Raw genomic sequence first — 57,388 nt, 5'->3', positions numbered from 1 at the left:
AACAGTCCAGGACGTCCGGCAGGGAATTCGACTGCCCCGCCGACCGGACGCCGGTGCCCGGCGACGGGGAATTCTGCGAACCGCATCCGGCAACCGCGGCGAGCACCGCCGCCGCCACACAGCATCCGATGCGCACACGCCTGCGATTCGTTCTCGTGTTCACCATGTTCGCGCTCCCAAGTCCGTCACCGATCACCCTCACGTGGCCGACCGCAGCACCGCCGCAGGTTCCGGCAGGCTAACGCACTCCCCGGACACACCGCGACACACCCGCCGCGAGCGAGGCGAAACGGGGTGCGATCGCTGTCGGGGCGAGACTGCCTCAGTGGCGCAGAAATGTTGACAATGCTAGTAATTGGAGGACATCGATTCGGACCGGACGTCGTTCCGCGGGGGCGCGCAAGGCCGACGGCATGGCCAGGCTAGGAGAAAAATTGACCAGGCTGCACCGGACACCGGCGGCCTAGGGATCACATATGGTGACGATCCTCGGAGGCGGCATCGCGGGCACCTTGCTCGCGGGTGGGCTGGCGCGAGCGGGCCACTCTGCCGTCGTCTACGAACGCAGACCCAACGTGCGCGGCGGCGCGTTCCTGTTCCTGGACGCGCACGCGCACCGCACGATGGCCGATCTGGGAGTTCCCGCCGATCAACTCGACGACGCGTCCTATCCCGTGGACGGATTCCGGGTCGGCGCGCCGGCCTCGGACGTGCACGAATCGCCCGCGACCGGGCATCGGCTGTATCACCGCACCGATCTGATGCGGGTGCTGACCGAATTCGCCTGGGCCGCAGGCGCGGACATCCGCTACGGGACGGCGTTCAGCGATCTGGATCCGGACAGCGGCATGCTGTATCCCGGCGGCGCCGCGACCGACCTGCTCATCGCCGCCGACGGCATCGACTCGATCGCCCGCACCCGGCTCGAGCCCGAGCGCGTCGCCGAATATGCCGGGCAGGTGGTGCTCTACGCGACCGCCGCGCCCGGTACCCGGCCCAACACCACCCCGTCGGTGCTGCATTTCCACCGGCACGCGGGCGACACTCCGGCCACCTTCGGGCATTTCTGGAACGACACCGTCGCGGTGTGGTTCGTGCGCCTGACCCGCGAGCCGATCGAGGTGGGCTACACCGGATTTCACCCGCTGGCCCGATGGATCGAACCGATTCGCAGCGCCCTGCCCGAGATTCCGTATCTGCTGGACACCCTGCTCGACCACACCGCGATGGTGCACGTCTCCAATGCCCGCCGTGTGCCGCTGGCCAAGGCTCTTCCGCCTCGACTACCCGTAATCCTTTGCGGGGACGCTGATCACGCGCTCAGCCCGTCGTCCGGTGTCGGTGCGCGCAATGCCATCGACGATGCGGCGGCGCTGTGCCGCGCTCTGCTGAACGGTGACGATCCCGCCGATACCATGGCCCGTCGGCGTGCGGAGGTGCTCGCCCAACACGGTTGAGCGCCAATGACATTGCGGCGAGGCGCTGCGCGGTCTCAGAATGCGAAGACGTACGTGCTGCGATCACCGGATTGACATGCGTTGGCATAGGTCTGGCGATAGCTGACCCGCGTACCGTGCCAGATGCCCTCGGCAGAGAGGGTGACCGGGTCGTAGATCATCGGGCAGAACCGCATGGCCCGGCCGCGCAGCGCGCCGAAGTCGCCGCCCGCGGCCTCGAGTTCGTCGCAGGCCGCGTCCGATTGGGGATGGTTGCCCGCGACGGCCGGCGAGCAGGTCAACAGGACGGTGCCCAGCGCCGGTGCGTGACTCCGGGACACGCTGAGCAGCAGGACCGTGGGCGGCAGATCGGTGGGCCGGGCCTGCGCGGGTGCCGCGGTGACCGCCGCCATGGTCGCCAATGCGGCCGACGCCACTGCCGCGGTACGGCATGAGATCATAATGTTTCTCCTGGTCGCGGGCCATATCTACGTTATCTGCCTATCGACCCGACACGCGCGGACGTTTCAGGCCGGGCCTTCGGCGGCCGATCCGCCGATCGTGTCGTGCCAACGATCCGCCCACGCCCAGAGCTGCTCGAGCGCCCGGCCCAGTTCGACGCCCGGATAGGTCAGCTCATAGGACTTGTCGAAGCGTTTGACGATGATTCCGGCGGTCTGCAGCGTCTGCAGGCGCACCGACAGCATGCTCGACGAGCAGTTGTCCATGCGACGGCGCAACTCCAGAAAGCCCAGCGGACCCGGCTCCAGCTCCCAGATCACCCGCAGCATCCAGCGCTGGCCCAGCAGCTCCATGGCGTGCGTGGGCGCCACGGCCGGATCCCGCCGCGGTGTCCTCGGATCTCTTGCGCTTCTCATTCAGAACTACCATAGTTGCTTCTGAAATAGAAGTGATCGAGTAAGGAGGCCGAGTGGATTCGAGCAGAATCGCGCTGGTGACCGGGGCATCGCGGGGCATCGGAGCGGCCACGGCCCGGATTCTGGCCGCCCGAGGCGACCACGTGATCGTCAACTACCGTGAGAAACGCAGGCGCGCACAGGATCTCGCCGACGACATCGCCGCGTCCGGCAGTAGCGCGTCGATCGCCGGAGCCGATCTGTCCGACGAGGACGCCGCGCACGCACTGGTCCGAGAGATCGTCGGGGAGTTCGGACGCCTGGATGTGCTGGTACTCAACGCATCCGGCGGTCTCGAGCGCGGCGCGTCGCCGGATTACGCGATGTCCATCAACCGTGACGCGCAGCTGCGGTTGGTCCGGCTGCTGCTGCCGCATATGCCCGCCGGCGCGCGCATCATCTTCGTCACCAGTCACCAGGCGCACTTCCACGGCCGCAAACCCGTGCCCGCGGACTATGCGCCCATCGCCGCCAGCAAACGCGCCGGAGAGGACGCCCTGCGCGAGCTGATCCCCGAATTCGACTCGCGCCGAATCGGTTTCACCGTCGTCTCGGGCGATATGATCGACGGCACCATCATCGTGCGCCTGCTGCAACGCCGTGATCCGGACGCGGTCGCCGCCCGCACCGAGCACGGCGCGCTCCCGACGGTCGAGGAATTCGCCACCGCCGTGGCCGATGCCGCCTTCGGCGATCACCCGCTCGGGCACACCGTGTACGTCGGCGGGGCGGACTACCTCGACTACTCCGTCCAGTGAAGGTTGCGTATGAGCGGCTTCAGCAATGACGAGAAGGCATATCGTCAGCGGGTCGGCGGGGACGCCGCGACGCGAACCGGCCTGAGACGCCGGAGTGCCGTCACTCTTGCTCGCCGCGCCGCATAGCAAGAGTTCTGCTGCGCGACAACGATATTCAGTCCGGCCAGACCGGTGGGCGCTTCTCCAGGAACGCGGCCATGCCCTCGCGAGCGCCGGGCAGTTGGGAGGCGGCGGCCATGACCTCGACGGCCAAGGTGTAGGCGTCGGCTTCGGGGCGGTCGAGTTCGGCGTAGAGGGTGTGCTTGCCGAGGGCCTTGCTCGCACGGCTGCCGCGGGTCGCGCGGCCGAGCAATTCGGCGACGGCGGCGTCGAGATCCTCGTCGGGAACCGCGCGGTTGATCAGACCCCATTCCGCGGCGGTGCGGGCATCGATCGGGTCGCCGGTCAAGGCCAGTTCCATCAGGCGTTTGCGGCCGACCGCACGTGCCACCGGGACCGCCGGAGTGTGGCAGAACCAGCCGCCCTTACCGCCGGGCAGCGCGAAACCGGCCGATTCGGCGGCGATCGCGAGGTCGCAGGAGGCGACCAGCTGGCATCCTGCCGCGGTGGCAAGACCGTGCACCCGTGCGATGACCACCTGCGGCGCGGCCTCGATGGCCCGCATCAGCTCGGTGCACAACTCCAGCAGCTCGCGCACACCGACGAGATCCCGGGCCGCGACGTCGGCGAAGTCGTGACCGGCCGAGAACACCGGGCCGCGAGCGGCCAGCACGATCCCGGTCGCATCGCAGGCACCGGCGGCCCGGAACGCGGCCAGCAATTCGGCCAGATGCTCGGCCGAGAGCGCATTGCGCCGCTCGGGGCGGTTCATCGTGATGCGGACGGTGTCACCGTCCCGGTCGACGAGCAGGTGCTGATAGTCCACGGCGGTCATATCCCCACGATAGTTCCCCGCCGGATCCTTCGGGCCGGTTGTTATCGGCCCTTCATGCGGCGGGCTCGAGAATCGCGTCCCGGGACAGCAGGTCGGCATAGAAACCGTTGCGCTCCAGGAGTTCTCGGTGCGTTCCGCGTTCGACGACGCATCCGGCGTCCAAGACGACGATCTGGTCGGCGTCTCGGATGGTGGACAGGCGGTGGGCGATGGTGATCGTGGTGCGACCGGCCGACAGGGCGTCGATGGCGGCTTGGACCTCGCGTTCGGTGCGGGTGTCCAGGGCGCTGGTGGCCTCGTCGAGCACCATGATCGGCGGATTGCGCAGGATGGCGCGGGCCACGGCCAGGCGTTGTTTCTCACCGCCGGAGAAGCGGTAGCCGCGTTCGCCGACGAGGGTGTCGTATCCGTCGGGCAGGCTCGCGATGTGGTCGTGGATCTGCGCGGCCCGCGCCGCGGCGATCAATTCCTCATCCGTGGCATCGGGTTTGGCGAAGCGCAGGTTGTCGGCGACCGAGGCGTGGAACAGGTACGTCTCCTGGGAGACCACGCCGACGGCGGCGGACAGATCGGCGAAACTCAGGTCCCGCACGTCGATTCCGTCGATGCGGACGTGCCCCGAGTTCGCGTCGTACAGCCGGGCCACCAGATATCCGAGAGTCGTCTTGCCCGAACCGGTTTCGCCGACGATCGCCAGAGACGTCCCGGCCGGAACGGTGATGTCGATGTCCCCCAGCACTTGTCGATCCTGCGGATCGTAGGCGAATCCGACGTGTTCGAACCGCACCGTCCCCGCGACGCCCGAGGCGGGCAGCGCGACCGGACGAGCCGGTTCCTCGATATCCGAACGCAGGTCGAGGTATTCGAAGATCCTGCCGAACAACGCCATCGAGCTCTGCATATCCACTCCGGTGGAGAGCAGCTGCACCGCCGGACGCAGCAGGCTCGTCTGCAAGGTAGTGAAGGCGACCAGGGTGCCGATGGACACCAGCGAATGCCCGCGCGCGGAGCTGAGCCCGGCGACCCAGTAGATCACCGCGGGCATTGCGGCCATGACGATTTGGATGGTCGACTGCCGCCAGCGCCCGGCCATACTGGAGCGGATCTCCAGATCGACCAGCCCGCGCGACTCCCCCGTGAATTCATCGATCAGGGCGGATGCGCGACCCATGGTGCGCCCCAACAGGATTCCGCTGACCGACAGCGATTCCTCGACGATCGCCGACATTCCGGCGAGTTTGCGCTGGCGCGCCGCGGTGATCCGGCGACGCTCGTCGCCGACGCGACGGCTGATCCAGACGAAGAACGGCAGCATCAGCAGCGATACGGCCGCGAGCCGCCAATCCAGCGCGAACATCGCGATGATCGCGGCGGTCACGGAGGTGAAGTTCGAGACGATGGATGTGGCTGTCGTGGTGACGGTGGATTGCATGCCGCCGATGTCGTTGGCGATGCGCGATTGCACCTCGCCGGTGCGGGTGGTGGTGAAGAAGGCCAGCGGCATGCTCTGCAGCCGCGCGTACACCGACGCGCGCAGGTCGTGCATCACCTGCTGGCCGACCGCGGTGGAGATATAGGTCTGCGACACGCTGAACACACTGGTCAGCACGACCACGGCGATCATGCCCGCGACCAGGACCGTGAGCAGTCCGGTGCGGCCGTGCGGCAGGGCGTCGTCCAGGACCGCGCGCAACATGAACGGCGAGGCCAGCGAGACGACCGAGGAAAGCCCGACCAGCGCGGCGACCAGCGTCAACCGTGCGCGATAGGGCCGGAACAGCCGCAGGATGCGGCGAAACTCGGGTGGGGATTGGGCTGCCATAGGCGCCTCCTTTTCGGGAACTACTTCGCCCTAACTGAGCTTGGCTCACAATTATTCCATACAACAATGAGCTAAGCTCAGAATCATGGCCGATGCCACCCGGATTCCCACCACGGAGACAGATCTGCCGGAGTTGTTCCGGCGGACCAGCAAACGCATCCACCGCAACCAGATGGCCCGCCTGGCACCCCTGGGCCTGACCCCCGCACAGAGCCGCGCCCTGCGCACCATCGGCCGCGCCCCGGAGCCGCTGCGCATGTCCGCCTTGGCCGAACGTCTCGACATCGTCCCCCGGTCCGCGACCACGGTCGTCGACGCCCTCGTGGACGCGGGGTTGGTGAACAGGGCCCCCGACCCCGCCAACCGCCGATCCACCCTGGTCACCCCCACCGAAGCCGGGCACCGCATCCTGACCCGAATGTCCGAGGCCCGTCGCGAAGCCGCGGCGGAGACCTTCGCGGCATTGTCCGAAACCCAGCGAGAAACGTTGCGAGAGTTACTCGCAACGCTCGATGCCGCAGGCCCCGCCTGACCGTGCGCCTTTCGCCGAAACGCGGACCCGATTCCCCTCCAGCACTGTCGAATTCGCCGACGGTGCCACCTCGGTCGGCGCGGCTCAGGCCGAGCGCGCCCCGGCCAGGGAATCGTCGGCGTCCGAATTCCGCCGCGTCAGCAGTAGCACCACCACCGCACAGACCACCAACAGCGCGGCGCTGAAAAGCATTGCGCATTCGGCAAATTTTCCGCAGCCGGAACAACGCCTCGCGATACCCTGCAGGGAATTGTCTCCCGACCGCGCCGCGGCGAATCCTGAAGCGGTGAAAGACATCCGATACGGACTACTGCTTCCCGCCGGACAAGCCCAGCTCGCGGCCGGAGGTTCGGCACACGCGCTGCTCGACCTGGTGGTGACCGCCGAGCAGCGAGGATTCGATTCGGCCTGGGTCGGCGACTCCCTCCTGCGCGCGCGAATCGAACCCCTGACACTGCTCGCGGCCGCCGCGACAGCAACCGAACGCATCATCCTCGGCACCGCCGCCCTGATCCCCGCCTACCGCAACCCGGTCCACACCGCACTGACCCTGACCTCGCTGGATCTGCTGTCGCGGGGCCGCATCGTCCTCGGCGTCGGGGCCGGATTCCCGGGCATCAGCGAGCCCGAATTCGAGTTGTCCGGAGTCGATTTCCGAACCCGCTTCGCATATCTCGACGACACCGTGCGCCTCTGGCGTCAACTGTGGTCGGGTAACTCGAACCCCTTCCACGGCAAGGTTTTACACTACGACTGGCTGCCCGAGGTGCCGCGTCCCCACCGTCCCGGCGGACCACCGATCTGGCTCGCCGGAATAACCCCCGCAGCCCTGCGCCGCACAGGTCGCCTCTACGACGGTTGGCTCCCCTATCCACCGGATGTCCGCGACTACGAATCCGGCCTGACCGCGATCCACGCGGCGAGCACAGCTGCCGGACGCGACGAAGCCTCCATCACCCCAGCTCTTTTCGCGACCGTCTACATCGACGACGATCCAGTCCGCGGCCGCGCCGCCCTGGCCGACTACTGCGAAGCCACTTACCGCATGCCCCTGGAACAGGTCGAGCAGATCCAGGTGATGATGACAGGATCAACGGAACAGGTTGCCGCCCAACTGGATCAGTACGTCCAGGCCGGAGCACGCCACCTGCTCATTCGCATCGCGACTCTCACCCCGGAAGCCTTCACCACCCAACTCGACCAGGCCACCGCACTGATCGAGCGATCCCGGCCTGCCATCCCGCCCCTCTGAGACGGAGCACCAACTACCTTGTAGTGCAACATCACCGGTGACCGTGGTGAGAATTGATGCGGACCGTTCCGGCACCGGCCCCACTCGGCCATCTGCTCCACCATACGGAAGGTCGGCCGAGACGGACTTGTCTCCGGCCGATGTCTCCCGCACATCGGCCACCCTGCGCCGTGACACTTGTCGCAATGTTGCTGAGATGCGAATGTCACTGTGGCACTAGTGGATTGTCGCGCGCCCGGGCGGATTACCCTATTGGGTGCCGTTTGCGGTCGGAGTCACGAGCAGCACGACGCGGTCGGGAGCGTCGGCGGGGGCTTCAGTGGATACGGGAATAGGCCCGGGCGGCGTGGGCGCGTTGCTCGTCGACAACGGCTCCGAGTCGACCGCCGCGATTCGCACTGTCGTACAGCGACATCGCGCCGCACTCGCCCATGTCGTCGAGACCGCCGCCGAACAGGGCGGCGCTCGCAGGGATTTGGACGTGGAAACCTTCATCGACTGTATCGCCGGCGCATATCTCTCCGAACGCGCACGCGAGGGAAACGTCGCCCCCGGATGGCCCCAACGCATCCGCACCCTGCTCGAACCGACCACCTCGGCACCGCACAGGCCCAGTAGACGCAGCCGCAGACGTGCGGCCATCCGGGAGCAGAGCGCGGCGCGGGATCTACAGCCCGCGAAGGATGGCGGCAACGCACCGCGGGCATCGAACGCCACCGCATTCGAGCGTGGGGACACTACCGGGGAACAGCGAGATCGCAATCGCACCGAGATCTGAAGCGTCCCAGCTGAATCCGGCCTGATCCCAAGGTATTGGTACGACAGTGCGGCTGGCGTTGCACGATCCTGACAGCACGCGGGGTCGCCGAAGCAGGCGACGGCGAGCTGTCCAGGGAGGTGCGAGTTCGGCCATCAGCTTCTGGACGCAGCTGGGATCACGCCGATATTGTCACGAGCATGAGCAGTAGCGGGGGATCTTCGGTCAGAACCTGTCAGTAGTTCCCGACGATGTGCAAGCGGTCGGGCAGTACGTATACAACATCGCCGACACCATGAAGCAGGCACTGAGTTCAGCCGCTCGGGAGGTCGATGCTCTACTCGGCCAGCACTGGACCGGCGACGCCGCCGCCGAATTCTCCGCCGGGTGGAGCGAAGCCCACCACGGCGGAACGCAACTCATGCAGGAGCTCACCAGTCTGGCCGAGAAACTCGGCGTGACCGCTGACAGCTACCGCTCGGCCGATACCGGTAATGCCAACCGCATCTCAAGTCTGGATCTGCCATGAGTTCCGAGTTCACCGTCGACCTCGACCAACTCGACCGGATCGTTGGCCAATTGAGTGGCTTGTCCGGATTCCTGCGTGAACACCTCGATGAGCTCGACCGCAAGGTAAAAACTCTTTCCACTGGCAGCTGGGAATCCGCTGCCGCAGCTGCGTACTCCGACGCCCACACCCAATGGCTCTCCAGCGCAAAGGAACTCGCCGAAGGCATCTCCGAGATGAGTGATGCCGCCAAAAAAGCCCACGGCCGCTACACGACCGCGATCGATACCAATCGCCGCATACTCGAGAGCGGACAAACATGATCGTCGATTGGCAGACCTATTACGACGCTGCCAAGAAATGTCACGATCTCGCAGATGATCTGCGTAGGACCGATAAACCGGTACATGATGCCGTCAAAGGCAAGTGCGCCGGTATGGCAGGCGATGCGCCTGGCTGCAAAGAATGGGGCAAGGCATACGACACCGCCGCCCAGCAGACAATGCAGGCGTGCTCGAGCCTGGCCAACGCCCTCACCAACTACGGGACAGCCCTGTACGCGATGGGCTACAACTACGGCATCGCCAACAAGAGCAATCCCGCGCCAACCCGCCCTGCCATAAATCAGGTCAGCGAGTACTCGGCGATGTTCGACGGGATGGATGACCGACAGAACCTGCAGCTGAGCCAGGACCACTTCATCACTCTGAAAAACGGAGCTGACACTGTCGCTACGGCCACACAAAACGTAGCCTCCCCTATCGGCAATTATCACGACGCCACTGTCGCTCTTGGTCACGACACCTCCAGCGCGATCAACACTCTCGAGACCACTATCGTCGTCACCGCCGTGGTCGGCGCCATTCGCCGCCAACTCGATGACGACCAAGGTCAACAAGATTGCGAGCACATTCGGATACCCTCCGGCTGCAGTCAAGGATGCGATTCACAAGATCAAAGCGCAAGGCGGGTGACGAGGTAACGGCGGCAATAAAAATCCGGATGTCGTAGTCGACCTGGATTCCGGTGAGGTACACGTAAAGATGCCGGATGGTACCCCTTCGGAAGACAGCATCGGAAACATCCTGGACGAACTCGAGGGGAACTGATGAACGGGAATGCTGCAGATCAACAAATTAAGGAATATAACGATCGCTGGATCATATCGCCGATGCGGGGCGGCGAGGTTTGCCGAGTCATCTGGCAGCCAAATATCATCGAGCTGATCTTCAACAATTCCTTCAAGCTCACCGTCGGATACGATGCACAACTTTCGCCCCGATCGCTCGCGAAAAATGCGCCAGAACGGCAGACGATCACGCATTGGGCGCGAGAAGCCGTTGAACAATATCTCGGCTCCCCGGTCGTATCACCGGTATTCTTCAAATCGGGTGCCGCCAGGATCGCCTTCAGGAACGGATGGAAACTCCTTCTCACTGACAGCACCGAGGCATCCGAGGTCACACTATATGACGGTGAAACGTCGCTGTGGACTCGCACTGGACTATCGGCGCAGACCAACTATCCGATTGTACGGATAGATCCGTGGACAGGAAATTTGGTTACGACTCCCGAGTGGCCGCCGCGGCCCGAGAACTTGGATATCGACTACGACTCCGACGATATCAACGACTGAGTGGATTCTTCGAGTCACGGACACCGACCGATCCGCCGAAGAGATGGGCAACCTCGACGCAATCTCCGCCGTCTGACTATGACTACTCTTGAACCAGATTGCGCCGGATAGCCTTTTGCTCACGCGCCGTACTCCTCTGCGATGCGATCTCCAGCACCAGACGCCTGGTGTTGCAAGGTGCCTCACTGGCTCGGCCATCACCTCCCGGCTGCCGACCTGATGCCGCAAGGTTGCCTCGGACAACAGCACTTCCAGTGAGAATTCAGGATCTTCGGTAATTCTCCGCTGCCGCCGAGCTGTCAGTTCCAACTGCCGTGCTGCATCTGCGACTGTCGGCGATTCCGGGAGAGCCCACGGGATTCGCCTCGCGAGTGACACGCTGCCATCCCGCATGCGCGGGAATGCAATTCGGAAATACGAAAGCGCGCAACACTTTCGACAGCACCTGCCGATTGCCGGGCCGAGGACGACATGATCAGACTATTCCATCTGCACCACAGAGCTTTTCAAGTCTACGAAGAAGCAGGCTCCGCCTCAGGGGGACGTATGGATGAACTCGGCGAGCGAATTGCCATGGGACTCGGGCGTTGCGAGGCGGAGCCTCGCCGAGCCGAGCGATGCGGATCGAGCAAGCATCGCACTGAAGCTACCCGCAGACCCCACCGAAACACTCGACGAGAGATCGAACGATGGCTCGACGGATGACCGCGGTCGAAGATTTCCGCCGCAAAGATGGCACCCCGTCACCGCGGCCGCCATCACCGGACGCACCGTCTCATCGGAGACGACGTGCACCCGGGACCCGGGTGGGGGGTCGAAGTTCAGGCGGTTGTCGTGCGGACTGTGCCGCTGCTGATGATCAGCAGGCCTCCCATTCCGGCTCGACTTCCCGGATCATGCCGCCGGGGTGTCCTCCGAGGATCGCCTCGAGGACTTTGTGACACACGGACATGCAGGACAGGTGTCCGTGCATGGTCAGGACCGTGTGCGCTTCGGTTCGGCGGCATTCCTGGACCAGCTCGACGAACGCCGGTGGCAGGGTCCCGTCGTGGGGAACCGGCTCGTAGAAGACGGTGCCCAGTGCGTACCCGAGTGAGTCCGCGGCGGCTCGTAGCCGCTGTTCAACCGAATTCGGGTCGCGATCGCGCAGTAGATCGGTGCGTAGGTATCCGTAGGCGAGGGGCAATACAGTGTGCATCGGATGATCCGGTTTCGGTTCGCCGCACAAGGTCGTGGCCCCACCGAGCGGCACTGCTCGACCTCGGCTGCACTCCGTTGTGAGCCGCAGGGGCCGCAAGCCGTGCCGGTGGGGTCGTCGTGCGGTGAACGCTCCGCCGAAAGGCTGGCACTTCTGTCGCTTGCCCCTGTAATTCTCGTCTTTTACACCCATCCGGCATCCGTGGAATTACCCATCCTCGTACCCAGATAAGTACCCGTATACCTGCCTCCCGGCTGAACCAGGCACCGAAAACAGGGCGGAGGACGGCGACGCAGCTTTCGCATCAACTCGTTATTCGCTACGGGGATGCTGGGTACTCGACGCGGTTAGATTGGTGTCGTGGCCAGACGCAGGCACGCTCGCATGGTCGGTAACATGCCGTTCGCGATCACCAGCTTCGTCGGACGGGAACGGGATATCCGCGAGGTCCGCAAGCTGCTCACGACCGCGCGACTGGTCACGCTCACCGGTGTGGGCGGGGTGGGTAAGACACGGCTGGCCACCGAGGTCGCGGCCGCCACTCCATTCCCGGACGGTGTCTGGTTCGTGGATCTCGCCTGCGTCAGCAATCCGGCTCTGGTGGCACAGGCGGTGATGACCAGTCTGGGCATCATCGATATGTCGAACCGGACCGCCGAGAGTCAACTCGTCGACCATCTCGCCGATCTCGATGCGTTGATCGTTCTCGACAACTGCGAACATCTGGTCGAAAGTACCGGCGCGCTGTGCGAGCACCTGCTCAAATCATGCGCTGAGCTGCGGATTCTGGCCACCAGCCGGGAAGCGCTCCGGATCGTGGGCGAGCATGTGTACCCGGTCCTGCCGCTGTCGATCCCCGACTCGGGCACGACGATCACACCGACGGCACTGACCGCTTTCGAAGCGCCGACGCTGCTGTTGGAACGCGCCCGGGCAGTACGTCCGGAATTCACGGTGACCGAAGGGGAGACAGAGGCGGTCGCGCGCGTCTGCTACCGGCTGGACGGCATCCCGCTCGCCATCGAACTCGCCGCATCCCGGCTGCGCTCCCTGACGATGTCCGGGCTCCTGGAACGACTCGACGACCGGTTCACCCTGCTGGACTTCGACTCGCGGGCGGCCGTGCCGCGACAGCGGACCCTGCGCGCGCTGATCGACTGGAGCTACGAGCTGAGCGGACCGGCGGAGCAGTTGCTGTGGGCGCGCCTGTCGGTTTTCGCCGGCGAATTCACCCTGGCCGCGGCGGAGGGCGTGTGCAGCGGTCCCGACCTGCCGCGCGAACAGATTCTGGACCTGATCGACCACCTGATCACCCAGTCGATCCTGACATTCGCCCCGAGCGACGGTCCGCCCCGGTACCGGATGCTGGAAACGATCCGCGAGTACGGCGGGCACCGGCTGACCGAACTGGGCGAAACCGATGTCCGGCGTGAGCGGCATTGCGACTACTACCTCGCGCTCGCCGAGCGAAGCGCCGAAGAGTGGAACGGCCCCGGCCAGGCGGCCAGCCTGGCCGAATTGCGCCGCGAGCACGACAACCTCCGAGCGGCACTCGACTGGGCCACCAACGAGCCGACCGCCGCGCACAAGGGGCTGGCGCTGGTCACCGCACTTCGCTACCACTGGTGTGCCGATGGATTCCTCAGCGACGGACGCCAATGGGCCGAGCGAGCGTTGCGCTGTGGCGACCCGGACAGCCCCGAACGGATCCCGGCGCTGTGGGTAGCGGCGTGGGTGATGCTGCTGCAGGGCGATCGCGACGCGGCCGACCAGGCGCTGGAGGAGTGCATCACCCGGGCGGTCGCCGTGAACGACCGCCGCTCCACCGGCTGGGCGAGCAGTCTGCGCGGCACATCCGCGAGGTTCCGCGGCCATAACGCGGAGTCCATCGTGATCTATGAGCGCGTCCTCGCGGATTTCCCCGACGACGAGAGTCTCACCCGGTTCACCCTGTTCCAGCTGGCCATGTCCCAGGCGAGCGACGGCCCCGACACCGCACCCCGGACGGCCCGGCAGACGATCGCCCTGGCCGATGCGAGCGGCGAACAATGGAGCAAGTCGCTGGCCCTGTGGGCCCTCGGTTTCTACCAGCACACGCACGGCGAAAACGACGAGGCGGTCACCTCGACCTATGCCGCACTGCAGATCCAGACCGCGTTCAACGATCGCGTGGCCACGAGCCTGATGCTGGAACTGCTGGCCTGGATCGCCGCCGCTCGCGGTGAATACCGACGGGCGGCGTGGCTGCTCGGAGCGATCGAGTCGGAATGGCGCCGGATCGGCACCTCGATCACCGCGTTCGGACCCTACCTGGCGCAGCCGCACGATGCTTGCGAGCGGACAACCGCCGCGGCGCTTCCCGAATCGGTGCTGCGAGCCGAGCGCATGCGCGGCGAAGGTCTCGATCACGATCAGGTGATGGCGCGGGCGCTGGACAATCGTGAGAGTGCGGCCGAACCCACGCGGCAGGACGACGCCGTACTGACCACGCGCGAACTGCAGGTGGCCGAACTCGTCGCCGAGGGCCTGAGCAACCGGCAGATCGCGCAACGGCTCGTGGTCTCGCCGCGCACCGTCGACCGGCATCTGGAGAACATCCTCGGCAAACTCGGCTTCGCCTCGCGGGCCCAGGTCGCGGCCTGGATGGCACGGCCTCCTCAGTAGGCGGCGGACGCCATCGGGCTCACGGTGTGTCCGGGGGCCGGGCGGTGGATCGGACCGCCGTCATGCGAGCCCCTCTCGCAGAAGCCTTTTCCGGGCGGCGCTTCCGGCGGCGGCGATGACATCCTGTGAGACGGTGCGCAGTTCGTCGTTCTCGACCACGGTGCGCCCGCCCACCAGCAGCCGTGCCAGCGGCGGGGTCGGACCGAATACCAGTGAGCACACCGGATCGTCGATGGCGGAACGGAATCCGTCCACTCGCCAGATCGCGATGTCGGCGAGCTTGCCCGGCTCGAGGCTGCCGATCTCGTCGTGGCGGCCCAGATTTCGCGCCCCGCCGAGGGTGCCGAGCTCGAGTGCCTGGCGGGCGGTCAGGGCCGTTGGACCGTGCACCGCGCGCTGAAAGAGCATGGCCTGGCGCATTTCACCGGCCATCGACGTCAGCTCTGCGGAAGCGGCGCCGTCCACCCCCAGCCCGACCGGTGCGCCCGCGGCCAGCAGATCACGCACCCGGGCGATGCCCGCGCCGAGCCGGGCATTGGAGCTCGGACAGTGCGCGGAGCCGGAGCCGGTCTCGGCGAAACGCTGAATATCCTTGTCGTGCAGATGAACCGCGTGGGCGAACCAGACGTCCGGGCCCAGCCAGCCGAGCTTGTCCATGTATTCGACCGGGGTACAGCCCATCTGCTCGCGGCAGTGCTGTTCCTCGTCGAGCGTCTCGGCCAGATGGGTGTGCAGGCGAACGCCCTTGTCGCGGGCCAGCATCGCCGATTCACGCATGAGCGTCTCGCTCACCGAGAACGGCGCACAGGGCGCGACGGCCACGCGCAGCATCGAATCGAAGGACCGATCGTGGTACTTGTCGATCGTCGCGGCGGTGTCGTCCAGGATGCGATCGATCGTCTCCACGACCTCGTCCGGCGGCAGACCGCCGTCGGATTGCCCGCGGTCCATCGAGCCTCGGCAGGGGTGGAATCGGATGCCGACCTCGGCCGCCGCGCGAACCTCGGCCTCGAACAGATCGCCACGGCCCGAGGGGAATATGTAGTGGTGATCGGTGGAGGTGGTGGTTCCGCTCAACGCCAGCCAGCCCAGTCCGGCCGCGGCCGCGCCGTAGGTGATGTCGGCATCGATGCGGGCCCAGGTGCGGTACAGCCCGGTCAGCCATTCGAACAGGGTGGCGTCCTGAAACAGGCCCTGGGTGGCCCACTGGTAGAGGTGGTGGTGGGTGTTCACCAGGCCCGGGGTGACCAGGCAGCCGGTGGCATCGATACGTTCGGCGTCCTCGATGACCGGCGCGAGCCCGGTACCGAGACCGGTGATCCTGCCGTTGTCGACGGTCAGGTACCCGTTGGCGATCTCCTCGCCGACAACCGTTGCGATATAAGCGTTTTCGATGATGATCCGGCGGCCCGCAGACGGTGACCCCGCCGGATCAGCTTGCGATACCTTACTCATTGCGCTGTCGCCTTTCACTCCATCGGCAGGAAACGTGTCAGGTCAGTACACCCGTCCGGGGCATCGCGCGGCCACGACCGGAACTCCGAACTGCGCACCGGTTCGCCCGGGGTCGTTCGTACGTACCTCCAAATGCGATGACGCCCGCGTTACGGCGAGGTCACCAGTGCCGACGATACGGCGACAACCGGGTGTGCCGGCTGTTAGCGTCCGCAATCATGCGTCTACGTTCCCTGCTCGCGATGACGGATCTGGGGCTAGAACTCGTCACGGGGGAAGAGGAGCTCGACCGGTTCGTGCGCTGGGTCGTCACCCAGGATCTGCCCGACCCCAGCCGCTATCTGTCGGGCGGTGAACTGGTGCTCACCGGTATGCAGTGGCACAGCGGGCCGCAGGACAGCGAGATCTTCGTCGCGGCGCTGGCCCGATCCAAGGCCGCGGCCCTGGCCGCCGGGGACGCTCGGTACGGCGAACCGCCCGAGGATGTGGTGCAGGCCTGCCGCAAGTACCGGATTCCGCTGTTCCGGGTGCACGAGCGAGTGGCGTTCGCGACCGTCACCGAGCGGGTCACCCGGATGCTGTCCACCGGCCGGGCGGCGGATCTGACCGCGATTCTGGACCGGCATCGGCAGCTGGTCTCGGGCACCGGCCTGGGGTCGGTCCTCGAGCTGATCGAGCGCGATCTGGATATGCGCTGCTGGGTGATGTCCACGACCGGCCGCGTCGTGGCCGGACCGGTCGAGCCGCCACCCGCGCGGGCGGTCACCGAATTCCTGTCCGCCCGGCGGCTGCCGCACGTGGTCCGCACCGAGCCGCGGCCCTGTTCGCTGTTCGCGGTGGACGAATTCGGCACCTCCCGGGTCGCGGACTGGCTGCTGGTCTTCGATTCGGACTGTTCGGACTGGCCCGAGCAACGTCGCGCGCTCGCCGGGGAGCTCGCGGCCATCGTCTCGCTCGAACGGGCCCGCAACGACGACCGCCAGCGCGCCGAGGGCCGGCTGGCCGAGGAACTGGTTCAGCTGATCGTCTCCGATGCCAAACCGGCGGAGATCATTTCGCGATTGGAGCTGACCGGTCTCGGGGTGAGCGACAGCTACGTCGCGGTAGCCGCCGCGGCCGAGGATGTGCTGCGGCCCAGGGAGTTACGTGCGCTGTTGCGCGAAATACTCTATGGCAGAACACCTGCCACGGGTCTGGTGGACGGCGAGGCGATCGCGCTGATCCCCGCCGACGACGAGGCGGTCGCCGCGATCGGCTCGGCTCTGCGCACCCTCGAACCCGGTCTGGGCGGCATCCGGCTGTCGATCGGGGTCAGCGGCGTCGTCGACGGCGAGGGACTGCGCGGCGCGGTCGAACAGGCCCGCTACGCCCGGCGCATGGCCGCCGGACGCGGACACCCGGGCGCACTCGTCGGCCACGACGAACTGGCCACCCACATGATGCTGCTGGCCAGCGTCCCCGACGAGGTGCGCCGCATGTTCCGGCTGCGCCTGCTGGACCCGCTGACCACCTACGACCGGGACAACGGCGCGGATCTGGTGCACACCCTGCGGATATTCCTGCAGACCAACGGCTCGTGGGCCCGCAGCGCCGAACTCCTGCATCTGCACGTCAACACGCTGCGCTACCGGATCGCGCGGATCGAGGAGCTGACCGGACGCGATCTGTCCCGGCTCGAGGACCGGGTCGACTTCTTCCTGGCGCTCGCGCTCGCCTGATCGATTCGGCGTACCGTGCTGGCCATGGCATCGCCACAACCTGCCCTTTCGACCCCGGGGACGCGCACCCTGGTCCAGGCGTGCCGGGCCGACGTTCCGGCGATGACCCGGCGACTGCTGGCGGCGATCTTCACCGACAACCCCGAATGGACCGACTACACCTCGGTCCCGCGCGCGGATCTGCGGGAGGGCTGCCGCCGCTATCTGACCCGGATCCTGGATCTGCTCGGCGGCGCGAGCGGCGATCCCGAGACCGACGACGTCGCCGCCGGGATCGGCCGGCATCGCGCCGAACAGGGCGTGCCGATGGAGGCGATGCTGCGCACCTTCCGGCTCGGCGGCGGCATCGTCTGGGAGGCGCTGCTGGACAAGGCCGGAAACGTTGGGCCACAGGAGATCCGGGAGACCGGGACGGCGATGTGGGCGGTGGTGGACGGCCTGTCGTCATCGCTGGTGACCTCCTACCGCAACACCGAACTCGAGCAGGTCCGGCGGGACGAGCGCCGTCGCCACGCGCTGATCGAGGATCTGCTGTCGGGCCGGGCGCACGACGCCGTCTTCGCCGCACGAGCCGCGCGAGAGCTGAACCTTCCCGCGCAGGGGGCATATCTGGTGGTGGCGGCACGCGGCGCCGGGCGACCGCTGCGCGCGGGCATCGAGACGGCGCTGGCGGCCTCGGGCATCCGATCGGTCTGGCACGACCGGGTGGACACCACGATCGGCATCGTCTCGCTCGAACATCGCACCGATGAGGCTGTGCTGCAACAACTTCGGCCGCAGGTGCGCGGGCGGGCCGGGGCCTCGCCCCCGGTGCCCGGGTTGGCGCAGGTGGATTCGGCGCACGCGCTCGCGCTCATCGCGCTACAGACACTGTCCGGGGAGGCGAGCGGTCTGGTGTCGTTGGAGCAGCGGTATCCCGAGGCGCTGCTGGTCCGCTCCCCCGATCTGACCGATCTACTGCTCACCCACGCCTTGGGCCCGGTGCTCGAACTGCCGGACAAGGAGCGCGACATCCTGCTGCGCACACTGTCGATCTGGTTGGCGGAGAACCGTTCCGCGGCCAATGCCGCACCCCGGCTGCACTGCCACCGCAATACCGTGATCAATCGCTTGCAGCGCATTTCCGGTCTGCTGGGGCGGCCGATCGACAATCAGCGCGCGGCGCTGGAACTCTCCCTCGCCCTCGCGGCGCTCGGACTCGACACCTCCCGATAGCACCACCGGATTGGGCGCTGCGCCCAGTTTGGGAACAGAATTCCTGGGCTTGCGGTGCATTGTTTGTGCTCCCAGTGGCGACAAGACTCGACGGTGATGACACGTGCCACATCCGGGCGCGGTCGTATTCGTACGAGACGAGGAGCACCACGAGTGCCGGAATTCGATCTACTGGTGATCGGCGGCGGTCCGGGTGGCTATGTGGCCGCCATCCGGGCGGCTCAGCGCGGCCTGACGGTCGGGCTGGTGGAGAAGGAACGGCCCGGCGGGGTCTGCCTGAACTGGGGCTGCATTCCCACCAAGGCCATGCTGCGGTCCGCCGAGGTATTCCAGACCGTCAGCGCCGCAGCCGATTTCGGGGTATACGCCGATGACGTCCGATTCGACTTCGCCGCCGTGCGGCAGCGCAAGGACGGCATCGTCAAGGAACTCACCGACGGTGTCGCGGGACTGCTGAAAGCCAACGGCGTCACCGTGATCGAGGGCCACGCCCGATTCACCGGGCCGACCACGGTACAGGTCTTCGAGGCCGGTACCTCACCGATCTTCCCCGGCGGCCCCCGCTACGCCGCCGCGCCCGGCACGGCCGCGGTCCGGGAGATCAGCGCCACCGACGTCATCGTCGCGACCGGTTCGGTACCGGCCGTATTGCCGGTCCCCGGTGCGGATCTGCCCGGCGTGATCACCTCCGACGGCGCGTTCGGGCTGACCGAGGTGCCCGGGCGGATCGTCGTGATCGGCGGCAGTGCGGTCGGCGCGGAGTGGGCCAGCCTGTTCCACGCCTTCGGCGCGCAGGTCACGGTCGTGGAGATGCAGGATCGCCTGGTGCCGTTGGAGGACAGCGCGATCGGGACCGCGCTGGGACGTTCGTTCACCAAGCGCGGCATCACCGTGCTGACCGGGTCCACGGTCACCGGCATCAGCCAGGCGGAGGCAGGGCTGCGTGTCGCGGTCGGCGGTCCGCAGGCGCGCGAAATCGACGCGGATGTGGTGCTCGTCGGCGTCGGCCGTCGTCCCAATACCGCCGCACTCGATCTTGATTCCGCCGGAATCACTACCGACGCACGGGGTTTCATCCCCGTGGATGATCAGATGCGCACCGGCGTGCCGCACGTCTACGCGATCGGCGATGTCACCGGAAAAGCATTGCTCGCGCACGTCGCCTCGCATCAGGGTCTCACCGCCGCCGATGCCATCGCCGGGCACGAGACGCATATCGACTACGCCGTCATCCCGGCCGCGACGTTCACCCATCCGGAGATCGCGAGCGTCGGGCTGACCGAGGAGGCCGCCCGCGCGGCGGGACACGAGATCGTCACCGCCTCTTTCCCGTTCGCGGCACTGGGCCGGGCCAAGACCTACGGCGATACCGAGGGCATGCTGAAAATCGTTGCCGGGCAGCGCCACAACGAGGTGCTCGGCGTGCACATCATCGGGCCGTCGGCCAGCGATCTGATCACCGAAGGCGCACTGGCCATTTCGATCGAGGCCACCCTCGACGAACTCGCAGGCACCATCCACGCCCACCCCACCCTCGGCGAGATCGGCATGGAGGCGGCCCTGGCCGGTCTCGGGCTGCCGGTCCACATCGCACCACCGCGCAAGTCACGGCCGACGCGGGCCGGAGGCGGCAGCGGCGCGTAACAACGCGATTCCGCCCATGCCGCAACGAATTCGAGGAGCACTACAGTGACCACCGCAACTCCGCGCAAATCCACGCGCAAGGCTCGCCGGCCCGCCGCCGAATCCGATCCCGCGCAGGACCCCGGCGCCGCACCGGAGCAGGGCCTGCTCGCCGACCGCACCGATGCCGAAGCATCGACGGTCGAAAGCCGGATCGCCGCAACAGATCCCGAATCGCTGCGCGAGCTGTATCGCGACATGCTGTTCGTGCGCCGCTTCGAGGAGCGCACCGCCCAGGCGTATCAGCAGGCCCGGATCGGCGGCTACTGCCACCTGAACCTCGGCGAGGAAGCGACCGTCGTCGGGCTCGGCGCGGCCATGCGTCCCACCGACTACCTGTTCACCAACTATCGCGAGCACGGCTACGCGCTGGCCAAGGGCATCGAGCCCGGCCGGGTGATGGCCGAGCTGTACGGCCGCTCCACCGGCACCTCCAAAGGCTGGGGCGGCTCGATGCACATGTACGACACCGCGACCCGGCTGCTCGGCGGCTACGCGATCGTCGGCGGTCAAGTTCCGCTGGCCATCGGCGCGGCGCTGGCCATCGACTATCGCGGCGAGGACGACGTGGTGGTCTGCCAGATGGGCGAGGGCACGACGAATATCGGCGCGTTCCACGAATCGCTGAACATCGCGGCGCTGTGGCATCTGCCCGTGGTGTTCCTGGTGATCAACAACTACACCGGAATGGGCACCACGGTCGAGAAGTCCTCCGCCGAGCCGGATCTGTGGAAGCGTGCCGCGGCCTACCGGATGCGCGGTGAGCGCGTGGACGGCACCGACGTGCTGGCGGTGCGGGACGCGGCGAGCGATCTCATCGAATCCGCCCGGCGCGAGGGGAAACCGGCGCTGCTCGAGGCCGTCAGCCATCGGCTCAAGGGCCACTCGGTGGTGGACCCGGCCAAATACCGTACCAGCGAGGCGGTTTCGGAAGCCCGCGAACACGACCCGATCACACTCTGGCACGCGCGGCTGCTCGCCGCCGGTGTGCTGAGCGAGGAGTCGGCCGCGACGATCGAGGCCGAGGTCACCGAGAAGGTCGCCGCCGCTGTGGAATTCGCCGAGTCAAGCCCTCATCCGGATCCGTCGAGCCTGTTCGATTACACGTATGCCACCCCCGTGCCCGGGGAGTTGCGCCGCCTGCCCGCCGATCCGCTGTTCCCGGCCGCGGCTGCCGTCTAGGAAGGTCTATTCCGTTGCCCGTCATCACATATCGCGAAGCCCTGCGCGAGACGCTGCGCCAGGAGATGCGACGCGACGACGACGTATTCCTCATCGGTGAGGAGATCGGCGTCTTCGAGGGCTCCTACAAGATCACCGCCGGTCTGCTGGCCGAATTCGGGGAGAAGCGAGTCCGCGACACCCCGATCGCCGAGGAGGGTTTCGCCGGTGCGGCCATCGGCGCGGCGATGCTGGGACTGCGCCCGGTCGTGGAGATCATGACCATCAACTTCTCCCTGCTCGCGCTGGATCAGATCGTCAATCACGCCGCCAAGATCTACGGCATGTTCGGCGGGCAGACCAGTGTGCCCATGGTCATCCGCACGCCCGGCGGCGGCGGTCAGCAGCTCGGCGCGACCCATTCGCAGAACATCGAGCTGTACTACGCGTTCGTTCCGGGCCTGAAGGTGGTCGCCCCCAGCACCCCGGCCGACGCGGCCGCGCTGCTCAAGGCGTCGATCCAGGACGACGATCCGGTGCTGTTCCTGGAGAACCTCTCGCTCTACAACACCAAAGGTGAAGTGCCCGAGGATCTTCCGCCCGTGCAGATCGGCAAGGCCGCGGTCACCCGGGAGGGGTCGGACATCACGCTGATCGGCTACTCCCGTATGGCCACGGTCTGCACCCAGGTCGCCGAAAAGCTTGCCGCCGAGGGTATCTCGGCGGAGGTCATCGACCTGCGCAGCCTGCGCCCGCTGGACCGCGACACGCTCGTCGCCTCGGTCCGCAAGACCGGCTGCGCGGTGATCGGCGAGGACGACTGGCTCACCTACGGCATCGGCGCGGAGGTGGCCGCCTCCATCTCCGACGGTGCCTTCGACTATCTCGACGCGCCGGTGCGCCGCGTGGCCATGGCCGAGGTGCCGCTGCCCTACGCCAAGCCGCTCGAGCGGCTCGCCCTGCCGTCGGCCGACTCGCTGTACACCGCCGCCATGGAAACCCTTGCGGCCGTTGGAGGACGCAATGCCTGAAATCACCATGCCCCGGCTCTCGGACACCATGGAGGAGGGCGTCATCGCGTCCTGGCTCAAACAGGTGGGAGATCCGGTCGCTCGCGGCGAGGTCATCGCCGAGATCGAGACCGACAAGGCTCTGATGGAGCTGGAAGCCTACGACGACGGGGTTCTCGAACAGATCCTCGCCGACGCGGGAGCGCGAGTGCCGATCGGGGAACCGATCGCACTCGTCGGAGACGGCAGCGGGGCCGCGCGCGCCACAAGCGCTGCGGCACCGGGGACCTCGGCCGCTACCGGCGGATCCGAGGTCTCCCCCGCTGCGCCCGAACCCGAGCGCTCCGCACCCGAGAAGTCCGCGCCCGCGGTCGAACCCGCCGCTCCGGCGACGGCGACGGCAACCGGGGAACGCCGACCGTCCTCACCGCTGGCACGCAAGATCGCTCGTGAACTGGGTGTCGACATCGCCTCGGTGACCGGCACCGGTCCCGGCGGACGGATCACCCGTCGCGACGTCGAATCCGCCCAGCGCACAACCGAATCCGCACCCGCTACTCCGGAGCCCGCGGCCCCCGCGGCCGCCCCGCTTCCGCCCGGCGACTACGACGAGATTCCGCTGACCCGCATTCAGCAGGTCTCGGCCACCCGCCTCACCGAGAGCAAGCAGCAGGCCCCGCACATCTATCTGACCAGCGCGATCGACGTCACCGACCTGCTGGCCTTCCGAGTGCAGATCAACGCGACGCTCGAGTCCGCCGGAAAGGGCAAGGTCAGCGTCAATGACCTGCTCGTCAAGGCGGTCGCGGCCACGCTGCGCACGGACCCGTCCGTGAACGTCAGCTTCGCCGGTGACAAACTCCTGCAGCACAAGGGAATTCATCTCGGCGTCGCGGTGGCGACACCGGCCGGGCTGCTCGTCCCGGTGATCCGCGACGCGGACCGCAAGAGCGTCTCGGACATCGCGGCCGAGAGCCGGGACAAGGCCGAACGCGCCCGTGACCGCAAGCTCCGCGCCGAGGAGATGTCCGGCGGCACGTTCACCATCTCGAACCTGGGCATGTTCGGCATCGAGCAGTTCACCGCGGTCATCAACCCGCCCGAATCGGCGATCCTGGCCGTCGGCGGCGCGAGTGACGAACTGCGACTGGATGACTCGGGTTCGGTGGTGTCCCGCAAGGTCCTGCGGGTCACCCTCTCCGCCGATCACCGCGCCATCGACGGCGCGGTCGCGGCGAAGTTCCTGCAGCAGTTCAAGGATCTGCTGGAACATCCGCTGCGGATCATCACCTAGGAACACCGTCCCACTCGATCGCATATCCGTCCCGGCAAGATACCGGCGGCGTCCCGGGTTGTCGCCGGGGCGCCGCTGGGCTGTGTTCCGAAGCTACGGACACAGCTACCCGCGCACCGTTGAGCGGGCCGGTATGGGGTTGACCTACAACAGCTTTCGCGAGGCCAGGTCGGTCGCGTACTTCTCGATCAACGCCCGGTTCAGGTGCGGGATGTCGCGATCGGGTCCCAACTCGGCGGCCTGCACCGCGCCCTGGAACTTCTTGGCGGGCAAGGCGGCACCGCGCAGTGGCATACCCGGGTACCGGTAGGCGTGCAGCAGCGGCAGCAGCGAATGCTGACGTTGTTCCTCGGGCAGCGCCCGCACCGCGGTCTCGAACCGGCGGAACCATTCGCCGTAATCCTCGATCCGCTCGATCGAATGGCCCGCCTCGATCAGCCAGTCCACGAATTCGTCCAGGGAGATGCCGTCGTCGTGCGGATTGAGCACATCGAAGGTCTCGAAGCCCGCGGCGACCTCGCCGCCGAGCACGGTGATCGCCAGGGCGGTGAAATCGGCGGGTAGCCCGTCGTAGTGCGAACGCTGTCGATTTCCCTGAGAGTCGGTGGCGTAGAAGGACTTCGGCGCCAGCCCGGTCGCCAGCAGGCTCAGCATCAGCCGGGTGAACATGTCGGGGACATTCAGCTGCCCGGCATAACGCGAGTGGGCCAGGATCATATCGGACCGGAAGACCGCCACCGGAAGGCCGCACAGCTCGTTCGCCTCCCGCAGCAGCACCTCACCGGCCCATTTGCTGTTGCCGTAGCCGTTGGCGTACCCGTCGTCGATCGAGCGCACCGCGCTGAACTCGCGGATGTCACCGTCCTCGGTGAACGCCTCGGGCTCGACCTGCGTCGCGACGGCCACCGTGGACAGGTAGGTGACCGGCTTGATCGTCGCGGTCAGGGCCAAGCGGATCACCTCCGCGGTGCCGACCACGTTGGGGCCGAACAACTGTCCGTACGGCAGCACGTGGTTGACCAGGGCCGCCGGATGCGCGATCAGATCGACCGTTTCCGCGAGCCGACGCCAATCCTGCTCGCTCAGACCGAGATTCGGCTCGCCGATATCACCGGCGAGCACCTCGAGGGTACCTTCGGCGAGCGCGTGATAGTGCCGCGTGAGCTCCGGATCACCACTGTCGAAGACCTCGTCCAGCCGGGCGCGGGCCGCGTCCGCGTCGCTGCCGCGCACCACGCAGATCAGCCGGCCGCCCGAGGCGTCGAGTCGTTGCAGCCATTCCAGGCACAGGAAGCGGCCCAGATAACCGTTCGCGCCGGTCAGCAGAACCGTCGCGGGAGCCTGCGCCGCACGCGGGAGGTCCGGGGCGGCATCGAGGGTCGCGCGATCGATGAACTTGTCCAGGGTGAGATCGGCGGCGCGGATCTGCTTTCCGGTCCCGTGCACCGCGGCGACGGTGGGGCGCTTGCCGCCGGAATCGCGCTCGGCCTCGATGTACCGGGCCAGTGCGGTCAGATCGGTCGCGGGGCCGACGATCACGCCGACCGGGACCTCAACTCCGAAGATCTCCTGCAGCAGTGTGGAATACGTCAGCGCCGAGAGCGAATCACCGCCCAGATCGGTGAAGTGCACATCCGGGCGCAGATCATTGGTCGCGCAGCCCAGCAGCGCACGCGCGGCGCGCCCGGCCGTCTCCAGTACCGGCAGATCCGCGGCCCCGCGGCGCAGTGCGGCCAGTTCGGCGTCCTGTTCGTGCGCCAGATCCGCGTAGAGCTGCTCGAGCCGATCGCCGTAACGCTCTTTGAGCTTGGGCCGCAACAGTTTCCCGATTCCGGAGAGCAGTCCGTCGTCGAGCGTGAACGGCTTCGTCTCCAGCAGGATGGCACGCGGGATCTCGTAGGAGTTCAGCTCGGCCGCACGGGCGACCTGCTGTAGCGATTCGGTGATCGCCGTGGTCAGGTCTGCGGTATCGGGATGTGCGGCAAGAGATTCGGGTGTCGGCACGACGACCGCGAGTAGATAGGACCGCTCGCTGCTGCCGTACACGTAGATCTGACGGACCAGCGGACTCGCCGCGTAGACCGCCTCGAGCTTGGCGACCGTGACGAATTCACCCTGCGAGAGTTTGAGCACGTTGTTGCGCCGGTCGACGTACACCAGGTGGTCGGGGCCGTGTTCGGCCATGATGTCGCCGGTGCGGTAGAAGCCCTCGGCGTCGAAGATCTCCGCGTTCAGTTCGGGGCGCTTGAAATAGCCGGGAATGAGCGTCTCGGACTTGAGCAGCAATTCCCCTCGCGGATAAGGCTTGTCGGTGCTGAAGTAGCCCAGTTCCGGGACATCGATCAACTTGTAATCGGTGACCGGCGGCCGCACGACGACGTTGTCGACGATGATCCCGCCCGCGGACTCGGTCGAACCGTATCCGTCCACCATGCCGAATCCCAGTACCGAGGCCATGAATTCGCGCAGCTGGGCCGACAACGGCGCACTGCTGCTGATGGCCATGATGAAGCGACCGCCCAGAACCTGGTCGCGCAGTTCGATTTTCACCTCTTGCTCGACGGTCTCCGGTACACCTCCGGCGGCCACCCGGCGATCGACCTCACCGCGGAAACGCTGGAACAGCATGTCGCACACGCGCGGTACGAAGAACAGCATCGTGGGACGCGCCAGCGCCAGATCCTCGAACAACGTGGACATATCGCTGCGGGCCGCGAAATACACTGTGCCGCCGTGGCTCAGGCAGGACAGCAGCGAGCCGCGTCCGGCGACGTGACTCATCGGCATGAAGCTGAACCCGATCGACGGGAACGGCCGGTCCGCGCCGTTGCGCCACATCCTTGCGACCAGAGACTCGGGATACATTGCACCCTTGGGCGTTCCGGTGCTGCCCGAGGTGTAGACGAGCAGGGCCAGCGCATCCTCGCCCGCGCCGGTGTGCAGCGGCGCTTCGGGGAGTTCGCCACCGCGCGCGATGTCCTGCGCGAGAGTCCGCACGACCACCGGGCGATCGGCCAGGCGGGCGCGGGCGGCTTCGACCGCGGCGCGGTGTTCGTCGTCCCGCGGATGATGATCGAAGACGATCAGTGTGCTCGGTGATCCGGTGGCCAGCACCAGGTCCACCGCGGTGTCGAGCTGTTCGACGCTGGCGGCCAGCACGCGCGGCCGGGTCTCGGCGACGATCGGGGTCAGCTGCGCCGCGGGCGCGCCGGCCTGCAGCGGCACCGAAACCGTGCCCAGCGCGGTGCAGGCCAGATCCACCACCGTGTAATCGGTACTGGTGAATCCGAGGGTTGCGACGAAATTACCTGCGCGGACCGGTGATTCGGGGTCGTGATACCACGCCGCGGCGACGGCGGTGACGCGCCGCCACATCTCGCCGTAGGTGATCGCGTCGTAGCGCGGCAGCAGCCGTCCTCGGGTGCGGCCGGTCTCGTCGGTGACGAATTCCATCGCCCGCATGGCCAGCGCCGGACGGTCCGCGTATCCCTGCGCGAGGGTCGCGATCGCGCGGGCCAGCGGCACGTCGTTGCGCGCCATCTCCGCGCCCACCTCGGCATCCGGCATCACCGCGCGAATCTGCGGATCGGCTGCGACCAGCTCCGTCATGCGACGCACCAGTTCCTGCTGCGCTGCCTCGTCCATACCCGACCTCCCTCGGATTCGTCCGGCGGTCCACTGCCGGGCACACCCCAGCGATACATGTATTACGCAATTAGTTTCATACGCCAACTATCTCAGCTCCGCAACCAGGCAATGTCAAGTCCAGGGGCGGGTCTCCCCGGCAAACGCCGAGCTCAGGGGCACTGTCCGATATCTCACTCAGCCCTGCGCGGCCAGGTATGCTAGAGCTCACAGCTCGGGAAACCGCAGGTCGGCAGGCTGACAACATCCCGGCGTCATCCGACGGCACCGAAATATTCAGCACAGGCGGCCGAATGGTCATGTGCGGGCTCCGGACCGTTCAACCGGTGGTTCTACCGTCGAATCATCGGGCCGTACCCGGGCGGAGGATGCCATGCTGAACGCACGTCTGCGAGCGACCTGGGTCGCCAATGCCGCAACGGGAGCGGCCGCCGTCACGGTGGGAACCCCCTTCCGCAGCCGGACGACATTCACCGTACATCGCGCGGATCGTATTCGGGTGCAACAGGATTCGCTGGTCGTCTCGGATCTCGAGGTGGTGACCGTCACCGACCGGTCGGCGATCCTGACCTGGACGACCCGGGCCCGCGACCACGCCGGGCGGCTGCATCCGGCGCCGGCGGACACCGAGGTTCGCATCGCGCCCGCGGACGCCTCGCATCCGCCCCGGCGATACAGCCTCGACTCCCGGCCCACCGCGTACCACTACGCGCAGATCGAGGGACTCGAGCCGGGCCGCGCCTACCGATTCGAGGCGTATTCCGGCGGTCACCGCGCCGGCCCGGCGCGGACCCTGGTGACCCGCCGGGCCGGATCACCGGAAACCACAGGCATTTTCACCACGCTGACGCCGCCGCCGGGTCCGCTGCTGCGCACCATCGCGCTCGCCAACGACGTGCACTACGGCGAGAGCACCAGCGGCCTGATCGTGGCCGGATTCCCGAACGGTCTGCGGCACGACACCGACAACCATCCCGAGATCATGCTCGACGCGCTGCTGACCGACCTGCGCGCGCCCGATCGAGGCATCGATCACCTCATAGTGGCCGGTGACATGACCGACTCTGGCACGTTCGAGCAGTCGGCGGCGGTGCGGGCGCGACTGGATGCCTGGGGTGCGGCGGGCCGCGACTACTTCGTCTGCCGGGGTAACCACGACGTCTGCCGCGACGGCGATCCCTGGGGTTCGGTATTCCATGCGCGGGGCCGAGTGGACGTCTCGGACGTCGACGGGCTGCGCATCATCGCGCTGGACACGACCCGTCCGCGCGGTTCCGGCGGCACGCTCACCGCGCCGCAGTTGAGCAATCTGCGCGAGGTGCTGGCAACCGATCCGGACCGGCCGACCCTGATGTTCGGCCATCATCCGGTGACTTCCTCCGCGGCGGTGAGCAATCCGGCCGGACCGGGCTTCGTGCTCGACCGCGCCTCGGCCGCCACACTGCACTCGCTGTACCGCGCCGCGCCGGGCGTGTTCCTGCATCACACCGGCCACACCCACCGCAATCGGGTGGGCCGCCCGGACTCCCCCGTGGACGTCGAATTCCTCGAGGGCGCCGCGGTCAAGGAATATCCCGGCGGCTATCTGCTGCTGCGTATCTACTCCGGCGGCTACATGGTGAACTTCTACAAGACCCGCGCCGAGCCCGCACTGCGCTGGAGCACCCGAACCCGCCGACAGTATTTCGGCCTGCACCCCGATCACTCCCTGGGCAGCTGCGCCGACCGTAACCACGTTGTGCTGCGCGACTTTTCGGGCTTGCGGTAAGAAGCCGCCCACGGCCACACGGCCACACGGCCACACGGATCAGTGTCCCGGAGTGTAGCCGGTTCGCTTCTCGAAGTGCTTGCTTACCAACGCTTTCCGGCAGGTCGGCGGTTCACCGGGGCGGTGATGTGCGATACGACCGGATCACATTCACCGCCGAGGTGTGACCACCTCTCGGAGCGAATTCGGTTCTGCTGATCTCGGCATTGCACGGACCGCGCCGGACCAGCACGAACGGCGCTCGGGTCACGGGTGCGTCCACCCGGATCGACGAGTGTGGCCAACACGATGATCATTTTTGCGCCTACGCTGGCTCGCGGAGCAAGTACCGACCGGTTGTCGCACGCCTGAGTATTTCAGTGCGCCAGTAAGATTGAGGAGACTAGTAGTGCGAACCGATGGAGATACCTGGGACATCATCAGTAGTGTCGGCATCACCGCCCTGGGGGTCGCGACATTTCGGGCGGTCGAGACCGCCCAGCCCGACGCTCTGATCCACGACGACTGCGCCCCGCTGTTCATCGAGGCCGCGGGCGAACCGCGTTCGCTACAGGCGCTCGCCACGCCCGGTGAGGCGGAATTCCTGCCCGTGGCCCGCATGACCGGGGTGCGGACGAAGTTCTTCGACGAGTTCTTCCTCGCCGCCGCGGCATCGGGCGTGCGGCAGGCGGTGATCCTCGCGTCCGGGCTCGACGCACGCGGCTACCGGCTCGACTGGCCCGTGGGCACGACCGTCTTCGAGATCGACCAGCCCAAGGTGCTGGAGTTCAAGCATCAGGTGCTGTCGGACAACGAGGTGGTGCCCCGGGCCGTGCTGCGCACCGTTCCGGTCGATCTGCGCAACGACTGGCCTGCCGCACTGTCCGCCGCCGGTTTCGACGCCGACCGGCCGACCGCCTGGTCGGCCGAGGGTTTGCTGCCCTATCTGCCGTCCGCGGCTCAGGACGCGCTGTTCGAGCGGATCCATACGCTCTCGGCCCCCGGCAGTCACCTGGCGGTGGAGGGCTTCTCCGGCCGGCCCGATATCGCCCGCATCTCCGCGGCGGCCAAGCAGGAGATGAGCACCAGCCCGTTCGGCGACATCGACGTCACCGCGCTGTTCTACGACGACGAGCGAACCGATCCGATCCAGTGGCTGACCGACCGCGGCTGGCGGGTGGATTCGGCGAATGTCACCGAACTGTCCGCGCGCTACGACCGCCCGGCCCCCGAACTGCCCGGCGACCTGGGCGGCATGCACGACGTCGCCGCGTATATGACCGCGACGAAGTAGTCACGCGAGCGGCGCGAACGCATCCGCTCGCTCGAGCGGATGCGTTTGCTTCCCAACGTATTCGGCTGCGTCGGTCGCTCATGACGCGCTCGGCTTCGTCGTGTGCGAACCGCGCTGTTCCGTTGGACCGCTCGCAGGTGGACTCACGCCGCGAGACGCTGCACTAGCCAATCCCGCAGGGGCGCTGCGTATTCCTCGCGTTCGAGGGCGAAATCGACTGCGGCACGGAGGTATCCGCCCGGATTGCCGATGTCGTGGCGGACGCCGCGGTGCACGACGACGTGGACCGGATGCCCCTCGGCGATGAGCAGGGCGATGGCGTCGGTGAGCTGGTACTCCCCGCCCGCACCGGGTTCGATGCGGCGCAGGGCGTCGAAGATGGCCCGATCGAGCAGGTAGCGTCCTGCGGCGGCGAGGGTCGAGGGGGCGTCCTCGATGGCGGGCTTCTCGACCATGGCTTCGACCCGCAACACATCCGGAGCATGCGCGTCGGGGGCCGCCGCGACATCGAAGACGCCGTACGCGCTGACCTGCTCGCGAGGCACCTCGAACGCGCACAGCACGCTGCCGCCCCAGCGGCGGCGCACGGCGGCCATGGTCTCCAGCACGCCGTCCTGCTCGGACGCGGCGGTCCCGGCGGGCGGACGCACCAGATCGTCGGGCAGCAGCACCGCGACCGCGTTCTCGTCGGGGGCCAGCACCGATTCCGCTTGCAGCACAGCATGTCCCAGTCCCAGCGGACGCTGCTGCAGAACCGTGTCCACCTCGAGCAGTTTGGGTGCGCGGCGCACCCGCTCGAGCAGGCCGAACTTGCCGCGCTGGGCGAGCGTGTTCTCCAGCTCCCGGTCCTCGGTGAAATGCTTTGCGACGGAACTCTTTCCGGGCGAGGTGACGATCACCATCCGGTCGGCGCCGGCCTGCGCGGCCTCCTCGGCCACCAGCTCGATGCCGGATGTGTCCACCACCGGAATCAGTTCCTTGGGAACGGATTTGGTGGCGGGCAGGAACCGGGTGCCCAATCCGGCCGCGGGCACCACGGCGGTGCGGAACTGGCGCGGGGTAGTCGGTGCGGCGTGGCCCATGTCGATCTCCTTCGAGTGCCGGATTGCCGTTCACGATCTTCGACACCCGACGCTATGGACCGAACCTGTGCATCACGTAGGAGCAGCCTCCCGTTACGGGCAGAACGCTCCCGACCTCCGTGACTTCCCTCACATACCATGTCGCAGCGGCAAATCCGAATCCCGAGTCACTCCCGGCACCCACACCATCACGATGCGGACCCTCGACCCCTTGCGTGGTCGCACCGGACCCGGACGACCGTACGACGCGCATCGCTGGGCATACCGGATCCCCTGCCGCTACAGCACTCGCATCGCGAGATCAGCGCTGGTCACCCGCGCTAACCGGCGGCGACTACCGGCGCTCCACTCCCGGCCGGATCGGACACCGGCCGGGCTCGCACCAAGGCCACCATCACCGCCGAGATCAGCGCCGCCACCGCGAAGACCGTGAAGCCCCAGTTCGACAGCTCGTGCGCGACCAGAACGCCACCCAACCAGGGCCCGAACACCGCACCGAACCGGCCGATGCCCGAAACCCAGCCCAGCGAGGTCGCCCGGATGCTCGGCAGATAGTAGGTGCCGACCGAGGCGTAGATCAGCGTCTGCGCGCTGAACAGGAATCCGCCGGTCAGGAAGACGTCGACGTAGGTCAACCCCAGCGGCATGTGCACCGCGAGCAGCCCGATCCCGATCATGGTGGCCGTGAACCAGATGATGGTGACCCGCCGCGGACCGAACCGGTCGGCGAGCCGCCCGGCGACCAGCAGCCCGACGATGCCGCCGAAGTTGATCACGACCAGGAAGCTGATCGCCGAGCCGAGGTTGTAACCGTGCGAGCGCATCATCGTGGGCAGCCAGGTGTTCACGCCGTAGACGAGCAGCAGTCCGCCGAACGAGGCGATCCAGAACAGCAGCGTCACCGAACGCAGTGCGGGAGTGAACAATTCGGAGAGCTTGCCGCGCCGCTGCTCCGCATCGCGCTCGGGTGCGTAGGCCGCGAGCGAGACGCCGAACCGGTCCGCGACCCGCTGTGCCCGCTCGGTGCGGCCCGAGGCCAGCAGATAGGTCAGCGATTCGGGCAGCAGGAAGATGATCGCGGGCACCGCGATGACGATCGGCGCCGCGCCGAGCCAGTACACCGATCGCCAGCCCAGCGATTCGACGATGTTCATCGCCAAGGCTCCGGCGACCACGCCACCGGCCTGATGGGCGGTCATCAGGAAGGTCACCGCGATGTTCTTGCGCGCGGCCGGGGCATACTCCATGACCATCGTGATCGCGGTCGGCAGCAGTACGCCCAGGCCGATACCCGCGGTGAACCGCGCGGCGCCGAAGGTCGCGACATCGGGCGCCATACCGCAGACGGCCGCGGACAGCGTGAACACCAGCACTCCGCCCAGGATGATCTTGCGGCGCCCGAGCCGATCGGTGATCACCCCGGCGCCCAGTGCGCCCAGCAGCATGCCGAAGGTGTTGAAGCTGCCGATGTCCCCGGCCACGGCCGGGCTCAGCCCGAATGCCTTGTCCTTGAACACCCCAGGCAGAGTCGCGCCGTATACGAACAGATCGAGTCCGTCGAGCAGGACGAGGAACCAGCAGACCGCGGTGACCTGAAGCCACAACCGCCGGGAGGTGGTGGTCGTGACACCACCGGATTCGAGCGAGGACACCTGTGTCCCTTTCGTCCGTAGAGCTATATCCAGTGATGCACGCTACATCCGCAGCAATATCATCAACAGTATTTCGAGCAAAATTGTTAACATTTAATTCGTCCGGTCGGCCACACGGCGAGCCGACCGGACGACAGGGGCGGCCGGCTCAGTCCTGCGACTGCGCGAGATCCTCGGCGGTCGGCGTCCCGTGGGTGTGGAAGGACTCGATCGTCTTGAGTCCCCACGCCTGTCCCTTGGCTCGTTCGGCCTCGGTCCAGTCCACCCGCTTCCAGTCCGGAGCCAGAATCAAACGCGCACCGGCATTGCACAATTCGATGCGATTGCCGCCCGGTTCGTAGACGTAGAGGAAGAACGTCTGCTGAATGGCGTGCTTGTGCGGGCCGGTTTCGATGAACACGCCCTGATCCAGCGCGACATCGCAGGCGCGCAGGATGTCCGCGCGGCTGTCGGCGGCGAAGGCGATGTGGTGCAACCGCCCCGACAGGCCCAGGTTATCGCGGGTGTAGACCAGGTCGTAGCTCTTGTTGGTGAACGTCGTCCAGGTGCCCGCGACCGTGCCGTCGTTCAGCACGATCTGCTCGGTCGTCATCGCGCCGAGGGTCTGCTCGAGGAAGTCGCGGTTGTCCACCGGAGTGCGGCCCAGGAAGTTGACGTGATCGAGCCTGCGCGCCGGGACGCCGCCGCTGGGATAGGCACTGGCCTGATTCTTCAGCGACGGACGGTCCTCGTCACCGGCCTCGTACCATTCCGCCTCGTAGTAGAGACCGAATTCATGGCCGTCGGGATCGGTGAAACGGTAGGTCGGCCCGAAACCGGGTTCACCGTCGGTCCAGCCGATTCCGCGTCCGGCCGCCTCCAGCGCGGCGACCCGCCGGGTCAGCGCCTCGGGACTCGTCGCCCGCAGATGGGTGCGGGCGATGCCGCCGTGCCGGTGCGCGCGCAGGGTGAGGCTGTGGTGCTGATAGTCGTCCCAGGCGTGCAGGTACACCTCGTCCTTGCCCTCGCCGACGACGTGCAGTCCGAGGAAATCGGTGAAGAATTCGACGCTGCGCTCGAGCGTCGGTGTCAGCAGCTGTACGTGCGCCAGATGCGCGATGTCATGACCGGGGGCCATCGTGTTGTCCTCCTCGACAAACGGGGCGCGCCTCAGGCGCGGGGAAAAACCTTGCCCGCGAACAGTTTCCGGGCGGTGCGGACCACACCGGCGCTGCGCACGAGGGGCGGATGCACGGTGTGATCCAGGTCGATGTCGACCAGCAGATGCCCGGACGGATGTTCCACATCCACCCGGCGCAGATCCGCGGGCCAGGCCGCGGTGAGGTCGTGACCGACCGCACCGGGCGTGGTCATCGCGGTCACCGCGCTGATCGCCGCGAAAACCCCGAGCGAGGTGTGCGGGCGCACCGGGATGAACGAGCGGGTGCACACCCGGCCGCCGTCACGGGCCGGTGCGAGCAGAATCGTCTTGGGCACAGAGGATTCCGCGACGTCGCCCAGACCCATCAGCTCCGCGGCCGCGCGGCGCAACCGATCGACGCGGTCGGTCAGCGCGGTATCGGCGGCCAGTTCGTCGGGCGATTCGTAGCCGGTGAGCCCGAGGCTCGCGGCCTCGGCGACCACGACCGGCATGCCGTTGTCGACGCAGGTGACCTCGATGCCCTCGACGGTATCGCGCACACTTCCGGTGGGGAACAGTCCGGAGGTGGCCGAGCCGGCGGTGTCCTCGAAGGCCAGCGTCACCGGTGCGGCGCCCCCGGGCACGCCGTCGATGCGGGTGTCGCCGTCGTACACCGGACGACCGTCGCGAACCGGGAACGTGGCCGTGGCCGTGCCACCGGAATTGACCAGATATATTCGCACGGAACAGGTTTCGCCCGATGCCGGGACCAGTCCGGATTCGGCGGCGAACTGCCCCACCCCGGCCAGGATGTTGCCGCAGTTCTGCCGATCGGAGACCGTGGGCTGTTCGACGCCGAGTTGCAGGAACAGGTAGTCCACGTCGACGCCGGGCCGCTCGGACGGCGACACCACCGCGACCTTGCTGGTCAGCGAGGTCGCGCCGCCGATTCCGTCGATCTGGCGCGGATCCGGCGTACCCATGATCCGCAGCAGCAGATCGTCGCGCTCGGCCGGGTCGCCGGGCAGATCCGCGGCCAGGAAGAACGCTCCCTTGGAGGTGCCGCCGCGCATCCACACGCAGTCGATGCCGTCCCGGTCGACGCTCGGCGGGACGGCCGTCCCCTCATCGGCGGCCGTCTCGCCGAGCGGATCCGGGCGCCTGGTCACGATCGCTCCCGGGCGCCCTGGTAGTCCTCGTAGGACACGTACTCGATGCCGAACTCGGCGAGCCGATCGCGCAGACCGTACCGGTCCAGGCCCAGTTCACCCTCGCGGAACGCCTGCCGCGCCGCCTCCTCCTTGGCGACGCGCGCGGCCGAGAGCTCCAGCGCCTCCGGCACTTTCGCGCGTGGCACGCGAACCACGCCGTCATCGTCCGCGACGATCACATCGCCGGGATGAATCACCTGACCCTCGATGACGACCGGCACGTTGATCGCGCCCGCGGTGGCCTTGACCGTGCCCTGCGCGCTGACCGCCGTGGACCAGGCCGGGAAGCCCATCTCACGCAGATCCGCGACATCGCGCACACCGCAGGCCAGAATCACGCCCCGCACGCCCCGGCGCGCCAGCGCGGTGGCGAACAGTTCGCCGAAAAGCCCGTCGCTGGACGGCGAATTGGTCGCCACCACCAGCACGTCACCCGCGCGGCACTGCTCCACCGCGACGTGGATCATCAGATTGTCACCGGGCCAGCACAGGACGGTGACCGCGGTACCGCCGATCCGCGCACCGGGCCACGCCGGACGCAGCCGCGGACCGAGGAAGCCGGTGCGCCCCTGTGCCTCGTGGACGGTGGCGGTACCGTACTCGCCGAGTGCGGCGGCATCCTCGATCGAGGCCCGCGGGCACCCGGTCACCACGACGTTCTCCATCACTGTCCTCTCGAATCGCGACTCGCGCCTTCGTCTCCGAAGGCGATGTCCTGCAAAGCATCTCGTGCGGCCGTGGCGATACGGGGGGTAACGCCGAGCTCGGTCAACTGCCCGGCCGCCGCCGTCATCTCGTCGGCGCGGCGGGCGGCGTGGGCATAGGTGCCGCTGATCAGGCGGTCCAGGGTGTCCTCGTCGAAGGAGCGGAATTCCCCGGCGATGTGATCGCGGAACCAGTCCGCGCATCCCGCCGCCTCCGCACCGGCCAGCCCTTCCACGACCGCCGCGGCCAGCCCCTTGTACACGACGCTGCGCAGCAATTTGCGCGAACTGGCCACTCCGACCGGTCCGGGAACGAGCTCGACCGGAACACCGATCCCGGCCATGAGGTCCACGAAACCCGGTGCGGCCGAACCGGATACCTGCATCGGCGTGCGAATCCCGCGACCGGGCACGGGAGCCATGATGGCCACGTCGACCAGGTCCACCCCGGCCTCGGCGGCCAGCTCCGCCAGCCGCACCTTGGCAGCGGGGGTACCGGTATTCGCCTCGGCCCACACCGCGCCGGGCGTAAGGCCCGAAAGAGCCTGCCGCAGGGCGGATTCGGCCTCGTGCGCGGTGGTCAGACCGAATACCAGCTCGGCGCCGCGAACGGCATCCGCATCGCTCGTGCACTCCAGGACACCCTGCGGCGCAGGCGCTTTCGGATCGAACCCGCGCACATCCGCACCCAGCGTGGCCAGGTCACGGGCGAATTCCGTGCCCGCCTCGCCGAATCCGAGTACCGCCACCCGCAGCGGCGCGGACTCGCCAACGACAGACGCGTCCTCGGGCATCGACTCACCTCACTTGCTCCGCGGTCGCTCGCCCCAGCGGGCCGAGCGCGAGCGTGCCGCACGACACGTTCCAATTCGACCGTAGGCATTGCCGACATAAATGTCAACAATCCTGTTAACGAAGAGGTCGGAGCAGGTGGAAGCGTATTCGAGGGAAGGTCAGGCGTTCCGGCCGAGCGCGCTGATCACGCTGTCGAGGTGGTCACGCATGGCCTGTTCCGCGGCGTCCGGATCGCCCGCCACGACCGCGTCCACGATCGCCAAGTGCTCGCCGAGCGAAACCTGCGGACGGCCGGGACGCAGCGACAGCTGGAACTGATGCCGCACGATCTGCGCGTTGAGTCGGCCGATCAGATCCGCCGCGGTCTCCTGACCGGCGATTTCCCTCAGCACGGCATGCATCTCGTGATTCAGCGCGGAGTACTTCATCAGTTCGCCCTCCCGCACCGCGGCCGACAGCCGCGTGGAGTACTCCCGCAGCCGATCGGCATCGGCCGGGGTGATGCGCGTGGCGGCCTTGGCCGCGATCAACCCCTCGAGCACCTTGCGGCATTCGAGGATCTCCACCGCCTGCTCGTGCGACACCGAGCGCACCCGCGCGCCGCGATTGTGGATCCGCTCGATCAGCCCCTCGGCCACCAGTTCGTCGATAGCGGCGCGCACGCTGCCGCGGGTGACCTCGAACTGCTCGACCAGCTCGGATTCGACGAGTCGCTGTCCGGGAGCCACCTCCCCCTGCACGATGGCATGCCGAAGTCGTTCCACCGCAATGGCCTTGCCGTGGGTTCCACGTTCGAGTTCACTGCTCTGCGACACTGACACATCCTGGCGATAGGGTGACATTCGATTGTCAATGATTATGCCAACAATTCGCCGGACGAAAGATTTCCCCATGGCAACCACCCTCACCAGCTCCCCGGCCGCCGAGGTGCTGGCCCAGTTGTACGCGAACGCCGAGCGCAGCCACCAGGAGTTCCGGGCCCGCATGGACTCCCTGCCGCCCACCGAGCGGCCTGAGGGCGGTTCCCGTGAATTCTTCGCCGCCGCAAAGGATCTGTACATGGCGGTGCGGCCCGATACCAGCAAACTGCTGTACATCCTCACCCGCACTCGCCGCGCCCGGACGATCGTCGAATTCGGCACCTCGTTCGGAGTCTCGACGCTGTGCCTGGCCGCGGGCCTGCGCGACAACGGCGGCGGGCGGGTGATCGGCACCGAATACGAGCCGACCAAGGCCGAAGCGGCCCGCGCCACCCTGCAGTCCGCCGGTCTCGGTGATCTGGTGGAGATTCGCGACGGGGACGCTCGCGAAACCCTCGCCCGCGACCTCCCCGAGGAGATCGACATCCTGTTCCTGGACGGCGCCAAGGAGATGTACGTCGAGATCCTCGAACTGGTGGAGCCGAACCTGTCCCCCGGCGCGCTGATCATCGTCGACAATTCCGACCGCAGCCCGGAATTGCTCGAGGTACTGCGCAACAGCGACGACTACCTGCCCACCGCGGTCGCCGACAACGTCACTGTGGCGTTGCGCACCGCATGACACCTGCCGCTCAGGACGAGTGCAGATGGGTGCGCTGGCCCTCGTTGTCCAGGATGCACAGGATTTCGGCGGGGCCGTCCAGGGCGCCGAAGGCGTGCGGGACCATGCAGGAGAATTCGGCGGCCTGACCGGCCTCGACGCGGACGCGGCGCTCGCCCAGGCGTAGTTCCACCGCGCCGGACAGCACGGTGAACCAGTCCCGGCCCGGATGAACGCGCTGCTCTCCGGCCGGTTTGGTCAGGCGCATCTTGGCCACGGTGACGCCGTTCGGGCCCGAATCGCGGGTGAGCAGCCAGGTGGTGACGCCGCGGACGGTATCGCGTTCGGGCCGGATCACGACGTCCTCGTCGCTGACCGACTCCACCAGCTGATCGAGTGTGGTGCCCAGCGCCCGCGCGATGGGCGCGAGCTGATCCAGGGCGATGCGGCGGTGACCGGTCTCGATGCGGCTGAGCGTGGACGGGCTCAGGTAGCAGCGGGTGGCCAGGTCGTCCAGCGACCAGCCGCGCGCCACGCGCAGGCCCCGGATCCGCTTGCGGACCACGCCGTCCAGATCGCCGTCTTGCGTCATAGGCAAGATTGTATGCCTTCTGAGCAAACAGTGCGTAGCGTCGAATCCATGAGCCACGATCACCAGCACCAGCACGGCGGCCACGACCACGGTGACGAATCCGCCCTGGCCGACCTGCTCGACCTCGACGCGCAGGCGCTACCCGAATACCTCCCCGAGGTGACGGCATTGATTCGCGATCACCTCGACGACCGGCCCGTCCGGCGCATCCTGGACATGGGCACCGGCACCGGGACCGGCGCACTCGCCCTGACGCGGCGTTTTCCGGACGCCGAGGTGACCGCCGTCGACATCTCCGAACACATGCTGACGCGACTGCGAGACAAGGCGAGCGCCCGCGGCGTCGCCGACCGCATCCGCACCCTGCGCGCCGATCTCGACGCCGGATGGCCCGAACTCGAACCCGTGGATCTGGCCTGGGCGGCGAATTCCCTGCACCACACGGCCGATCCGGATCGCGTGCTGACCGACCTGTTCGCCACGATCCGCCCCGGCGGCCTGCTGGCCCTCGCGGAACTGAACTCGATGCCCCGATTCCTCTCTACCGCAGGTGAACTCGGCGATCTGGAGGATCGCGCCCACGAGGCCCTGGCCGCCGAAACCGCCGACCACGTCCCGCATCTCGGCTCGGACTGGACGACCCTGCTGACCAAGGCCGGATTCGAGATCGAAACCGAGCGTCGCATCCTCATCTCGCTCACTCCCCCACTGCCCGAGGCCGCCGCCCGCCTCGCGCACAGCACCCTGCAACGCATGCGCACCGGCCTCGCCGACCGATTGTCAGCACCAGACGCAACCGCGCTGGACACTCTGCTGACTGCGGGCCCCGAAGGCCTCGCCAGTCGCCCCGACCTCACCGTCCGCGACGAACGCCCGATCTGGATCGCACGCCGTCCCTGATCCGCATGCCCGCAGAGCCGCGCCTCGCCCGGACCTACCGTCGCACGGGCGCCCTCCCCGGAGATTCCCGTCGGCTGGTTGTGCGGACCACAGCCCTGCATACAGCCGACTCACGGTGCGCAGGGTTATCCCACTGAGCATCACTCCGCATTCGATCCGCGCGAACCCAGCCGACGCCATGCCGGAGCGGGCCGCGAAGCCCAGCACGGTCCGCACGGCAGCCATACAACGGCGCACAACCCGGCGGCATGCCGACTGCGTTGTGATCCCTGACGAAACGAATCTCATTACGGGAGTGCGGGTTCGGTGAAGGCTCTGCCGAAACGGACGACCAGAGCCAGGACCACGGCCAGGGACGGCAGAACCCACAGGGCCGTGTCGAGTCCGACCAGATCGGCGAGATGGCCGATCAGCGGTGGGCCCGAGACGAATCCGCACCAGCCCAGGGCCGCGACGGCGGCGATCGACGGGCCCGGGTTGGCGTCGGCGGCCGCCCGGCCCGCCGCGCTGAACGCGCTCGGTACGACGAGTCCCAATCCGATTCCCATGCAGGCGAATCCGAGCAGGGCCACGGCGGGCTGACGCAGGATCAGCGCCACGCCCATACCGCAGGCGAAGACCATGGCCAGTGCCGGAAGCAATGCCGTGGGTCTGAATCGGCGCTGTAATCCCGTGCCGCTCAACCGCATCGCCACCATCGCCAGGGCGAAGGAGGCGTAGCCCAGACCCGCCGTCGCGGCGCCGGCGCCGAGCTCGTTGCGCAAGTAGGCCGCGGACCAGTCCGCCGCCGCGCCCTCGCACAGCATCGAGGCGAACGCGACCGCGCCGAGCAGTACGATCAGCGCCGACCACCGTCTGCGGCGCGGTGCGGCATCGGACCACGCCCGGGCGTCCGCGGTATCGCGAATCAGATACCGCGACAACACTTCCACGGCCACGACCGCCAGCACACCGAGCACCGCGAGCTGAGCGGTCAGGCCGATGCCCAGCCCCACCGCGCCCGAACCGATCAGCCCGCCCGCGAACCCGCCGACACTCCACATGCCGTGCAACCGGGACATGATCGGGCGGGCCAGCGCTTTCTCGACGGTGACCGCCTGGGTGTTCATCGCCACATCGACCATGCCCTGCATCAGCCCCCAGAAGAACAGCGCTACGAACAGCAGAACCGGCGAATCTGCCAGGCCCACACCGATTCCCGCGATCGCGTAACCCGCGATGGAGATCCGGATCAACCGCGGGCTGCCCAGCCGGGGCAACAGCCACCCGCACAGCGCCATCGCGGTGACCGAGCCGATGGGCAGGCCCAGCAGCGCGGTGCCCAGGGTGCCGTCGCTCAGGCCGAGCGCCGCTTCCACGCCCGGGATGTGCGCGGTCCACGAGGCGAACAGGACCGCCTGCGCGAAGAACGTCGTCCCGACCGAAATCGTCGCCAGCCCAGGTCGTTTCGATGCAACCGACCGGCCCTGTGTCGTGCGGCAGGGTACTTCAGACACAGTGCACCTCGATGCCGTCCGCGCGTAACGCCGCGACCACGTCATCGGGCGCGTCGACATCGGTGATCACCATGTCCACCGCCGCGGTCGGGCACACCACCGCCATCGCCGTCCGGGCGAACTTGCTCGAATCGACCATCGCGATGGTGCGCGCCGAGGCGGCCATCGCGGCCCGCTTGACCGCCGCATCCTGCAGGTCGTAGGCGGTGACACCGCGGCGCGGATCGAATCCGCAGCAGGTCAGCAGCATGGTGTCCAGCCGCAGTTGCGCGAGGTTCTGCTCGGTCATCGGGCCCACCAGCGAGGACTCACCCGCGCACACGGTCCCACCGGGCAGCAGCAGCGACACACCGGGCGCGGAGGCCAGCGCGCCGAACTCGGACAGGGCGAGCGGTACGACCGTCAGCCGACGCTCGGCCAGATATCGTGCGGCGGCGGAACCCGTTGTGCCACCGTCGAGTACGACCGATTCGCCGTCGGATATCCGGGCCACGGCCGCCGCGGCGATCCGCGCCTTGGCCTCCGCGCGCTCGAGTTCGCGCATCGCGAAGGGCAGCCCCTCCCCGCGCAGCATGGCGCTGACCGCCCCGCCACGCACCCGCCGCAGCACCCCGGCCTGCTCGAGTTCGGCCAGATCACGCCGGATCGTCACCTCGGAGGCGCCCAGCGCCCGCGACAGGTCGGCCACGCTCACCGATTCCGCCGAACGCAACGCCCGCACGATCTGCGCCTGCCTGCTCTCGCCATAAGCCATCGTTCAAACGTACATCAGTTCTGATCATTCGAAAGAAAATTCTGATCGATTTGGCCCGAAACGATCCGTCCCGGCTTTTTACTCACGGTGATCGTGGCCGATGGCAATCGCGATGGGAGGGCGGATAATTCGGGGGCTGGTTCACCGGACGCGCCGCCGCGTCCGGGCTGTCCGCTCGACGACGGGAGGTTGGGTGACCACGTCACTGCCTGTGAAACTCAAGCACGCCAAGGATATTCATCCCGGTATCGACTTACCGTCGATGCACGAGGCGGTGCGAGCCGAACGCACACTGTGGACCCCCGCCGAGTTACACGACCTCACCAGCACCGTGGCAGCCCGATTCGCCACCCAACTGCGGGATATCGTGCGTTTCGACACCCAGCAGCGCTGGTGGACCCGCCTTGCCCTGACGATGGGCCTCGAACTGTGGCTGCTGTCGTGGACGCCCGGTCAGGGCACCGAACCGCACGATCACGGCGGCGCGTCCGGCGCGTTCACCGTCACCCTCGGCGAACTCGACGAGGAGTACCGGCACAGCGGCGGCCCGGTCCGCGCGGCGCACTGGCACACCGGCGACACCGTCGCCTTCGGTCCGGGCCGCGCCCATCAGCTGGGCAACAACGGCACCGGCCCGGCCGTCACGGTGCACGCCTATTCCCCGCCCCTGCGGCCGGTGCGGGAATACCGCGCACTCACCGACTTCGCGGGTGTGGAACAGTCGCGGTAGCAGAACAGGAGGTGCCGCGATGAGCATCGAGGACAGGCTGGCCCGCGCCCGCGCCCGACTGCACCGGGTCGATCCCGAGCGCGCGGCCGCACTCCAACGCGAGGGCGCGCTGGTGGTCGACATCCGCCCGCACGCCAACCGCCTCGCCGAGGGCGAGATTCCCGATGCCGTCGTGGTGGAACGCATCGTTCTGGAATGGCGGCTGGATCCGCACGGCGAGCACCGGCTACCGGACCTGACGGCCGAGACCCCGGTGGTGATCGTCTGCAACGAGGGCTACGCCTCGAGCCTGGCCGCCGCCGACGCCCAGGAGCTCGGGCTGCACCGGGCCACCGATCTCGTCGGCGGCTTCCGGGCATGGAAATCGTCCGGATTGCCGGTAGTAGCTGGAGGGTCGCCAGCAGTTCCGTAGTGGCGCTTTCCGTACTGGTCGACCTAGGTGCGCGCGGCGGCGAGGAAGGCCCGGATCAGCTCGGGTGATTTGACTCCTCGCTCGCTCTCCACGCCGCTGGAGACGTCCACTCCCCATGCCCCCGTCGCCGCCACCGCCGCGCGCACGGTGTCCGGGCGCAGGCCACCGGCCAGCAGCCAGCGCCCGGCGGGAGCGGTGAAATCCGGGGCGCCCCAGTTCCACGCCTTGCCCGAGCCGGGATCCGGGGCGTCCAGCAGCAACAGGTCCTCGCCGAATGCGCCGATGCCCGGCGTCTTCTCCCCCGCCGCGACCGCACGGATCAGGGTGCGACCGGGCGCGCGCAACGTCTCGTAATAGTCCGGCCCCTCGTCGCCGTGCAACTGGATCGCGCGGATACCGCTGCGTTCGGTCAGTTCGCGAACCTGTTCGACCGATTGGCCGCGGAAGACGCCGACGGTCAGCACACGATCGGGCACGCGAGCGGCGAGCCGGTGCGCGGTCGGTGCGTCGACGGTCCGCGGACCGGCAGCGAAGACGAACCCGACGGCGTCGGCCCCGGCCGCCACGGCGACGTCCACGTCCCGCTCGGTCCGCAGCCCACAGATCTTGACGAAGAGATCGGCCATATCCGCCAGTCAACCAAAACGCCCCGCGAGCGCGACGCCCGGATCCCCACGGCCCGCGCCGCGACCGGGGCGTCTGCGCATGGCGCAACGCTGGCGCGCGGCCTCGGCGCGAAAAGGTTGCCAGGAGTTGGCCAATCGCCCGGCAAAACGTAGTAGCGTGGAATCGGTATCGAGGGCAGGAGGCACCTGCGACGTGTGCCCCCTCGACGCCACGGCTCGAAGATTCACTCCGATTCACCCCGGCGCTAGGCGGTGCCAGCGCCGAGTTCTCATGTGCCCATCGCCTGTTCGGTTCGACAAGTCCACACCGATGTTCTGCCTCGTCACAGTCTCACAGCACCGTAGCTGAGGAGGAAATACCGTGAGCAGCACCGTTTCCCATGCCGATTCGACGGTTCGCGAACTGCCCGTTCCCGGCGGGCCACTGCATATCGTCATGGTGGCGCCGCCGTATTTCGACGTACCGCCCGCCGGTTACGGCGGGGTGGAGGCCGTGGTCGCCGAACTGACCGACGCACTGATCGACCGCGGGCACCGGGTGACTCTCCTCGGGGCGGGAAAGAACGGTACCAGAGCACGTTTCGTCCCGGTGTGGGAATCCACGATTCCCGAGTTACTCGGCCAAGCGGGTCCGGAGGTCCACAACGCGCTCAAGGTCCGGCAGGCGATCGAGCGGATCGCGGAGGTCGATCACATCGATGTCGTGCACGACCACACCTTCGCCGGGCCGCTCAACGCCCCTTTCTACACTGAGATGGGCATCGCGACCGTCGTGACCGTGCACGGTCCGGTCGACGGCGATCCGGGCGAGTACTACCGCGCCCTGAACGACACCGCCAACCTGGTCGCCATCAGCGACCGGCAGCGCAGCCTGGCCCCGGATCTGAACTGGGTCGGGCGCGTGTACAACGCCGTGCGTCCGAGCGAATGGCCGTTCCGCCAGGAGAAGAAGGACTACGCGCTGTTCCTGGGCCGCTACGCCGAATACAAGGGCCCGCACCGGGCGCTGCGGGCCACGCACGCGGCGGGCCTGCGGCTGGTGCTGGCCGCGAAATGCAATGAGCCGGAAGAGAAGGCGTTCTTCGAATCGCGGGTGCGCCCGCTGCTGACCGCCGACGACAGCGTCTTCGGCGAGGCCGACGCCGTCGCCAAACGCCTGTTGCTGGCCTCCGCGCGCTGCCTGCTGTTCCCGATCGGCTGGGAGGAACCCTTCGGCATGGTGATGATCGAGGCGATGGCCTGCGGCACACCGGTTGTCGCGCTGCGCGGCGGCGCGGTAGAGGAGGTGGTGGAGGACGGCGTCACCGGCATCATCTGCGACGACGAGGCCGAGCTGCCCGCGGCCCTCGAGGCGGTGCGCCAGATCGACCCGGAGAAGTGCCGCCGCCGGGTCGAGGAGCACTTCTGCGTGGATCGGCTCAGCGCCGGTTACGAGTCGGCGTATCTCAAAGCCCTTGCCCCACAGCGTGCTTCAGCAGTGCTCGGCGGCTCGGTGAGCACCATGGTCGTGCGGCCCCCGTCCGCCGCGCAGACCCGGGTCAGCAACGCATGAGCGCGGCCAGCGCACCGATCGCGGAGGTGAAATCGTGAGCTCCCCACAGGTTTTCAACGCCGGACCGCCCGTCGGGCTCGGCGGTGGCCAGTCCACCATCACCCTCGTCGAGGCGAATACCTTCTGCCTGTCCGACAATCTCGGCGACATCCATCCCGGTACCGCGCAGGGCCTGTTCTATCAGGACACCCGCACGATCTCACGCTGGGAGCTGCGCGTCGAGGGGCAGCACGCCGAACAGCTGACGGTGCTGACTCCCGAATCGTTCAAGGCGCGCTTCGTGATGCGCGTGCCGCCGCGGGCGGGCGTGGCCGACAGCACGCTGCTGATCGTGCGCAGCCGCCTGATCGGCGACGGGCTGAAAGAGACTGTGACAGTACATAATCTGGGCAACGAGGACACCGCCCTGCGGCTGATCCTGCACGCCGAGGCCGATTTCGCGGATCTGTTCCTGGTCAAGGAGGGCCGCAGTCATCACGGCAGCGCCGAAGTCACCGTCGCCGGATCGGAGCTGCACTTCACCGATCACGCCGATCCCGGCCGCGGCCTGATCGTCAGCGCCACAGGCGATCCCGTCGTCCTGCCGGGCGCACTGAGCTGGCGCGTGGTGGTGCCCGCGCGCAATCAGTGGCGAGCCCAGGTGTTCGCCCAGCCGGTCTCCGGGCACCGCCGGGTGCAGATCTCCTGCGGCGAGGAGGACAGCCCCGTCACCCGGATGCACGCATGGCGTGCCACCGCAACGGATCTCACCTCAACCGACCCGCGGCTGACCTACATCCTGCGCCGCACCGAGAACGATCTGGGCGCGTTGCGGATCGACGAGGGCGACGGCCTGCCCACCTACGTCGCGGCCGGTGCGCCCTGGTTCATGACGTTGTTCGGCCGCGACAGCCTGCTCACCTCCTGGATGGCCCTGCCGCTGGATTCCGAACTGGCCGTGGGCACTCTGCGTCAGCTGGCGACGTTGCAGGGCACGACGGTCGATCCGATCACGGAGGAGGAGCCCGGCCGCATCATGCACGAGATGCGACGCGGGCCCGCGGGTGAGCGCGTCCTGGGCGGCAGCGTCTACTACGGCTCGATCGACGCCACACCGCTGTTCGTGATGCTGCTGGCCGAGTGCCGCCGTTGGGGCGCGGAGGAATCCGCTGTCGCCGAACTGATTCCGGCCGCCCGCGCGGCGCTGGACTGGCTCGAGCATTTCGGCGACTGCGATGACGACGGCCTGGTCGAATACCGCCGCAAAACCGATCGCGGACTTGTCAATCAGGGCTGGAAGGACAGTTTCGACTCGATCAGCGATGTCACGGGCCGGCTGGCCGAGCCGCCGATCGCCCTGTGCGAGGTGCAGGGTTACACCTATGCCGCACGACTGGCGGGCGCGGAACTGGCGCGGGCGCGCGGCGACGAGTCCGCGGCCATACGTCTGGAACATCAGGCGATGGCTTTGAAGGAGCGCTTCGATCAAGCGTTCTGGATACCCGAAAGAGGCTGGTACGCACTGGCTCTCGATCATCGCAAGCGTCCCGTCGACGCCCTGTCCAGCAATGTCGCGCACTGCCTGTGGACGGGCATCGTCTCCGACGAACGCGCCGAACAGCTCATCGAACGGCTCGCCGATCCGGATATGGACAGCGGATTCGGATTGCGCACCCTGTCCGCCGGGATGGGCGCATACAACCCGATGAGCTACCACAACGGCTCGGTCTGGCCGCACGACACCGCCCTGGCGGTGGCCGGGCTGATGCGGTACCGGCACATTCCCGGCGCGTGCGAGCTGGCCGAACGTCTGGCCAGGGGACTACTGGACGCGGCGCTGCACTTCCACGGCCGGCTGCCGGAGCTGTTCTGCGGATTCGACCGCGAGCAGTTCCGCTCGCCCGTGCCCTACCCGACCTCGTGCTCGCCGCAGGCCTGGGCCAGCGCCGCCCCACTGCTGCTGGTGCGGTCGTTCCTGGGCCTGTCCCCCGACGTGCCGAAGCGGACGCTCGACATCGCACCGAACCTGCCCGAGCGCTGGGGACGGTTGCAGCTGACCGATCTGCGGCTGGGCTCGGTCACGGTCGGTATCGAGGCCGAGGGCGACACCATGCAGGTGGAGGGACTGCCCGGAGACTGGACGTTGAACGGGGAGCGATCCGTCATCGACGAACGCGTCCCCGTCGACGTGTGAGCGAACCATCGACACAGCGCCCATCGCACACGACGAAGCCGAGCGCCGGCGAGATGCGCTCGCGAGCGCCCGGACGACGTTGCGGCTCAGTCCTTCTCGCTGAGCTCCGCGAGCCGGTCGACCGAACCGAGGAGTTTGTCCGAGGTGGTGACCCGCGCACGGATCATGCGGTGCTCGTCGGTCAGCTGCGTCCAGTCGTAGGTGTGGGTGACCCGAGTACGCCCCGGCGCCAGGGGCTCGAGCTCCCAGCGCCACAGATGTCCGGGCGGCTCATTGCCGGGTTCGGAAGGCCGCCAGGCGATTCGGCGGCCCTCCTCGAACTCCACCACGTGGTTCTCCCGGATCTGGCCGTTGGTGAGCTCCATCCGGAACACCTCCCCGACTCCGCGCACGCGTTGCCCCTCGGATGCGGCCGCGAGGTTGTCGTTACCGTCCCAGCTGGGCTGCCGCGCGGGATCCGCGATCAGTTCGAAGATGCGGGCGGCATCGGCCGCGACCTCGCGTCGGGCGGTGGCGATTCGGGGAACATCGGCGTGGTCGGTCATGATCCGATCGAACCACGACGTCCGGGAGCGGGCAGGCTCAGGCCGCCCGGTTCTCCGTGGGATCCGGTACGTGCCTGTGCACGGGACCGGCCGCCCGGCACAGCTCCGCGCGCAGGGTGCGGTGTTCCGGGCACAGATACCGGGATCCGTGGCGGATGAACGCCGGATCCAGACGCTGGGCGAAGGTCAGATGATCGCGGCGCCAGCAGTCGCCGCAGACGAGTTCGTTCATGACGGACCTCCTCGTTCCCCCTGCGTTCGGGGGTTGCACAGGAGTTCCCGGTCCGAATCCCGTTCAGCCCTCTCGACGCCGATATCGGCCGAACCGTTACGGACCTCACCGCGGGACGCGCGATGTCCCGCTGGCGGAGCCTCCCTGGGCAGGCGCCCCCGGATGCGGGGACATCAACAATGATGCACGCTGACGTCCCGACCTGGAAGGTTTTCGTTCACGATGATCACACCGCCGGTGCGGGCGAGTGTGTCGCGAGGCACGGCTGTGAGCTGCTCACGGCGTATTCCGGTTCACGGGGCGATGAGCCGCTGGGCGGCGAGCACCGTCGCCGCGCGGCGCTCTGCCGCGTTCGCGCGATCGTCGTGCAGCGCGTGCACCGCCGAGGTGCGGGCCAGATCGGTGAGCAGCGTCAGCAGTGTCAGCGGGTGGAAGGTGTCGGTGATCAGTCCCGCCGCCTGACCCCGCCGGATCTCGGTGAGCTTGGGCGTCACCGCATGCCGGATCGCCGCGTCGGCCGCGGGGATCTCGGTGCATTCGATATCCGCCCACGCCTGTAGCCGCGCGTCGTCGGGATTGCGCAGGTAGTGGTCGAACAGGCGGCCGATGTAGGCGGGGACGTCCTCGGCGTCCAGCGCCGTTTCGGCGGTCGTCTCGCGCACCCATTGCGCGGTCACCGCCGCGTACAGCTCCTCCTTGCCCGCGAAGTACGCGTACAGGCGGTCCTTGCTGGCATGGGCGGCTTCGGCGATCCGGTTGATCCGCGCACCCGCGATCCCGTACCGAGCGAACTCCGCCTTGGCGGCGGCGAGGATCCGCTCCCTCGTGGCATGTCCGGCTGAACGCATCCCGGCATCCTATCTTGCCGAACCATTTGGTTCGGGTGTAGATTCCCGAACCAAATGGTTCGGGAAATGGGAGATGAAATGACCGAGACGACCCGGCCCTGGCGCGAGCTCGCGTCGCTGCCCGACGGGGTTTCCACCGCGGAGCTGGACCAGCTGTGGGCCGGACTCGAGACCGTGCGCGCGGAGGACATCCTGGGCGAGTGGAGGGGCGCCGCCTTCCGCACCGGTCATCCGCTGTGCCGCGCGCTGGACCACAACCGCTGGTACGGCAAGACCTTCCTGTCCCCGTTCGAGGCCAAGCCGCTGATCTGCCGGGCCGAGGACGGATCGCTGTTCTCCGACGTCCAGCTCGGCGGCGGCGGTGAGGCATCGCTGTGGAACATCGAGTTCCGCGGCGAGGTCACCGCGACGATGGTGTACGACAAGCGCCCGGTGTTCGACCACTTCAAGCGCCTCGACGACACCGCGCTCATGGGCATCATGAACGGCCGGCCGGATCTGGTGCTCGCCGACGGCGAATACTTCTACTTCCTGCTCGAGCGCGCCTGATGCCCGCCGCATCGGCCGCGATCTCCCGTGATCCCCGCGCCGAGTTCACCATCGAGCCCGTCGAGATCGACGACCCGCGAGGGGACGAGATCCTCGTACGAATCGCGGCCGCCGGGATCTGCCATACCGATCTGGTGTCCCGCGCGGCCGGGGCAGCCGATCGGCCGATACTGCTCGGGCACGAGGGCGCGGGCGTCGTGGAATCGGTCGGCGCCGATGTGCGGGGCGTGCGGCCGGGCGATCACGTCGTGCTGAGCTATCGGCATTGTGGTGCGTGCCGGAATTGCCGTCTGGGTCGTCCGGCGTATTGCGCCCGCGCGACGAAACTGAACCAGTTCGGGTCCCGCCCGGACCGCACGCCGCGGGTGCGGATCGGCGCGACCACCGTGCGCGACGGCTTCTTCGGTCAGTCCAGCTTCGCCGGATACGCCCTGGCCACCGCGGACAACACCGTGGTCGTGCCGCCCGGAACCGATCCGGTCGTGGCCGCTCCCCTGGGCTGCGGATTCCAGACCGGGGCCGGTGCGGTGCTCAACGCGCTGCGGCCCGAGCCCGGCGCCTCGCTGGTCGTCTACGGCGCCGGGGCCGTCGGCATGGCCGCGCTGCTGGCCGCGAAGACGCTCGACGACGTCGAGGTGATCGTGGTCGAGCTCTCACCCGAACGCCGTTCCCTGGCAATGGAATTCGGTGCGGCGCAGGCGCTGGATCCCGCCGGCTGCAATACGACGGCAGCCATCGCGGACCGCACCGGCGGCGGGGCGACCCACGCCCTGGACACCACCGGACAACCCGAGGTGCTCGCGAATGCGGTGGCGGACTTGGGAATCGGCGGCGTCGTCGCGGTCGTCGGTCTCGGCGCCGGCATCCCGCCGATCGATCTGCGCGATATCGTCCTGTCCGGCAAGACGATTCGCGGCTGCCTCGAAGGCGACGCGGTGCCACAGCGGTTCATCCCCGAACTGCTCGCCCTGCACGCCGCCGGGCGACTGCCGCTGGAACGCCTGGTGCGAAGCTACCCGTACACCGAGATCAACTCCGCGCTGGCCGATCAGCGTGCCGGACGTGTGGTCAAGCCGGTCCTGACCTGGTAGCCGCGGCGTGAAGGCTATTCGCCGCCGGCCGAACCGGCCTGCTGATCGCGATAGGCCTCCAGCAGCCGCAACCAGATCTCGCTGATGGTCGGGAACGACGGGACCGCATGCCAGAGCCGATCGATCGGAACCTCACCGGTGATCGCGATGGTGGCCGAATGCACCAGTTCGGCGACTCCCGCACCGGCGAAGGTCGCACCCAGGATCGTGCGACGCTCCGGATCGATCAGAACGCGTGCTCTGCCAACGTATTTCGGATCGTACTGGACCGCACCGGCCACGTGGCCGATCTCGTAGTCCACCACCTCGACCGTGCGCCCGGCGCGGGCGGCGTCCTCGGTGCCGAGCCCGACCGCGGCGATCTCCGGATCGGTGAAGACCACCTGCGGCACCGCCAGGTGATCGGCGGTGCCGACGCTCCTGCCCCAGGTTCCGGTGTCCAGAGCCGCACCGCGCGCCCGATCCGCGATGACGCCGCCCGCGATCCGCGCCTGATATTTGCCTTGATGAGTAAGCAGCGCACGGTGATTCACGTCGCCGACCGCGTACAGCCAGTCGCCCTCGACCGCGCCGACGGTGAACGTGTCGTCGGTGCTGAGCCAGGTACCCGGTTCCAGGCCGACGGTGTCGAGCCCGATGTCGTCGGTGCGGGGTGCGCGGCCGGTCGCGAACAGCAGTTCGTCCGCGACGATCCGGCTGCCGTCGGTGAGGGTCACGTGGACCTCGCCGTCCGGGCCGTCGGGACGTTCGGCCGCCTCGATGCCCGAGCCGAACCGCAGCTGCGCACCCGCGCTCCGCAGCCGGTCGGCGACCATTTCCGAGGCGAAGGACTCGACGCGGCCCAGTAACCCGGATCCGCGCGCGACGAGCGTGACCTGCGCGCCGAGCGCCTGCCAGGCCGTGGCCATCTCGGTCGCGACCACGCCCGCGCCGAGGATCACCAGGCGTCCGGGCACCTGTTCGGCGCTGGTGGCCTCGCGACTGGTCCAGTACCGCAGGGTGTCCAGCCCCGGCAGCGGCGGCAGGGCCGCGCGACTGCCGGTGCACACCGCCACCGCGTGCCGCGCGGTCAGCCGGACGGTCTCGCCCTCGGGGGTTTCGACCGTCACCTGCCGCGTCCCGGCGAGCCTGCCGCGCCCACGCAACAGCGTGATACCGGCCGAGGCCACCCAGTCCGCCTGCCCCTTGTCGTTCCAGTCGGCGACCATGTAGTCGCGATGCCGCAGCACCGCGGCCGCATCGATCGGCCCGGTGACCGCGGTGCTCACGCCCGGGAACCGCGACGCCTCGCCGTACAGCAGCACCGGCCGCAGCAGCGCCTTGCTGGGTTCGCAGGCCCAGTACGAACATTCGCCGCCGACCAGTTCGGATTCGACGATGACGGTGCTCAGTCCGGCGGCGGCGGTCCGGTCGGCGACGTTCTCGCCCACCGGACCCGCGCCCAGGACGATGACGTCGTAGGTCCGGATGTTCTCGTCTGCCATGGCGGTACTTCCGATCGTGTGGGGCGGCGATCAGTCCTGTGCCAGACGGACTTTCACGGCTGTGCGGTGCCCGAATATTCTGCGGCCCTCGCAGCTGGCATTCATCGCGATCACCGCGGTTCCGGTTTCCGGGTCCAGCGATTTGACCGTCCCGGCGAAGGTGATCGTCGCACCGGCCAACCGCCCGACGTAGACCGGGTTGGCGAACCGGACCGAATACTCCTGGACCGCACTCGGATCGCGCAGCCACGAGGTGATGTATCCGGCACCGAGGCCCATGGTCAGAATGCCGTGCGCGACAACGTTGTCCAGACCGATGAGGGTCGCGAACTCGTCACTCCAGTGAATGGGATTGCCGTCGCCGGAGACTCCGGCGTAGTTCACCAGATCGCCCCGGGTCAGGCGGACGGTGCGCCGCGGCAACTCCGTACCGACCGACACCTCGCCGACGCGCCGGCCACGCGGCGTGGGCGGCTCGACGGTGACGAGCCGGTTCCGGCCGGGTACGGACGCCCGGACCGGGCCCGCTGGTTGGATCGGCTGCGCGAGGTCGGGCACGATACTCGACATATCGTGCGCGACCAGACCGCGCGCGGTGGCCGCCAACGTTTCGGCGCCGTCGCGGCGATGGCCCAGGAACAACGTGCTGGACGCGCTGTGCACGAGTTCGTTGCGCTGATTCGACACCCGGCTCTCCAGCACCATCATGTCGCGACCGCGCACCTGCTGAAACGAATCCAGCGAAATATCGCAGATCAAATGGTCACCGGCCACGATCGGTCGATGAAATCGCAAAATCTGATCGGTCTGAATCAGGCGACTCAGGTCGTATCCGACAGCGATCCGTTCGAGCAGTGTGCGCTGTGCGTGCATACCCATCGGTGAAGCGAATGTCAGCGGCGCCAGCAGTCCCCCGGCTGCCGACGCGAACTCGTCGCTCTCGTCGTGATGCGCGGGGTGGTAGTCCTGAACAGCCTTGGCGTATTCCCGAATCTTCTCCCTGCCGACCACATAGTGGTCCTCGGTGACGTAGTGGTGGCCCACCATCGCCGTCGCATGTGCGGCCGGGGCCAGTACCGGTGACTCCAAAGTCGCTGTATGCTCCACAGGGCTAACATACGGCAAATACGCTGTAGGGACGGTGAAACCGCGCCGGTGATTCTCAGCTTCCGCACCACCCGCCGAGCGCGCCGCCGAGTTCGGAACGCGCACCGGCGATTTCGCGCGCGCAAAACGGCCCCGCTGCCGAAAACAGCGGGGCCGCAGCCTATCTCAGCCCGCGGTGATCTGCTCGTAGTAGGACCACGAATGCCCCTTGGACTGACACGTCACGCTGCCGTGGAAGCCCACCGCGCAACTCGCCCCGGCATGGCTGATACTCGGGCCCCACATATCGTGACCGGTGGCCACGGTGGAGATATTCGGATTTCCGCCGGGCAACGTGTACGGCGTCCCCGCCGCGAAGCCCGGATGCGCCGGCGCCCACGGGACATCGATCACGACCTGTCGCACCTGGAACGAGATCGGCAGATATCCCCCGCCGATCTTGATCGACATGAGCGTGGGCGAGGTGTCACAGCCGACCGTGCCATCCGGCATGATCGCGCACTGGAACGACCCCATCGAGAAATACACCGGCCCGTCGGCCTGCGCCGCCGTGGTGAACAGCAGCGGCGCCAGCGCACCGGCGGCACACGCGGCGAATGCTGCCTTGATCGAACGTTTCATGCGCACTCCCTCGGCAAGTGAACTCGGACAACAGCGAGACCATCGGCAACCGCAGAGGCAACCAGCTCCAGCGTCACCGAGACCGCGCAGAGACCCCGCCGACAGTACCCAGCCACCCCCACCCACCGCACGATTTCCGCCACCACAGCCCACACCACCCCCACCAGCCACCGAGACAAGCCCCAGGTAGGACCGCGATTTGGGGTCACACCCGGCGATACGCTAAAGTTTCTCCCGGTCGCCCGATACGGGATGACCGGGAGCAATCCCCTATAGCTCAATTGGCAGAGCAGCCGACTGTTAATCGGCAGGTTTCTGGTTCGAGTCCAGATGGGGGAGCATAAAACCCCGGGTGACCGGGGTTTTTTTGTCTTCTACCTGCGGGAATGCCCGGGAAGGTGTTCCCTGGGCGTTCCCGCTAGGTTCCCGGAGATTCCTGCGGTTTCCCTGATTTTTCATGCGCATAACCATGTGCGGACCCGTCGGCTGTCGGGCTCCCGGTATCGCCTGGGCGCGGGTCATCGGCAACCTCGAGGCGAAATCGGCGCAGCGCCCCGGCGTTCTCGTGCGACACGACCCGTGGCGGGGTCTTGGCGTAGAACTTGACGTTCTTCTCGCTGGTGTGACCGAGTTGCTCGGCAGTTGCCTTGGAGCCGAGTTCGTCCATGATCGCGGCGGCGCCGGTTTTCCGGGTGGTGCCGAGAGTGACCCAGGCGAACTCGGTGCCGCAGGCCTTGACCCATGCTCGCCGGACATTGTTCGGATAGCGCACGGTCCCCTCTGTGGAGGGAAACACCAGCGCCAGCGGGTTCGGCGTGGTGCGAGCGAGGTGATCTTGGTATAAGCGCCGGAAGATCGGCAGGGCCCACAGCGGGATCGGCATGCGCCGGATCCCATCCTCGCCGGTTTTCGTGTGGGGCTGACGGGTGATCGACTGGCCCCGTAGCGGTTTGGCGATACCGGTGATCCAGGCGTACGGGGCGGGGTCGCCGTTCTGGTCGACCGCGTCCAGATCGATGCCGCCGGGTACGCCGTCCTCTCGATCGGGTTCCTCCCACACGAGGCCGAGGATTTCCCCGGGTCGGATCGTCAGGGCCAGACCGACTTCGAAGATGTCGGGGATGGTCTGGTTCCGGTCGAAGACACGTCCGGCGGGTGTGCCGGGAATGGCCTCGCCGGCGGCCCAGCGTTGTAGCTGCGCGCGCAGGCGCGGAAGCTCGGTCTCGGTGAGCCCGCGAGGGTTGGGGGTCTTATCCGGGATCTCCTCGATCGCCTCGGCGGGGTTTGTGTCGATGATCCCCCATTGTTTGGGAATCTCCATGATCTCGATCAGCAACTGCCGGTGCCGTTGCGCTTTGGCGTTGTACCCCAGAGCCAGGATCGAGTCCACGTGGGCGATGAGTTTGGGCGCGGTGGCCTGGCGGATGGTCAGGTTCGCAAGGTCCTCGATCTTGATGACCTTCTTGGACGCCCGGGGATCTTTCGAATGGAAGACCTCGGTGTAGTAGAGGTTCAGCGACGCCTGGTCTCGGTTGCGGGGATTCTTCGTGCTTTGCCGTTTGTGCCACTCATCGATGACCACGCGCAGTTTCGAGTCGCTGGTGTATTCGTTGACCTCGGAGCGGCGCATGGCTTTCCGCTCGTCGGCATTCTCGTAATAGGCATCACGCGCAGCGGTTTTGGTCGGGCCGGTGCCCTGCAGAGGATCAGTCTTGCCGTTGAGCCTCAGATACCCTCTCGCGATAACGCTCTTGCCATTGGGACTCGTGTGAAATGTGGGCTTGGTGGGCACGCCTTCACGATTGGCGGGCCGACCTCGTTTGGGCATGCCTGTCTCCGTTACTCGGCAGATGTCGCCGAAACAATTCTGTTATTCGTCAGCGAGGGAGCTCTCCCATTTCTCGACATTCGCGATGTGGTACCGGACGCCGTTGCCGAATTTCTTGGTGAACTTCGGCCCCTTGCCCGCACTGGCCCAATTCGCAAGTGTCTTGGGACTCAAACCCAGCCGCTGCGCGAGCTGGCGACGGGTCAGCCACGGCGACGGCAACACAGGTACATAAGCGGTTTCCGGCATGGGGCATCCTCAGAGTCGAATGTTCCGAGAATGTCGGCGCGTGCCCGGATCGGACCGATAGCCGTACCGGTTCGGAACGGGCTTTCCTCATCCCATTACAGGCACGAAAATGATTGCCCGTCCATAGATTCCGAGCCCACCAGTTGTGGTGCCACTGCGAGTGGCGGTCGGTAGAGAATTCGCCGACACCGCAACAGCGAACGAGAACGATTACTGCGCCTGCGGCATGCCGGGACGCGGTTGCACACTGGGCCGCGGAATGGCTCGGAAAATTTTGTCCACAGCGCTGTGGCTACATCCGTACGCGTCGGCGATCTGCCTATTGGACCAGCCAGGGTTTTCCGCAGCTATCCGGAGAATCTGCTCACGGTCGACCTTTTGCCGGCCATTGCCACCACCGGTGGCGCTATTCACAGTGTCCGCGCGTCCGCGTCGCTCGGATTCAGGAGTTGACGCGTCCGGAGTCTGTGTACGCGTACTACGGACGTGAGCCGACGCGTCCTGCCACCCAGTCGCCGCGCGGCGAACCTCGAGGATGGTCGAGCGACGGCGAGGAAGCGCGTAGAGCACACGCGCGGCACGCGGCCGTGGCCGAATCGGTTTCGGTATGTGCCCGGCGACGGTCCTGCGCGTTCGCGCGGTGCCCAGTAGGTCGGCGGAGACGGACGCGTCCGGTCGGCGCGACTGATGTGCGTTCGGGGTGAGGTCTGCGTCGTGGCCACCGAATGGACGCGGTGCCGGATCGGTGTGAGGACAATACGCGTCCTGTGTGGTGGACGCGGCCGCCGGGGCGAGGGCGTCGTCCGGTAGCTCGGCGGCCTGTCTCTGGATCGCCAGGCCGTAGCGAACGCTGGCAGCGTGATGGATCATCAACGCAA

The 57,388-nt window shown here is 67.5% G+C and carries 54 protein-coding genes, 1 tRNA gene and 2 pseudogenes (1 of these 57 cut by a window edge); 27 read left to right on the top strand and 30 right to left on the bottom strand.

The window, feature by feature from the left end:
* Positions 1-166: the 5' portion of a hypothetical protein gene (locus NM2_RS27285; protein ID WP_157121337.1), read on the bottom strand. Its footprint begins 290 nt before the window's first position; only the first 166 of its 456 coding nucleotides appear in the window; its start codon is at positions 164-166; its stop codon lies beyond the left edge, outside the window.
* Between the two features lie 310 nt (positions 167-476).
* On the opposite strand from NM2_RS27285, the gene NM2_RS27275 reads away from it, so the two are divergent.
* The gene (locus tag NM2_RS27275) at positions 477-1,457 is read left to right on the top strand and encodes an FAD-dependent monooxygenase (RefSeq protein WP_067674303.1); all 981 of its coding nucleotides are present in this window, start codon (positions 477-479) and stop codon (positions 1,455-1,457) included.
* A gap of 35 nt (positions 1,458-1,492) precedes the next feature.
* Here the strand turns inward: NM2_RS27275 and NM2_RS27270 are convergent, their stop codons facing one another.
* Together NM2_RS27270 and NM2_RS27265 are read right to left on the bottom strand one after the other, a co-directional pair.
* Positions 1,493-1,897: a subtilase-type protease inhibitor gene (locus tag NM2_RS27270; RefSeq protein WP_067674301.1), complete on the bottom strand. Its 405-nt coding sequence runs from the start codon at positions 1,895-1,897 to the stop codon at positions 1,493-1,495.
* Between the two features lie 66 nt (positions 1,898-1,963).
* Positions 1,964-2,314, bottom strand: coding sequence for a winged helix-turn-helix transcriptional regulator (locus tag NM2_RS27265; RefSeq protein ID WP_067674299.1), 351 nt, complete (start codon positions 2,312-2,314; stop codon positions 1,964-1,966).
* 53 nt (positions 2,315-2,367) lie between these two features.
* Between NM2_RS27265 and NM2_RS27260 the strand changes: the two genes are divergently transcribed.
* On the top strand, positions 2,368-3,111 hold the full coding sequence (locus NM2_RS27260; protein WP_245718243.1) for an SDR family oxidoreductase: 744 nt from the start codon (positions 2,368-2,370) through the stop codon (positions 3,109-3,111).
* Between the two features lie 154 nt (positions 3,112-3,265).
* Here the strand turns inward: NM2_RS27260 and NM2_RS27255 are convergent, their stop codons facing one another.
* Entirely contained in the window at positions 3,266-4,045 is a 780-nt protein-coding gene (locus NM2_RS27255) for an enoyl-CoA hydratase-related protein (protein ID WP_067674297.1), read from the bottom strand.
* A gap of 52 nt (positions 4,046-4,097) precedes the next feature.
* Positions 4,098-5,867: an ABC transporter ATP-binding protein gene (locus NM2_RS27250; RefSeq protein WP_067674295.1), complete on the bottom strand. Its 1,770-nt coding sequence runs from the start codon at positions 5,865-5,867 to the stop codon at positions 4,098-4,100.
* A gap of 85 nt (positions 5,868-5,952) precedes the next feature.
* Here NM2_RS27250 and NM2_RS27245 point away from each other — a divergent pair, with 85 nt between their 5' ends.
* The 7 genes from NM2_RS27245 to NM2_RS27215 all read left to right on the top strand — a co-directional run bounded on the left by NM2_RS27245 (position 5,953) and on the right by NM2_RS27215 (position 10,552).
* Complete coding sequence (locus NM2_RS27245) at positions 5,953-6,399, top strand: MarR family winged helix-turn-helix transcriptional regulator (protein WP_084531600.1); 447 nt, start codon at positions 5,953-5,955, stop codon at positions 6,397-6,399.
* A gap of 286 nt (positions 6,400-6,685) precedes the next feature.
* Entirely contained in the window at positions 6,686-7,651 is a 966-nt protein-coding gene (locus NM2_RS27240; protein ID WP_218026001.1) for an LLM class flavin-dependent oxidoreductase, read from the top strand.
* A gap of 319 nt (positions 7,652-7,970) precedes the next feature.
* Positions 7,971-8,429 (top strand): hypothetical protein, encoded by a 459-nt coding sequence (locus NM2_RS27235; protein WP_157121336.1) that lies wholly within the window; start codon positions 7,971-7,973, stop codon positions 8,427-8,429.
* A 196-nt stretch (positions 8,430-8,625) separates the two neighbouring features.
* Positions 8,626-8,937 (top strand): WXG100 family type VII secretion target, encoded by a 312-nt coding sequence (locus tag NM2_RS27230; RefSeq protein ID WP_067674292.1) that lies wholly within the window; start codon positions 8,626-8,628, stop codon positions 8,935-8,937.
* On the top strand, positions 8,934-9,239 hold the full coding sequence (locus NM2_RS27225; protein ID WP_067674290.1) for a WXG100 family type VII secretion target: 306 nt from the start codon (positions 8,934-8,936) through the stop codon (positions 9,237-9,239). The genes NM2_RS27230 and NM2_RS27225 overlap by 4 nt, the downstream gene beginning before the upstream one ends.
* Positions 9,236-9,898, top strand: coding sequence for a hypothetical protein (locus NM2_RS27220; RefSeq protein ID WP_067674288.1), 663 nt, complete (start codon positions 9,236-9,238; stop codon positions 9,896-9,898). Before NM2_RS27225 ends, NM2_RS27220 begins: the two co-directional genes overlap by 4 nt.
* Before the next feature lie 126 nt (positions 9,899-10,024).
* Positions 10,025-10,552 carry a hypothetical protein gene (locus tag NM2_RS27215; protein WP_157121335.1) on the top strand — a complete coding sequence of 176 codons (528 nt, stop codon included), beginning with the start codon at positions 10,025-10,027 and terminating at the stop codon, positions 10,550-10,552.
* A gap of 1 nt (position 10,553) precedes the next feature.
* Here the strand turns inward: NM2_RS27215 and NM2_RS50980 are convergent.
* The 3 genes and pseudogenes from NM2_RS50980 to NM2_RS27210 all read right to left on the bottom strand — a co-directional run.
* Positions 10,554-10,675: pseudogene (locus tag NM2_RS50980) on the bottom strand (DUF397 domain-containing protein); the annotation flags it as partial.
* A 57-nt stretch (positions 10,676-10,732) separates the two neighbouring features.
* Positions 10,733-10,945 (bottom strand): annotated as a pseudogene (locus tag NM2_RS53070) (Scr1 family TA system antitoxin-like transcriptional regulator); the annotation flags it as partial.
* A gap of 466 nt (positions 10,946-11,411) precedes the next feature.
* A complete protein-coding gene (locus NM2_RS27210; protein ID WP_157121334.1) occupies positions 11,412-11,750 on the bottom strand; it encodes a hypothetical protein in 339 nt (112 codons plus the stop codon).
* Between the two features lie 396 nt (positions 11,751-12,146).
* On the opposite strand from NM2_RS27210, the gene NM2_RS27205 reads away from it, so the two are divergent.
* Entirely contained in the window at positions 12,147-14,414 is a 2,268-nt protein-coding gene (locus tag NM2_RS27205) for an ATP-binding protein (protein WP_218026000.1), read from the top strand.
* 60 nt (positions 14,415-14,474) lie between these two features.
* Here NM2_RS27205 and NM2_RS27200 read toward each other — a convergent pair whose 3' ends face one another.
* The gene (locus NM2_RS27200; protein ID WP_174575684.1) at positions 14,475-15,869 is read right to left on the bottom strand and encodes an 8-oxoguanine deaminase; all 1,395 of its coding nucleotides are present in this window, start codon (positions 15,867-15,869) and stop codon (positions 14,475-14,477) included.
* Positions 15,870-16,087: 218 nt separating this feature from the next.
* Between NM2_RS27200 and NM2_RS27195 the strand changes: the two genes are divergently transcribed.
* The 6 genes from NM2_RS27195 to NM2_RS27170 all read left to right on the top strand — a co-directional run bounded on the left by NM2_RS27195 (position 16,088) and on the right by NM2_RS27170 (position 23,950).
* Positions 16,088-17,587, top strand: coding sequence for a PucR family transcriptional regulator (locus tag NM2_RS27195; RefSeq protein WP_067674282.1), 1,500 nt, complete (start codon positions 16,088-16,090; stop codon positions 17,585-17,587).
* Positions 17,588-17,611: 24 nt separating this feature from the next.
* Positions 17,612-18,802, top strand: coding sequence for a PucR family transcriptional regulator (locus NM2_RS27190; RefSeq protein WP_067674387.1), 1,191 nt, complete (start codon positions 17,612-17,614; stop codon positions 18,800-18,802).
* 153 nt (positions 18,803-18,955) lie between these two features.
* On the top strand, positions 18,956-20,446 hold the full coding sequence (gene lpdA / locus NM2_RS27185; RefSeq protein ID WP_067674279.1) for a dihydrolipoyl dehydrogenase: 1,491 nt from the start codon (positions 18,956-18,958) through the stop codon (positions 20,444-20,446).
* 45 nt (positions 20,447-20,491) lie between these two features.
* Complete coding sequence (pdhA, locus tag NM2_RS27180) at positions 20,492-21,667, top strand: pyruvate dehydrogenase (acetyl-transferring) E1 component subunit alpha (protein ID WP_084531598.1); 1,176 nt, start codon at positions 20,492-20,494, stop codon at positions 21,665-21,667.
* Between the two features lie 23 nt (positions 21,668-21,690).
* On the top strand, positions 21,691-22,677 hold the full coding sequence (locus NM2_RS27175) for an alpha-ketoacid dehydrogenase subunit beta (protein ID WP_218026002.1): 987 nt from the start codon (positions 21,691-21,693) through the stop codon (positions 22,675-22,677).
* Positions 22,670-23,950 carry a dihydrolipoamide acetyltransferase family protein gene (locus tag NM2_RS27170; RefSeq protein WP_174575683.1) on the top strand — a complete coding sequence of 427 codons (1,281 nt, stop codon included), beginning with the start codon at positions 22,670-22,672 and terminating at the stop codon, positions 23,948-23,950. The genes NM2_RS27175 and NM2_RS27170 overlap by 8 nt, the downstream gene beginning before the upstream one ends.
* Positions 23,951-24,094: 144 nt before the next feature.
* On the opposite strand, the gene car is transcribed toward NM2_RS27170, so the two are convergent.
* A complete protein-coding gene (gene car / locus NM2_RS27165) occupies positions 24,095-27,595 on the bottom strand; it encodes a carboxylic acid reductase (protein WP_067674273.1) in 3,501 nt (1,166 codons plus the stop codon).
* 373 nt (positions 27,596-27,968) lie between these two features.
* On the opposite strand from car, the gene NM2_RS27160 reads away from it, so the two are divergent.
* Together NM2_RS27160 and NM2_RS27155 are read left to right on the top strand one after the other, a co-directional pair.
* Positions 27,969-29,363 (top strand): metallophosphoesterase, encoded by a 1,395-nt coding sequence (locus tag NM2_RS27160; RefSeq protein ID WP_067674271.1) that lies wholly within the window; start codon positions 27,969-27,971, stop codon positions 29,361-29,363.
* Positions 29,364-29,751: 388 nt separating this feature from the next.
* Entirely contained in the window at positions 29,752-30,636 is an 885-nt protein-coding gene (locus tag NM2_RS27155; protein ID WP_067674269.1) for a class I SAM-dependent methyltransferase, read from the top strand.
* A 143-nt stretch (positions 30,637-30,779) separates the two neighbouring features.
* On the opposite strand, the gene NM2_RS27150 is transcribed toward NM2_RS27155, so the two are convergent.
* The 7 genes from NM2_RS27150 to NM2_RS27120 form a co-directional block, all read right to left on the bottom strand.
* Positions 30,780-31,718: a UTP--glucose-1-phosphate uridylyltransferase gene (locus tag NM2_RS27150; RefSeq protein WP_067674267.1), complete on the bottom strand. Its 939-nt coding sequence runs from the start codon at positions 31,716-31,718 to the stop codon at positions 30,780-30,782.
* A gap of 320 nt (positions 31,719-32,038) precedes the next feature.
* Positions 32,039-33,370, bottom strand: a complete 1,332-nt coding sequence (locus NM2_RS27145) for an MFS transporter (protein WP_067674265.1) — start codon at positions 33,368-33,370, stop codon at positions 32,039-32,041.
* Positions 33,371-33,518: 148 nt separating this feature from the next.
* Positions 33,519-34,487: a VOC family protein gene (locus NM2_RS27140; protein ID WP_067674262.1), complete on the bottom strand. Its 969-nt coding sequence runs from the start codon at positions 34,485-34,487 to the stop codon at positions 33,519-33,521.
* 32 nt (positions 34,488-34,519) lie between these two features.
* Entirely contained in the window at positions 34,520-35,659 is a 1,140-nt protein-coding gene (locus tag NM2_RS27135; protein WP_245718241.1) for a 4-oxalomesaconate tautomerase, read from the bottom strand.
* Positions 35,656-36,366, bottom strand: coding sequence for a 4-carboxy-4-hydroxy-2-oxoadipate aldolase/oxaloacetate decarboxylase (locus NM2_RS27130; RefSeq protein ID WP_067674260.1), 711 nt, complete (start codon positions 36,364-36,366; stop codon positions 35,656-35,658). Before NM2_RS27130 ends, NM2_RS27135 begins: the two co-directional genes overlap by 4 nt.
* Positions 36,366-37,199, bottom strand: coding sequence for an NAD(P)-dependent oxidoreductase (locus tag NM2_RS27125; protein ID WP_067674258.1), 834 nt, complete (start codon positions 37,197-37,199; stop codon positions 36,366-36,368). Before NM2_RS27125 ends, NM2_RS27130 begins: the two co-directional genes overlap by 1 nt.
* Positions 37,200-37,358: 159 nt before the next feature.
* The gene (locus tag NM2_RS27120; protein ID WP_067674381.1) at positions 37,359-38,015 is read right to left on the bottom strand and encodes a GntR family transcriptional regulator; all 657 of its coding nucleotides are present in this window, start codon (positions 38,013-38,015) and stop codon (positions 37,359-37,361) included.
* Positions 38,016-38,091: 76 nt separating this feature from the next.
* Here NM2_RS27120 and NM2_RS27115 point away from each other — a divergent pair, with 76 nt between their 5' ends.
* Positions 38,092-38,742, top strand: coding sequence for an O-methyltransferase (locus NM2_RS27115; protein WP_067674256.1), 651 nt, complete (start codon positions 38,092-38,094; stop codon positions 38,740-38,742).
* A gap of 10 nt (positions 38,743-38,752) precedes the next feature.
* Here NM2_RS27115 and NM2_RS27110 read toward each other — a convergent pair whose 3' ends face one another.
* Positions 38,753-39,313, bottom strand: a complete 561-nt coding sequence (locus NM2_RS27110; RefSeq protein ID WP_067674379.1) for a helix-turn-helix domain-containing protein — start codon at positions 39,311-39,313, stop codon at positions 38,753-38,755.
* A 48-nt stretch (positions 39,314-39,361) separates the two neighbouring features.
* On the opposite strand from NM2_RS27110, the gene NM2_RS27105 reads away from it, so the two are divergent.
* Positions 39,362-40,213: a class I SAM-dependent methyltransferase gene (locus tag NM2_RS27105; RefSeq protein ID WP_067674254.1), complete on the top strand. Its 852-nt coding sequence runs from the start codon at positions 39,362-39,364 to the stop codon at positions 40,211-40,213.
* A gap of 287 nt (positions 40,214-40,500) precedes the next feature.
* Here the strand turns inward: NM2_RS27105 and NM2_RS27100 are convergent, their stop codons facing one another.
* On the bottom strand, positions 40,501-41,709 hold the full coding sequence (locus tag NM2_RS27100) for an MFS transporter (RefSeq protein WP_245718240.1): 1,209 nt from the start codon (positions 41,707-41,709) through the stop codon (positions 40,501-40,503).
* The gene (locus NM2_RS27095; protein ID WP_067674252.1) at positions 41,702-42,463 is read right to left on the bottom strand and encodes a DeoR/GlpR family DNA-binding transcription regulator; all 762 of its coding nucleotides are present in this window, start codon (positions 42,461-42,463) and stop codon (positions 41,702-41,704) included. The genes NM2_RS27100 and NM2_RS27095 overlap by 8 nt, the downstream gene beginning before the upstream one ends.
* Positions 42,464-42,656: 193 nt before the next feature.
* On the opposite strand from NM2_RS27095, the gene NM2_RS27090 reads away from it, so the two are divergent.
* The gene (locus NM2_RS27090) at positions 42,657-43,193 is read left to right on the top strand and encodes a cysteine dioxygenase (RefSeq protein ID WP_067674250.1); all 537 of its coding nucleotides are present in this window, start codon (positions 42,657-42,659) and stop codon (positions 43,191-43,193) included.
* 19 nt (positions 43,194-43,212) lie between these two features.
* Positions 43,213-43,605 carry a rhodanese-like domain-containing protein gene (locus NM2_RS27085; protein ID WP_067674248.1) on the top strand — a complete coding sequence of 131 codons (393 nt, stop codon included), beginning with the start codon at positions 43,213-43,215 and terminating at the stop codon, positions 43,603-43,605.
* Between the two features lie 23 nt (positions 43,606-43,628).
* Here NM2_RS27085 and NM2_RS27080 read toward each other — a convergent pair whose 3' ends face one another.
* A complete protein-coding gene (locus NM2_RS27080; protein ID WP_067674246.1) occupies positions 43,629-44,231 on the bottom strand; it encodes a phosphoribosylanthranilate isomerase in 603 nt (200 codons plus the stop codon).
* 436 nt (positions 44,232-44,667) lie between these two features.
* Between NM2_RS27080 and NM2_RS27075 the strand changes: the two genes are divergently transcribed.
* Together NM2_RS27075 and NM2_RS27070 are read left to right on the top strand one after the other, a co-directional pair.
* Positions 44,668-45,783, top strand: a complete 1,116-nt coding sequence (locus NM2_RS27075; protein WP_084531605.1) for a glycosyltransferase family 4 protein — start codon at positions 44,668-44,670, stop codon at positions 45,781-45,783.
* Between the two features lie 34 nt (positions 45,784-45,817).
* Positions 45,818-47,956 carry an amylo-alpha-1,6-glucosidase gene (locus NM2_RS27070; protein ID WP_067674241.1) on the top strand — a complete coding sequence of 713 codons (2,139 nt, stop codon included), beginning with the start codon at positions 45,818-45,820 and terminating at the stop codon, positions 47,954-47,956.
* A gap of 86 nt (positions 47,957-48,042) precedes the next feature.
* On the opposite strand, the gene NM2_RS27065 is transcribed toward NM2_RS27070, so the two are convergent.
* The 3 genes from NM2_RS27065 to NM2_RS27055 all read right to left on the bottom strand — a co-directional run bounded on the left by NM2_RS27065 (position 48,043) and on the right by NM2_RS27055 (position 49,581).
* On the bottom strand, positions 48,043-48,501 hold the full coding sequence (locus tag NM2_RS27065; RefSeq protein WP_067674239.1) for an SRPBCC family protein: 459 nt from the start codon (positions 48,499-48,501) through the stop codon (positions 48,043-48,045).
* Positions 48,502-48,538: 37 nt separating this feature from the next.
* Complete coding sequence (locus NM2_RS27060; RefSeq protein ID WP_067674237.1) at positions 48,539-48,733, bottom strand: hypothetical protein; 195 nt, start codon at positions 48,731-48,733, stop codon at positions 48,539-48,541.
* A 293-nt stretch (positions 48,734-49,026) separates the two neighbouring features.
* Entirely contained in the window at positions 49,027-49,581 is a 555-nt protein-coding gene (locus NM2_RS27055) for a TetR/AcrR family transcriptional regulator (protein ID WP_067674235.1), read from the bottom strand.
* Between the two features lie 78 nt (positions 49,582-49,659).
* Here NM2_RS27055 and NM2_RS27050 point away from each other — a divergent pair, with 78 nt between their 5' ends.
* Complete coding sequence (locus NM2_RS27050; protein ID WP_067674233.1) at positions 49,660-50,130, top strand: DUF4334 domain-containing protein; 471 nt, start codon at positions 49,660-49,662, stop codon at positions 50,128-50,130.
* Positions 50,130-51,221: an NAD(P)-dependent alcohol dehydrogenase gene (locus NM2_RS27045; protein WP_067674231.1), complete on the top strand. Its 1,092-nt coding sequence runs from the start codon at positions 50,130-50,132 to the stop codon at positions 51,219-51,221. Before NM2_RS27050 ends, NM2_RS27045 begins: the two co-directional genes overlap by 1 nt.
* Before the next feature lie 14 nt (positions 51,222-51,235).
* Here the strand turns inward: NM2_RS27045 and NM2_RS27040 are convergent, their stop codons facing one another.
* The 3 genes from NM2_RS27040 to NM2_RS27030 form a co-directional block, all read right to left on the bottom strand.
* Positions 51,236-52,705, bottom strand: coding sequence for a dihydrolipoyl dehydrogenase family protein (locus NM2_RS27040; RefSeq protein ID WP_067674229.1), 1,470 nt, complete (start codon positions 52,703-52,705; stop codon positions 51,236-51,238).
* A 30-nt stretch (positions 52,706-52,735) separates the two neighbouring features.
* Positions 52,736-53,812 carry a fused (3R)-hydroxyacyl-ACP dehydratase subunits HadA/HadB gene (locus NM2_RS27035; protein WP_245718239.1) on the bottom strand — a complete coding sequence of 359 codons (1,077 nt, stop codon included), beginning with the start codon at positions 53,810-53,812 and terminating at the stop codon, positions 52,736-52,738.
* 165 nt (positions 53,813-53,977) lie between these two features.
* On the bottom strand, positions 53,978-54,433 hold the full coding sequence (locus NM2_RS27030) for a hypothetical protein (RefSeq protein ID WP_067674225.1): 456 nt from the start codon (positions 54,431-54,433) through the stop codon (positions 53,978-53,980).
* A gap of 266 nt (positions 54,434-54,699) precedes the next feature.
* On the opposite strand from NM2_RS27030, the gene NM2_RS27025 reads away from it, so the two are divergent.
* A tRNA-Asn gene (locus tag NM2_RS27025) sits at positions 54,700-54,772 on the top strand.
* 79 nt (positions 54,773-54,851) lie between these two features.
* Here the strand turns inward: NM2_RS27025 and NM2_RS27020 are convergent.
* The 3 genes from NM2_RS27020 to NM2_RS53065 all read right to left on the bottom strand — a co-directional run bounded on the left by NM2_RS27020 (position 54,852) and on the right by NM2_RS53065 (position 57,380).
* Positions 54,852-56,261 (bottom strand): site-specific integrase, encoded by a 1,410-nt coding sequence (locus tag NM2_RS27020; RefSeq protein WP_067674223.1) that lies wholly within the window; start codon positions 56,259-56,261, stop codon positions 54,852-54,854.
* Between the two features lie 42 nt (positions 56,262-56,303).
* Complete coding sequence (locus NM2_RS27015; protein WP_067674221.1) at positions 56,304-56,510, bottom strand: helix-turn-helix transcriptional regulator; 207 nt, start codon at positions 56,508-56,510, stop codon at positions 56,304-56,306.
* Positions 56,511-56,720: 210 nt separating this feature from the next.
* A complete protein-coding gene (locus NM2_RS53065; RefSeq protein ID WP_369690339.1) occupies positions 56,721-57,380 on the bottom strand; it encodes a helix-turn-helix domain-containing protein in 660 nt (219 codons plus the stop codon).
* Between the last annotated feature and the right edge of the window lie 8 nt (positions 57,381-57,388).

Origin of the sequence: Nocardia miyunensis NBRC 108239, assembly GCF_001613065.1 — a bacterium.
Taxonomy (GTDB): domain Bacteria; phylum Actinomycetota; class Actinomycetes; order Mycobacteriales; family Mycobacteriaceae; genus Nocardia; species Nocardia miyunensis.
The sequence above is the reverse complement of the archived record's forward strand: the minus strand, read 5'-3'. Positions and strand labels throughout refer to the sequence as shown.

Coding starts and splice junctions, on each gene's coding strand:
- NM2_RS27215 (WP_157121335.1), top strand. CDS start 10,025: ATGAACGGGAATGCTGCAGATCAACAAATTAAGGAATATAACGATCGC.
- NM2_RS27130 (WP_067674260.1), bottom strand. CDS start 36,366: ATGGAGAACGTCGTGGTGACCGGGTGCCCGCGGGCCTCGATCGAGGAT.
- NM2_RS27060 (WP_067674237.1), bottom strand. CDS start 48,733: ATGAACGAACTCGTCTGCGGCGACTGCTGGCGCCGCGATCATCTGACC.
- NM2_RS27015 (WP_067674221.1), bottom strand. CDS start 56,510: ATGCCGGAAACCGCTTATGTACCTGTGTTGCCGTCGCCGTGGCTGACC.
- NM2_RS27140 (WP_067674262.1), bottom strand. CDS start 34,487: ATGGCCCCCGGTCATGACATCGCGCATCTGGCGCACGTACAGCTGCTG.
- NM2_RS27160 (WP_067674271.1), top strand. CDS start 27,969: ATGCTGAACGCACGTCTGCGAGCGACCTGGGTCGCCAATGCCGCAACG.
- NM2_RS27040 (WP_067674229.1), bottom strand. CDS start 52,705: ATGGCAGACGAGAACATCCGGACCTACGACGTCATCGTCCTGGGCGCG.
- NM2_RS27200 (WP_174575684.1), bottom strand. CDS start 15,869: ATGAGTAAGGTATCGCAAGCTGATCCGGCGGGGTCACCGTCTGCGGGC.
- NM2_RS27065 (WP_067674239.1), bottom strand. CDS start 48,501: ATGACCGACCACGCCGATGTTCCCCGAATCGCCACCGCCCGACGCGAG.
- NM2_RS27195 (WP_067674282.1), top strand. CDS start 16,088: ATGCGTCTACGTTCCCTGCTCGCGATGACGGATCTGGGGCTAGAACTC.
- NM2_RS27030 (WP_067674225.1), bottom strand. CDS start 54,433: ATGAAACGTTCGATCAAGGCAGCATTCGCCGCGTGTGCCGCCGGTGCG.
- NM2_RS27020 (WP_067674223.1), bottom strand. CDS start 56,261: ATGCCCAAACGAGGTCGGCCCGCCAATCGTGAAGGCGTGCCCACCAAG.
- NM2_RS27050 (WP_067674233.1), top strand. CDS start 49,660: ATGACCGAGACGACCCGGCCCTGGCGCGAGCTCGCGTCGCTGCCCGAC.
- car (WP_067674273.1), bottom strand. CDS start 27,595: ATGGACGAGGCAGCGCAGCAGGAACTGGTGCGTCGCATGACGGAGCTG.
- NM2_RS27255 (WP_067674297.1), bottom strand. CDS start 4,045: ATGACCGCCGTGGACTATCAGCACCTGCTCGTCGACCGGGACGGTGAC.
- NM2_RS27265 (WP_067674299.1), bottom strand. CDS start 2,314: ATGAGAAGCGCAAGAGATCCGAGGACACCGCGGCGGGATCCGGCCGTG.
- NM2_RS27125 (WP_067674258.1), bottom strand. CDS start 37,199: ATGCCCGAGGACGCGTCTGTCGTTGGCGAGTCCGCGCCGCTGCGGGTG.
- NM2_RS27205 (WP_218026000.1), top strand. CDS start 12,147: ATGCCGTTCGCGATCACCAGCTTCGTCGGACGGGAACGGGATATCCGC.
- NM2_RS27105 (WP_067674254.1), top strand. CDS start 39,362: ATGAGCCACGATCACCAGCACCAGCACGGCGGCCACGACCACGGTGAC.
- NM2_RS27270 (WP_067674301.1), bottom strand. CDS start 1,897: ATGATCTCATGCCGTACCGCGGCAGTGGCGTCGGCCGCATTGGCGACC.
- NM2_RS27275 (WP_067674303.1), top strand. CDS start 477: ATGGTGACGATCCTCGGAGGCGGCATCGCGGGCACCTTGCTCGCGGGT.
- NM2_RS27150 (WP_067674267.1), bottom strand. CDS start 31,718: ATGGGCCACGCCGCACCGACTACCCCGCGCCAGTTCCGCACCGCCGTG.
- NM2_RS27220 (WP_067674288.1), top strand. CDS start 9,236: ATGATCGTCGATTGGCAGACCTATTACGACGCTGCCAAGAAATGTCAC.
- NM2_RS27055 (WP_067674235.1), bottom strand. CDS start 49,581: ATGCGTTCAGCCGGACATGCCACGAGGGAGCGGATCCTCGCCGCCGCC.
- NM2_RS27245 (WP_084531600.1), top strand. CDS start 5,953: ATGGCCGATGCCACCCGGATTCCCACCACGGAGACAGATCTGCCGGAG.
- NM2_RS27080 (WP_067674246.1), bottom strand. CDS start 44,231: ATGGCCGATCTCTTCGTCAAGATCTGTGGGCTGCGGACCGAGCGGGAC.
- NM2_RS27115 (WP_067674256.1), top strand. CDS start 38,092: ATGGCAACCACCCTCACCAGCTCCCCGGCCGCCGAGGTGCTGGCCCAG.
- NM2_RS27250 (WP_067674295.1), bottom strand. CDS start 5,867: ATGGCAGCCCAATCCCCACCCGAGTTTCGCCGCATCCTGCGGCTGTTC.
- NM2_RS27210 (WP_157121334.1), bottom strand. CDS start 11,750: ATGCACACTGTATTGCCCCTCGCCTACGGATACCTACGCACCGATCTA.
- NM2_RS27190 (WP_067674387.1), top strand. CDS start 17,612: ATGGCATCGCCACAACCTGCCCTTTCGACCCCGGGGACGCGCACCCTG.
- NM2_RS53065 (WP_369690339.1), bottom strand. CDS start 57,380: ATGATCCATCACGCTGCCAGCGTTCGCTACGGCCTGGCGATCCAGAGA.
- NM2_RS27085 (WP_067674248.1), top strand. CDS start 43,213: ATGAGCATCGAGGACAGGCTGGCCCGCGCCCGCGCCCGACTGCACCGG.
- NM2_RS27110 (WP_067674379.1), bottom strand. CDS start 39,313: ATGACGCAAGACGGCGATCTGGACGGCGTGGTCCGCAAGCGGATCCGG.
- NM2_RS27170 (WP_174575683.1), top strand. CDS start 22,670: ATGCCTGAAATCACCATGCCCCGGCTCTCGGACACCATGGAGGAGGGC.
- NM2_RS27225 (WP_067674290.1), top strand. CDS start 8,934: ATGAGTTCCGAGTTCACCGTCGACCTCGACCAACTCGACCGGATCGTT.
- NM2_RS27095 (WP_067674252.1), bottom strand. CDS start 42,463: ATGGCTTATGGCGAGAGCAGGCAGGCGCAGATCGTGCGGGCGTTGCGT.
- NM2_RS27045 (WP_067674231.1), top strand. CDS start 50,130: ATGCCCGCCGCATCGGCCGCGATCTCCCGTGATCCCCGCGCCGAGTTC.
- NM2_RS27075 (WP_084531605.1), top strand. CDS start 44,668: ATGGTGGCGCCGCCGTATTTCGACGTACCGCCCGCCGGTTACGGCGGG.